Genomic DNA, 55,785 nt, shown 5'->3' with positions numbered 1-55,785 from the left:
AAGCCCCCGCACGCCACCTCGGCGGCGGGGGCTTCGCGTGTCGCCAAAAGATCTGGCGGAGGTGTAAGAGTCCCCTCAATAGGGTTTGCGGAGCCAACGGCACCACTACGCTGACCTGCGATGAGACGATACTCTGCAATCCTCGTAAGATTGCTGATGGCAGTCGCGCTAACCACTTTGCTGGTATCGCCTGCGGCAAGGAGTCAGCCTCCCGACACCGGTGGTGTGTCCGCCGCGCCGACCCTTCCGCTGGCGCAGCTCGGGGCGGCGGCCGATCTGGCGTTTTACGGTATCCAGGGCACCGAGATCCTGAACGTCCCGGTACCGCCGGGACTGGAACCTGTCGCGCTGAACGCAATCACGCAACTGCCTGTCAATGTGCGGAGCGCGACTATCACCGTCATGCAGGGCGAGCGCACGATCGCCCGGGTCGACGCCCCGCCAGGGGATCGTGCCCCCGTCGTCATCCCACTCGCGGGTGCGGCGATAGTGGACAACGCGGTGAGCCTGACCTTGCGGACCTACATCCTTCCGGTCGACGGGTACTGCCTGGATCCGACCAACCCGCTGCGATTGTCCGACGGCAGCGTGACGTTCGCCGGCGTGGAACAGGTCCCGGTCACGGTGGCCGACTTCCTGCCCCCGGTGTTGCGTCAGCTCACCGTCTTCGTCGATGCGCAACCGTCCCAGGCGGAGTCGGATGCGGCGGTCCGGTTGGTGACGGCAGTCGCCGCACACTACGGCACCCAGTACCCCGACATCGCGGTCGCTCCGCTGGCCGAGGGGCAGGCCGCTCCTGCCGAACCGTCGGCGCCGCTGCAACGGCACATCGTCATCAGGGAGGCCGCCGACGTCGGCGTCTCGCTGCTGGGCTCCGGCGGGGTGCCCGCGCTGCTCGTCGCCGGTCCGGCCGAGCAGCTGGGCAACCAGAGCCGGTTGCTCACCAGCGATCTCGATCGCCTCGCGATCGCCTCCAAGGCCGTTGCCGGACCGTTGGCTTCGACGCCGCAGCTGCCGGGTGACCAGACGACGCTGCGCAGGCTGGGGCAGCCGGGGGTCAATGCCACCGCGCTGTCGCCGCAGGTCGGGATCGGCCTCGACCAGACCCGCCTGGGCCGCTCGGCGCACGGTGTCCGGGTCCATCTGCGCGGGTCCTACACCCCACTGCCCGAATCCATCGGCGGACAGTTGGTGGCCTCGATCGCCGGGGACACCGTCGACCGCTGGCCTGCTGACCCGTCGGGCACGATCGATCGCTGGGTCGACGTCCCCGATGATCTCCTGCAGCGGTACACCACCCTCGCGCTGAGACTCGACATCAGCGGAAACACCGGCCGTTGCGGCGAGTTCCAGCCGTTGACGCTGACCATCGACGGTGACAGCCCGGTGCTGACCAGCCCCGCGCAGCCGCCCGTTCCGGGAGGCTTCCAGTCGCTGCCACAGGCGCTGATGCCGCGCACCGTGGTGGGCATCGACGGTGGACTGGACGACACCAGAAGGGCCGCCGCGATCATGGTCGGGTTGCAGCGACTCAGCGCACTGCCGATCGACACCACGGTGATGCCGTTGCAGGATGCGATCGCCGGCGGCGGGCCCGCGGTCCTGATCAGTCCCGGCGGGTGGACCGAGGACGGGATCGACCTCCCGGTCGCGGCCGACGCCGACGGTGAGCTCACCGTCGAGCGGGCCGACGCGCCGGGGGAGACGACCACCCTGCGCCTCGACCCGGTGCTGGGTTTCGGCTCGCTGCAGGTGGTCCACGACGGTCGGCGCAGCATGCTGATCGCCACGTCGACCGGGGCGTCCGAGCAGCTGGACGCGCTGCTGGTCTGGCTCGGCCAGAACCCCCAGCGCTGGTCCAATGTCGACGGCACGGCGCTCATCGGCGCGCCGGGCAGGCAACCGGTCGTCGTCGACACCACCGCCGACGTCGAAACCGGAGCGCAGGCCGAGACGTCGACTGGACGGCCGTGGTGGGTCTGGGCGGCAGTGGCCGTTGCCGCGTCGCTGGTCGTATTGGCCATCGGGTTTGTTGTGTTGCGCGCCAGGCGAACCCGAGATCGGCAATGACAGCCACCGCCGTAGCCGCTGCACCGGAGGGTCGACGAAGTGCCCTCCAGCGGTATTACGGTCTGCCTCCCGCCTATCGGCTGACCGTCCGCTGGACCTTCATCGCGGTGCTCACCGGCGTCGCGTTCCACCGCAGCATCCTGAGTCTGGTCGAGGTCGCCCGCAACGGCAGCATCGGGAGTTTCGTGTGGACGGTGCCCGCCGCGGCGATCCTCGTGGCGGTGGCGATCGCGCGGCGCAAGCGTACCGAGTTGCCGATCCACGATCGCCAGACCGACGTCATCGTCGGGATCATGGGGCTCGGCCTGGCGTTGATGGTCCAGGGCGTCCTGTTGCCGCGGTATGCGCTCTACTTCCATCTGCTGCGGCTCGACCTGTTCGCGATGTGGCTGTTCGTGTCCTGTTCGGCCGTGTTGCTGTTCGGCCTGCGTCCCGTCATCCGCTTCGCGTGGGTGTGGGTGATGGTGCTCCTGATGATCCTCACCCTGCCGTACTACCTCGTCGTGATCACGCTCGGCGGGGGCAAGGTGGCGGCGGGCACCGCGGCGCTGCTCATCGCGGGCCTCGGAGCAGGCATCGCCGGCGGACCTTCCTACCGGCGAGGCGCTCTCGCCTCGCTGGCAGCCTGGGTCGTCGGCTTCGTCGTGCTGGCGGTGATCGCGGTCTTCTTCACCGACGCCCCGGTGCTCGTGTACCAGGAAGTGCCGGCCCTCACGGCGCTCTGTGTCGTCGGCCTGGCGATGTTCTTCATCTCCCGGCGGGGGCAACCCAAGCGCGTCCTCGACCGCAAGGTCGAACCCCTTGCCGCCAAGCAGGTGTGGAGCGCCGTGCCACTGGTGACCACCGCGGCGGTGGCGCTGTCGTTGTTCCCACTGCCCATCTCTCCTATCTCGGGGATCTTCAGCCGACCGAGCCAATACCCGCTGGCCAACGGGATGCCACTCGTCGCGCCACCAGGCTGGTCGACCTCCGGAGCGATCACCCGAATCCCCGTCAACCGGCTCTACGGAGCCGACGCCGTGCTGGTCCGCCAGCGAATGACCGCCGATGTCGGCAGCCCGCGATGGGACAAGTACGGCAGGCCGAGGACCGTCGTCGTCGACAGCACGGTGAGCGACGAGTCGTTCGCACTGGTGATGTATCCGGCGCGGGTGCTCTACGGCCTGACGTCGGCCCGGATCAGCGAGGTGCGCGACGTGGACCTCGGCAACGGTGTGATCGGCAACCTCATCTCGGTGGTCGACGACCAGCTGCTGGTGACGTGGAATGCGATGCAGTTCGCTTGGGAGGACGGCGATCTCGCCCAGCGCGTGACGATGTTCGCCGTCGACAACCACGAGCCGGAGGCCCCCTTTCCCGAGCCCACCCAGAATCTCCTTCCTACGGTGCGGACGTTGATCACCTTGCTGTTTCGGGGCAATGACGTACTCAGGCAGAGCACGCCGACGTTCAAGGACGCCGAGCTGCTGTCCCAGTTCGGTCGGGCGCTGGTCGCGGCTCAGCTCGGACCCGCGCCGTGAGAGCCACCGGGCAACGACCGGTGCTCGATCCGACGGTGCCGTCGGACCGGGAGTACGCGCTGCGGCGTGCGATCGACGGGCTGCGCGACGACGACCCGATGCGGTCCGCGTCGATCCCGGTGACCGGTTGGCAACGCGTGGTGCTGTGGTCGTCGCTGGTGATCATCATCGGCTGCGCCGGGTGGCAGCCGATGGCCACCGCGGTGGTCCTCATCGGGCTGTGCACGGCGGCCTATCTGCTGACGATGACCGACCGAGTGCTCATCTTCCGGCAGGGTCTGGCCTCCCGGGCAATCGTCATCTCCGACGAAAGGGCCCGCGGGATACCGGACGACGAACTGCCGCCCTACACGGTGCTGGTGCCCGCCTACAACGAGCCGGAGGTGGTCGGCGACCTCATCGGTGCGATGGCCGCGATCGAATACCCGCGCGACAAGCTGCAGGTGCTGCTGCTGCTCGAAGCCGACGACGATGTCACGATCGCGGCGGCGCAGGAATGCGCCGAATCGGATGCCATCACGATCCTGCTTGTGCCGCCCGCAGATCCCCGCACCAAACCGAAGGCGTGCAACTACGGTCTGCACTTCGCGACCGGTGAGATCGTGACGATCTTCGACGCCGAGGACCTTCCCGAACCCCTGCAGTTACGCCGCGTGGTCGCCGCGTTCCACGACCTGCCCGACGACGTCGCGTGCATCCAGGCGAAACTGGTGTATCACAACGGCCACCAGAACATCCTGACCGGATGGTTCACCGCCGAGTACGGCTTGTGGTTCGGCTATCTGCTGCCCGGGATGATGGGATCGACATCCCCGATTCCGTTGGGCGGCACGTCGAACCACCTTCGTCGCAAGGTCCTCGATGAGATCGGTGCGTGGGATCCGTTCAACGTCACCGAGGATGCCGACCTCGGCCTGCGCATCGCCGCGTGTGGCTACCGCACCGCAGTGATCGACTCGAACACCCTCGAGGAGGCCAACAGCGACCCGATCAACTGGGTGCGTCAGCGGTCGCGCTGGTACAAGGGTTATCTGCAGACATGGCTGGTTCACATCCGTCGGCCGGTGGGGTTGTACCGCACGCTGGGTCTGCGCAGCTTCGTGCGGTTCAACCTGGTGCTGGGCGGAACCCCGGTGGTCGCCGTCCTGAACCTGGTGTTCTGGCTCATCACGCTGGTGTGGTTCCTCGGCCAGCCCCCTGTGGTCGAAGAGGTGTTCCCTCCCTACATCTACTTTCCGGCGCTCATCGCCCTCGTGCTGGGTAACGGGGCGACGATGTACATGAACCTCATCGCGTTGCGCGAGGACGACCGGTCCGATCTGCTCCTCGCCGGTCTGACGGTGCCGGTGTTCTGGGTGATGATGAGCGTCGCCGCGGCCAAGGGCTGCTACCAGATGATCCGCAGCCCGTCATACTGGGAGAAGACCTTTCACGGCCTCGCCGTGAAACCCGCCGGGGCGGAGAGCGGTCCTTGACCCGCGGGCCGTCCCGGCGGCAGATGATGGTCGCGGTCTACACCGTGACGTGCGCGATCTACGTCGGGGTCGGCTTCTGGCTGCAGGTGCAGCACGGGTTCATCCTGGGTGACGCGCTGTCGCGGGTGACGGCCGCGCAGTCCGTCCTGTTCAGCCGCGATCCGCACCTTGCGGCCATCGGCTTCATCTTCACCCCGCTGACCGCGATGCTCCAGCTGCCCGCGCTGCTGCTCACCCCGGTCTGGCCGGAGATCACCGAACGCGCGTTCGCGGCGACCCTCGTCTCGGCCGTCTTCATGGCCGGCGCCGTCGTCCAGATCCTCGGCATGGGTCTGGACCGGGGGCTGCCGCGCGTCTACGCGCTGGCGATCACGGCGATCTTCGCGCTGAACCCGATGATCGTGTTCTACGGCGCGAACGGGATGAGCGAGGCGCCCTTCATCTTCTTCATGTCCTGGGCCGTCCGCAGATTGATGCTGTGGATGGTCGACGATGACGTGCACCACCTGATCACCGCGGGCGGAATCGCCATGGGGCTGGCGTATCTCACCCGCTACGACGCGGTGGCGTGCATCGCGGCCGCGGGCGTGCTGGTCGGCGTGACCACCTACCGTCGCGCCCGGTCGGCGCCCCGCATCCGGCGGGCACTGCTGGACACGATCCTGGTCAGCGGACCCGGCGTCGGAGCATTCGTCGGCTGGGCGGCGGTCAGCTGGCTGATCACGGGCGAGGCGTTCGCGCAGTTCACGTCGCAGTACGGCAACACCGCGATCCTGGAGCAGTCGGGAACGGTCGCCACGACCTTCGGCGGCGGCCTGGCGTTCGCCGCCGTCTGCATCATGCTGCTGGCTCCCACCCTGATACCCATCGCGCTGTGGGCCGCCGCGCGGCGCCGGGGCACACCCGGCTGGCCGGTGCTGCTCGTGCCGCTGTCGATCTACGGTGCGGCACTGGCCTTTCAGGCATACAGCTACGCCTCGGGTTCGACGTTCCCGTTCCTGCGGTTCTACATCATCGCCGTGCCGTTGACGGCGTGCCTTGCCGTGCTGGCGGTACCCGAGGGAATCGGCCTGGCCTCCAAGCGACGGGGCCGGTACGCGCCGCCGGCGGCCGCGGTCAATCATCGGCGCCGGTCGCGGGCGCCGTACGCAGCGGTGGCGCTGCTGTTCGCGGTCAGCCTTCCGGTCACCGCCTGGGGGATGAGCCTGCCGAAGTACGCGCCGCAGGAGTACGCGCTGGGCGCGGTGTTGGCGCCCGACCCCGACAACGTCACCGAACGCAAGGCGCTCGAGCACCGGATCGCCGCGAGCTTCTCGACCGAACGCAAGATCGCCGACTATCTTGACGGCCTGCACCTCCCGGAGAGCTCGGTCATCACCGACACCGTGTACGGGTTCGCGATACTGGCCGCCTCAGACAAGCCCAGGACGTTCGTCATCCCGTCGGACCCCGACTTCACCGAGCTGCTCAACGAGCCGTCGCTGGGCGGCATTCGGTACCTGCTGGCGGTGCCGCCGACGGGGCGCGGCGTCTCCGACGCGTTGAACCTTCGTTACCCCACGTTGTACGAGACCGGCGCGGACATCGCCACTCTCGAGCTCGAGATCCCCAACGACGGTGACAGCCAACCTGATTGGCGCCTGTACCGGGTGAACGAGCCGCCGCCGGGCAGGCAGTGACACCGCGAGAGGGTCAATACACGCGCCCGGCACGTGCGTCGCGGTAATCTGTCGACGATCGCGAACACCTCGCGAGGATGGAGACGGGCCGGTTATGACGACGGAGTTCAACGGCAAGATCGAGGTCGACATCCGGGATTCCGAGCCGGACTGGGGACCCTACGCGGCTCCGAAGGCGCAACCGGATGCGCCCAACGTCCTCTACCTCGTGTGGGACGACGTCGGCATCGCCACCTGGGACTGCTTCGGGGGACTGGTCGAGATGCCCACGATGAGCCGCATCGCCGAACGCGGAGTGCGCCTTTCACAGTTCCACACCACCGCGCTGTGCTCGCCGACCCGGGCGTCGCTGCTGACCGGTCGCAACGCGACCACGGTGGGCATGGCGATGGTGGAGGAGTTCACCGAGGGCTTCCCCGGCATCAACGGGCGAATCCCCGAGGAGACCGCGCTGATCTCGGAGGTGCTCGCCGAGAACGGCTACAACACCTACTGCGTGGGTAAGTGGCACCTGACGCCGATCGAGGAGTCCAACCTCGCCGCCACCAGGCGGCACTGGCCGCTGTCGCGCGGTTTCGAGCGGTTCTACGGTTTCATGGGCGGTGAGACCGACCAGTGGTATCCCGAGCTGATCTACGACGGCCACCCCGTGGAAGCACCGGCGACCCCCGAGGAGGGCTACCACCTCTCCAAGGACATCGCCGACAAGACAATCGAATTCATCCGGGATTCGACGATGATCGCCCCCGACAAGCCATGGTTCTCGTATGTGTGTCCCGGGGCGGGGCACGCGCCGCATCACGTGCCCAAGGAATGGGCCGACCGCTACGCCGGCAAGTTCGACATGGGATACGAGCGCTACCGCGAGATCGCGCTGGAGAACCAGAAGAGGCTCGGCATCGTGCCTCCGGACACCGAACTGTCGGCGGTCAACCCGTACTCGGATGTCACCGGACCCAACGGCGAACCGTGGCCCGCGCAGGACACCGTGCGACCCTGGGAATCGCTCGGCGAGCAGGAGAAACGGCTGTTCGCCCGCATGGCCGAGGTGTTCGCCGGGTTCCTGTCCTACACCGACGCCCAAATCGGCCGCATCCTCGACTATCTGGAGGAGTCCGGACAACTGGACAACACCATCATCGTCGTCATCTCCGACAACGGGGCCAGCGGGGAGGGTGGGCCCGATGGCTCGGTCAACGAAGCCAAGTTCTTCAACGGCTACCTCGACTCCGTCGAGGACAGCATGCGGTTCATCGACGAGTTGGGTTCTCCGACCACGTTCGGCCACTATCCGATCGGCTGGGCGATGGCCTTCAACACGCCCTACAAGCTCTACAAGCGTTACGCCTCCCACGGGGGCGGCATCGCCGATGCCGCAATCATCTCCTGGCCCAACGGGATCGCCGCGCACGGTGAGGTGCGCGACAACTTCGTCAACGTCTGTGACATCACCCCGACGGTGTACGACCTGCTGCAGATCACCCCGCCCGCCACCGTCAGGAGGGTTCCGCAGAAGTCGCTCGACGGTGTCAGTTTCAAGGTGGCCCTTGATGATCCAGCCGCGCCCACCGGTAAGGAGACCCAGTTCTACACCATGCTCGGCACCCGGGGCATCTGGCACAGAGGCTGGTTCGCCAACGCGGTCCATCCCGCCGCTCCGTCGGGGTGGTCACATTTCGACAAGGACCGCTGGGAGCTCTACCACATCGACTCGGACCGCAGCCAGTGCCACGATCTGGCCGCCGAGAATCCCGACAAGCTCGCCGAACTGCAGGCGCTGTGGTTCTCCGAGGCCGCCAAGTACAACGGGCTTCCGCTGTCAGACCTCGGCGTGTTCGAGATGATCGGGCGGTGGCGGCCGTCGCTGGCCGGTGATCGTTCGAGCTATCTGTATTACCCGCACACCGCGCCGGTTGCGGTGGGGGCGTGTGTGGAGATCCAGGGCCGTTCCTTCTCGGTGCTGGCCGAGGTGTCCGTGGACAGCGACGAGGTGCAGGGCGTGCTGTTCAAGCAGGGCGCCGGCCATGGCGGCTACGTGCTGTTCATCGCCGACGGTCGACTGCAGTTCGTCTACAACTTCTTCGGGGAACAGGAGCAGTGGGTCGCTTCTCCCGAGCCGGTGCCACTGGGCAACCGCACCCTCGGTGTCGGCTACGCCCGAACGGGAACGCTCGACGGCAGTCACACGCCGGTCGGCGAGGCGACCCTGTACATCGACGGCGCCGCAGTCGCCACCCTGCAGGACGTGAAAGCCCACCCCTTCACGTTCGGGCTCGCCGGCGGCGGGGTCAGCGTGGGACGCAATCTCGGACAAGAGGTTTCGCAGGCCTACCGGGCGCCGTTCGCGTTCAGCGGTGGCACCATCACGCAGGTCACCGTCGATGTCTCCGGCGCTCCGTACTCCGATCTGGAGCGCGACGTCGCACGAGCATTCGCCAAGGACTGACGGTGCCCACCCGCGCGGGCCCGGCGGCGCTGCCGGTGTGGGTGGCCATCATCTTGTCGTCGGCGTGCGTCGTGCCGGCGTGCACGCGGTCCAGCGACGGTGTGCCCACGGCGGCCGAACGCGAGGTGACGACGACCGAGACCTCCGAGGCTGCCCCGCCGAGCCCCGGCCAGTGGGACGATTCGGAACCCGGCGTCGTCCCCACGACGCAGCCACCGGCACCGGCAGGCACAGTCTCTGTGCCGCCCGTCCTTCCCCCGGTCAGGACCGTCGCCCAGGTATCCGACCCCGGCGCTCCCACGGCCACCGTGGGCGTGCCGGACGGCTGGTCGATGTCGTCGGGCAACGGCGATCCCGAGGGTGCCCGGCTCGAGGGGCCCGAAGGGATGGAGGCCGTCGTCACGATCACCCCGACGCCGCTCGATCCCGCGTTCCGCGAGTACGTCGACGCCCTCACCGAGGATGCGACCGTCAGCACGGTCAGCACGCTGCCCGGCGAGCTGTGCGGCTACAGCGGTCAGAAGCTGATGGGCATGTTGTCCGACAACGCGCAATCGGTGGAATACGAGGACCGAATCGTGCACGTGGACACCGCGGCGCAGGACTACTTGATCGTCGTTCACGTCGAGGCGCCCTCCGGTACGCCCGGATTCGACGATGCGGCGTCGGTGCTGACCGGGGATTTCGAGATCGGCCTACGCTGAGCGGCATGCTCACCGAGCTCGTCGAGTTGGACGGCGGGTCGTTCCGCATGGGGTCCACGAAGTTCTACCCAGAAGAGGCGCCCGCGCACACGGTCACCGTCGCGGCCTTCGCGGTGGAACGGCATCCGGTCACCAACGCCCAGTTCGGCGCGTTCGTCGCCGACACCGGCTACCGCACCGTCGCCGAGGTGCCCCCGGACCCGGCACTGTTCCCCGGTGCCGACCCGCAGGACCTGGTGCCCGGCGCGCTGGTGTTCAGGCCGACGGACGGCCCTGTCGATCTCCGTGACTGGCGGCAGTGGTGGGCCTGGACACCTGGGGCGAACTGGCGGCATCCGTTCGGTCCGGACAGTTCGGTCGAGGGCATGTCCGAGCATCCGGTGGTGCAGGTGTGTTACACCGACGCCGCCGCCTACGCCCGGTGGGCGGGCCGGCGGCTGCCCAGCGAAGCGGAATGGGAGTTCGCCGCCCGAGGCGGGTCGACGACCACGTACCCGTGGGGCGAGGAGGCCACGCCCGGCGGGCAGTTGATGGCCAACACATGGCAGGGCAGGTTCCCGTACCGCAACGACGGCGCGCTGGGCTGGAGGGGCACCTCGCCCGTCGGCTCGTTCCCGCCGAACTCCTACGGGCTGGTCGACATGATCGGCAACGTGTGGGAGTGGACGACCACCCGCTTCACCGGCCACCACGCGATCGGGCGTCCGGTGGAGGCGTGCTGCGGTCCGGCGGTCCCCGATCCACAGTTGAGCCAGGCGCTGAAGGGCGGTTCACACCTGTGCGCCCCGGAGTACTGCCACCGCTACCGGCCGGCCGCCCGTTCGCCGCAGTCGCAGGACAGCGCGACGACCCATATCGGCTTCCGCTGCGTGGTGTCGCCCTGAACCGACCGCCGCGGGTGGGCGATTTGGAGCATTCCCTCAGCTCACCTAGTATATGGGGGTTGCCTTGGGCAGACCTCGGACTTCTTTCACAGAAGACCCTGCGTGCCCTTGGGTGACAAAGACCGCGTACGTCAGGGTCGGTAATCCTGCGTGCATACAGAAACCAGGTCAGGAGATCGAGTGATTCAGCAGGAATCGCGTCTCAAGGTCGCCGACAACACGGGCGCCAAGGAGATCTTGTGCATCCGCGTGCTCGGCGGCTCGGGACGACGCTACGCCGGCATCGGTGATGTCATCGTGGCGACCGTCAAGGACGCCATCCCGGGCGGCAACGTCAAGCGCGGCGACGTCGTCAAGGCCGTCATCGTGCGCACCGTCAAGGAGCGCCGGCGCGCCGACGGCAGCTACATCAAGTTCGATGAGAACGCCGCCGTCATCATCAAGCCCGACAACGACCCGCGCGGCACCCGCATCTTCGGGCCGGTCGGTCGCGAACTGCGCGAGAAGCGCTTCATGAAGATCGTCTCGCTCGCCCCGGAGGTGTTGTAGATGAAGGTCCGCAAGGGCGACACGGTGCTCGTGATCTCGGGCAAGGACAAGGGCGCCAAGGGCAAGGTCCTGGTGGCCTACCCGGAGCGCAACAAGGTGCTCGTCGAGGGCGTCAACCGGATCAAGAAGCACACCCCCGAATCACGCACGGAGCGCGGCGCGTCCTCCGGCGGCATCGTCACCCAGGAGGCGCCGATCTCCGTCAGCAACGTGATGGTGATCGATGCCGACGGCAAGCCCACCCGTGTCGGCTACCGCAAGGACGACGAGTCCGGCAAGAGCGTGCGGGTGGCCAAGAGCAATGGCAAGGACCTGTGAAATGACCACCACTGAACAGAAGACCCTGCCGCGCCTCAAGCAGCGCTACCGCGAGGAGATCCGCGACTCGCTGCAGAAGGAGTTCGGCTACGCCAACGTCATGCAGATCCCCGGCGTGATGAAGGTCGTGGTGAACATGGGTGTCGGTGACGCCGCCCGCGACGCCAAGCTGATCAACGGTGCGGTCAACGACCTGGCCCTGATCACCGGCCAGAAGCCCGAGATCCGCAAGGCCCGCAAGTCCATCGCGCAGTTCAAGCTCCGCGAGGGCATGCCGATCGGGGCGCGGGTCACGCTGCGCGGCGATCGGATGTGGGAGTTCCTCGACCGGTTGACGTCGATCGCGCTGCCGCGTATCCGCGACTTCCGTGGCCTGAACCCCAAGCAGTTCGACGGCACCGGCAACTACACGTTCGGCCTCAACGAGCAGTCGATGTTCCACGAGATCAACATCGACGACATCGACCGGCCCCGCGGCATGGACATCACCGTCGTCACCTCGGCGACGACCGACGACGAAGGACGAGCGCTGCTGCGGGCGCTGGGCTTTCCGTTCAAGGAGAACTGAGCAGATGGCAAAGAAGGCTCTGGTCAACAAGGCCAACAAGAAGCCCAAGTTCAAGGTGCGGGGTTACACGCGCTGCAACAGGTGCGGTCGCCCGCACGCCGTGTTCCGCAAGTTCGGCCTGTGCCGAATCTGCCTGCGGGAGATGGCACACGCCGGCGAACTGCCCGGTGTGCAGAAGTCCAGCTGGTAACAACCAGATTCGTACTCAACTAACAGGTTGCGGTAGGCCTCCGAAAACTCCTCACGGAGGAACCGCCGCGAGAAAGGTGAACCGGCTGTCATGACCATGACGGATCCGATCGCAGACTTCCTCACGCGTCTGCGCAACGCCAATTCGGCGTACCACGACGAAGTGACCCTGCCGCACAGCAAGATCAAGGCCAACATCGCCGAGATCCTCAAGTCGGAGGGCTACATCACCGACTTCCGCACCGAGGATGCCCGCGTGGGCAAATCGCTGGTGGTGCAACTGAAGTACGGACCGAGCCGGGAGCGCAGCATCGCCGGCCTGCGCCGGGTGTCCAAGCCCGGTCTGCGCGTGTACGCGAAGTCCACCAATCTGCCGCGGGTGCTGGGTGGCCTCGGCGTGGCGATCATCTCCACGTCGTCGGGCCTGCTCACCGACCGCCAGGCAGCACGACAAGGCGTGGGCGGCGAAGTCCTCGCGTTCGTCTGGTAGCGGGAGGAGAACCACAATGTCGCGTATTGGAAAGCAGCCGGTTGCGATTCCCGCGGGAGTCGACGTGACCATCGACGGTCAGAACGTGTCCGTCAAGGGCCCCAAGGGAACCCTCGAACTGTCAGTCGCCGAGCCGATCACGGTGTCGCGCGATGACGACGGCGCCGTCGTGGTGGCCCGTCCCGACGACGAGCGGCGAAACCGCTCGCTGCACGGGCTGTCCCGGACGTTGGTGGCCAACCTGGTCACCGGTGTGACCGAGGGCTACACCACCAAGATGGAGATCTTCGGCGTCGGCTACCGCGTGGTGGCCAAGGGCAACACCCTGGAGTTCGCGCTGGGATACAGCCACCCGGTGATCATCGAGGCGCCGGAGGGCATCACCTTCGCGGTGGAGACGCCCACCAAGTTCTCGATCTCGGGGATCGACAAGCAAAAGGTCGGACAGATCTCGGCGAACATCCGCCGCCTGCGCCGCCCGGACCCGTACAAGGGCAAGGGCGTTCGCTACGAGGGTGAGCAGATCCGTCGCAAGGTCGGAAAGACGGGTAAGTAACTCATGGCTACCAACACCAAGGACACCGTGCGCAAGCCGGTGGGACAGAACATCAGCGAGGCGCGGCGTACGTCGCGGCTGCGCAGGCACGCACGGTTGCGCAAGAAGGTCTCCGGCACCGCGCAGCGGCCCCGCCTGGTGGTCAACCGTTCGGCGCGGCACATCCACGTGCAGTTGGTCGACGACCTGGACGGCGTGACGCTGGCCGCGGCGTCGTCGATCGAGGCCGACGTGCGTGCCCTCGACGGGGACAAGAAGGCCCACAGCACCCGGGTCGGGCAGCTCATCGCCGAGCGTGCGAAGGCCGCGGGCATCGACGAGGTCGTGTTCGACCGCGGCGGATACACCTACGGTGGACGGATCGCCGCGCTGGCCGACGCCGCGCGCGAAGGCGGGCTGAAGTTCTAGTGAAGACCGTTCCAGTGAAGACCGAGAGGATTGCATGATGGCCGAGCAGGCTGTTGGAGCCGGCGGGCCGTCGAGCTCCGATAACAGGGGCGGACGCTCCGATGACCGTGGCGGCCGTGGCCGCCGTGACGACCGCGGTGGTCGTGGCGGCCGCGACGGCGGTGACAAGAGCAACTACATCGAGCGCGTCGTGGCGATCAACCGCGTGTCCAAGGTGGTCAAGGGCGGTCGCCGGTTCAGCTTCACCGCGCTGGTGATCGTCGGCGACGGCGCGGGCATGGTCGGTGTCGGATACGGCAAGGCCAAGGAAGTCCCCGCCGCGATCGCCAAGGGTGTCGAAGAGGCACGCAAGGGCTTCTTCCGCGTCCCGCTCATCGGCGGCACCATCGTGCACCCGGTGCAAGGTGAGGCCGCGGCCGGTGTCGTGATGCTGCGTCCGGCCAGCCCCGGTACCGGTGTGATCGCCGGCGGTGCGGCACGTGCGGTACTGGAATGCGCCGGCGTGCACGACATCCTGGCCAAGTCGCTGGGCAGCGACAACGCGATCAACGTCGTGCACGCGACCGTTGCCGCGCTGAAGATGCTGCAGCGTCCCGAAGAGGTCGCGGCCCGCCGCGGCCTGCCGATCGAAGACGTAGCGCCCGCGGGGATGCTCAGGGCCCGCCGTGAGGCGGAGGCACTGGCCGCCAGCGCAGCGCGTGAGGGAACGGCTTAACCACCATGGCAGAACTCAAGATCACCCAGGTGCGCAGCACCATCGGTGCGCGCTGGAAGCAGCGTGAGTCCCTGAGGACTCTCGGTCTGCGCAAGATCCGCCAGTCCGTGGTTCGGGAGGACAGCCCCCAGACCCGCGGACTGATCAAAGCCGTCCACCACCTCGTGACGGTTGAGGAGGTCTGAACACGTGACAATCAAGCTGCACGACCTGCGCCCGGCACCGGGTTCGAAGACTGCGAAGACCCGCGTGGGCCGCGGCGAGGGCTCCAAGGGCAAGACCGCGGGCCGCGGTACGAAGGGCACCAAGGCACGCAAGAACGTCCCCGCGACGTTCGAGGGTGGCCAGATGCCGATCCACATGCGGCTGCCGAAGCTCAAGGGCTTCAAGAACCGCTTCCGCACCGAGTACGACGTCGTCAATGTCGGTGACCTCAACAAGGCGTTCCCCGATGGCGGCACCGTCGGCGTCGACGAGTTGGTGGCCAAGGGCCTGGTCCGCAAGAACGCGTTGGTCAAGGTGCTCGGCGACGGCAAGCTGACCGCCAAGGTCGACGTGACGGCGAACAAGTTCAGCGGCAGCGCCCGCGAGGCGATCACATCCGCGGGCGGATCATGTACCGAAGCCGCAGGCGGCACCGCCACCGAGCTGTAATCCGGTCGTAGCCAAGGAGCCCCCGTCCGACGCGTGTCGGGCTCGGGGGCTTCTTGCATGCGGTCGCCGTAACGACAGGTGCCGCCACCGCGATTAGACTTTGCGTGCCGACACCGAGGAGTAGTTCATGATCCGTCACCGTCGAGCCATCGCCGCAGCGATGGCCGCCGCCGGTTTCTCGATGGTCGCCGCCGTCCCGTCGGCTCACGCCGAGACGGCCGACGAGCGGTTCACCCAGGTTGTCGGTTCGCTCGGCATTCGGACGGCACCCGACACCGATCTGCCCGCGGTGGGGCAGCAGGTCTGCGACATGCTCACCACCGGAGTGACGGGCAACGTCAACCCGGTGCCCGCGGTGCGTGGCGTGGTCACGACCTTGGCGAGCAACGGCATGAGCCGCGAACAGGCCGTCGGCCTGATGAAGGCCTCGGTGGCCATCTACTGCCCGCAGCACGCCCGGTTCGTGGGTCGCTAGGTTCACGCCGGAAGCCGCACCCCGCGGCGTCGGTAGGCTGAATCGCATGTTCTCCTTCCTCCCCGGCGTCCCCGGCACCGACGACATCCGGGCGCTCGCCCGCAGGGTCGACACCGCCCGCCACCACGGCGTTCCGAACGGCTGCATCCTCGAACTGGATCTGCAGTCGGTGCCCCAGGAGACCAGTGGCTTCGACCCGCTGGTGCTGATAAACGGGGCGGGTAAGCCGCTGCTGCTGCGGGAGGCCGTCGAGGCCGTTCACCGTGCCGCCGAGGATCCGCGGGTCGCCGGTCTGATCGCCCGAATCCAGATCCCGGCCGCCTCGCCCGGCCCGGTCCAGGAACTGCGTGAGGCGATCGTGGCGTTCTCTGCCGCCAAGCCGTCCGTCGCCTGGGCCGAGACCTATCCGGGCACGCTGTCGTACTACCTGGCCTCGGGTTTCGGCGAGGTGTGGATGCAGCCGTCGGGCACCGTCGGGTTGGTCGGGTTCGCCACCAGCGCGCTGTTCCTGCGCGACGCGCTCGCCAAGGCGGGAGTCGAGGCGCAGTTCATCGCGCGCGGTGAATACAAGTCGGCGGCAAACGTTTTCACCCAGGACAGCTACACCGATTCCCATCGCGAGGCCGACAGCCGGCTGCTCGAGAGCCTGCATGCCCAGGTGTGGGAGGCGGTGGCGGCCTCGCGCAACATCGACGCGACCGCGTTGGACGCGCTGGCCGACAAGGCGCCGCTGCTGCGCGACGACGCGGTGACCGCGGGGCTGGTCGACCGCATCGGGTTCCGCGACGAGGCCTACGCGCGGATCGCGCAGCTCAGCGACTCGGACCTGGGCTCCGACGCGGATCCCGACGGCGACGACGCGCCGCCGAGGTTGTTTCTCGCGCGCTACGCCAGGGCCAAAGGGCCGTCGGTGTCGGTGCCCGGGCTCAAGGGCAGGAAGACGATCGCGGTCGTCACCCTCGCCGGACCGATCGTCAGCGGACGTGGCCGTCAGATGTCGCCGCTGGGCTCCCCGAGCGCCGGGGGCGACACCATCGCCGCGGCGCTGCGCGAGGCGGTCGCCGACGAGGACGTCGCCGCGATCGTGCTGCGGGTCGACAGTCCCGGTGGGTCGGTGACGGGGTCGGAGACCGTCTGGCGGGAAGTCGTCCGCGCCCGCGAGGCCGGCAAGCCGGTGGTCGCGTCGATGGGCGCGGTCGCGGCGTCGGGCGGTTACTACGTCTCGATGGCCGCCGACGAGATCGTCGCCAACCCCGGCACCATCACCGGATCGATCGGCGTGGTCACGGGCAAGCTGGTGGCGCGTGAACTGAAGGGGCGCTTGGGCGTCGGCTCCGACAGCGTGCGCACCAACACCAACGCCGACGCGTGGTCGGTCAACGCTCCGTTCACCGATGAGCAGCATGCCCAGGTGGTGGCCGAGGCGGACCTGTTCTACACCGACTTCGTCCAGCGGGTCGCCGACGGTCGCGACATGACCGTCGAGGAGGTCGAGGGGGTGGCCCGCGGCCGGGTGTGGACGGGGGCCGACGCCGCCGAGCGCGGCCTGGTCGACGAACTCGGCGGGCTGCGCACCGCGGTCCGGCGGGCGAAGGTGCTCGCCGGGATCGATCCCGACGACAAGGTCACGGTGAGGAACCTGCCCGGCTCCTCGCTGCGGGACATGTTGCGGCCCAGACCTTCTTCGCAGCCTGCCGCCGCGTCCCTGCCCGACGCGGTGGGCGCGGTGCTGGTGGCCGCGGTCACCGGAGCGGTCGACGGCACGCAGCGGTCGCTGAGCGGGACCAACGCCCTGTGGCTCGGCGGCTGGCGGTTCTAGCCCGCCAGCCTCGCGCTGACGTACACGATCTCGCCCAGCACGTCGTCGTCCTCCGCCGCCGGCACGGGCAGCCCGAACTGCCCGAACAACTCGTCGCGGGGAACACCGTCTACCTGCCAACGACTTTCGCGCAGGTAGTCCATCACGTGGCTGCGCTGACCCGCGTACACCAGCGAGCCCATGTCGATGTCAAGGCCTTGTTCGGTCAGCGGTGCCGTCATCTCGCGAGCCTTCTCGGCGTCGAAGTCGATGATGCCGGGCGCATACTCGGTGCCCACCGTGCTGCCGGGGGCGGAGTGGCGGGTGATCAGGTCGAACAGGTGATCCTGGGCCTCGGGTGGCAGGTAGATGAGCAGCCCTTCGACGAGCCAGGCGGTCGGTCGGGAGGCGTCGAATCCTGCCTCCTGCAACGCCGCCGGCCAGTCCTCGCGCAGATCGATCGCCACCGTCCGCCGGGTGGCGGTCGGTGCGGCGCCGAGGTCGGCCAGCGTCTGCGACTTGAACGCGATCACGTCGGGCTGGTCGATCTCGTAGACGACGGTGCCGTCGGGCCACGGCAACCGGTAGGCCCGGGCGTCGAGTCCGGAGGCCAGGATGACCACCTGCCGCACGCCGATGGCGGTCGCGGCCGTCAGGTGGTCGTCGAAGAATTTGGTGCGCACCGCCATCGCGTCGATCATCGACTGCACGCGCTCGGGTGCGCCCCCGGGTATCCGGGACAGGTCCATGTCGCCGTCGAGCATGGCGGTGAAGAAGTCCAGCCCGACCGCGCGCACCAGCGGTGCGGCGAACGGATCGTCGATCAGCCCCCGCGGGTCGGCGGACGCGATCGCGCGGCCCGCGGCGACCATCGTCGCCGTCGCACCCACGCTGGACGCGAGGTCCCACGAATCATCACCGGTGCGGGTCATCAGGACACCCCCCCAGCTCCGCCGACAGGTAACCGGAAACACCGATCATCGCCCGCAGATGGTCGGCCGGCGGCGCGAAACCGTTGGCGGCGTAGGCATCCGCGTTCGGCAGCACCGACACCTGCCATCCGAGCTCGCGCAGTTGGTCGGCGGCGGAGTTGCGCGGACCGCTGTAGAACAGCTCGGTCAGGTCGATGTCGCTGCCGTGCCTGCGTGCGCGCTCGGTCATCGCCTTGGCCCAATCCCCGGTCAGCGCTTGGGCATCCATGTGTTCGGTGGCCAGCCGGCTGCCAGGTGCGCTGAGCGCGGTGATGTCGGCCAGCAGCCGGTCCTGGGCCTCGGGGGGCAGATAGATCAAGAGTCCCTCGGCGATCCACGCCGTCGGGGCGGCCGTGTCGAAACCGCACTCCCGCAGGACTGTCGGCCAGTTCTCCCGCAGATCGATGCCGACGGTGCGGCGGTCGGCGGCAGGCGTCGCGCCGGCTTGGGCAAGGACCCGGGTCTTGAACTCGATGACGCTGGGTTGGTCGATCTCGAACACCACAGTGCCGTCGGGCCAGGGCAGCCGGTAGGCCCTGGTGTCCAGACCGGAGGCCAGGATCACCGCCTGCCGGATGCCCGCATCTACCGCGGCGGCGAAGAAGCCGTCGAAGTACCGGGTGCGCACCGCGATGTGCTCGCGCATCTGCTCGGCGCCGAAGAGCGGGTCGTCACCGAAGTCGATCTCACCGCGGGCGACCGCGACGAAGTGGGGCAGGCCGACGGCCTCCACCAGGGTGGCGGCATACGGATCGCTGATCAACGGGTCGGGCTCACGGCTGGCGAAGGCACGAGACGCCGCCACCGACGTGGCGGTGGCGCCGACGCTGGAGGCGAGGTCCCAGCGGTCGCGCTCGGAACGTGCCATCATCGCCGTCTCTTACTTGGTGGCGGTGACGTAGACGACGTCGGCGAACCCTTCGCCCTCGTCGAGAGGCACCAGCCCGTACCGCGTCAGCAGATCGTTGGTCGGTGCGGCCGCCACCGCCCAACCCTGCCGCTGGACGTATTCGGTGACCTCGGCGCGCTCACCCAGGAAGATCAGCTCGGAGAAGTCCAGGTCGAAACCGTGGCTGCGCCACTGGCTGGACGATTCCCTCATCCGCTCGCGGAGCTCCTCCTGGTCGACGTCCCCGTGCGAGGGCACCCCCTCGGCCGCCAGGCGGCTGCCCGGGGCGCTGAGTTCGGTGATCTGGTCGAGCAGCCGGTCCTGCGCTTCGGGGGGCAGGTAACCGAACAGGCCCTCGGCGATCCAGGCCGTCGGCCGTGCCGCGTCGAAGCCCGCGTCGGCGAGCGCGGCGGGCCAATCCTGTCGCAGGTCGACGGCGACGGTCCGCAGCTCGGTGGTGGGGTGCGCGCCGAGCCCGGCCAACGTCGTCGCCTTGAACGTGATCACCTCGGGCTGGTCGATCTCGAACAGCACCATGTCCTGCGGCCACGTCAGGCGGTACGCCCTGGCGTCCAGCCCGGACGCCAGGATCACGGCCTGCCGGATGCCCGCGGCGGTGGCGGCGGCGAAGAAGTCGTCGAAGAACCGGGTGCGCGCGGCCATCCCGTCGGCGAAGCGGCCCATCCCGACCGGGGACTGGCCGTCGTGGCCGCCGTCGAGGTCTGCTGCGGTGAACTCGCCGCCGGCCAGCCGGGTGAAGAAGTCGATGCCGACGGCGCGCACCAGCGGTTCGGCGAACGGATCGTCGATCACGGGGTCCTCGGCTCTGGACGCCACCGCCCGGGCTGCGGCGACCATCGTCGCGGTCGCGCCCACGCTGGAGGCGAGGTCCCATGTGTCGTTCTCGGTGCGTGCCACTGCGGTCCCCTGTGCAGAAATCGGTGTTACTTAGGTGTGTTAACGAGCTGATTCCGACTGTACGCCCCGAAACTCCGGCCGCCCTGTCGGCGAGATTCGGATTCGGGCGCGGCAAGATGCAACTGTTAGTCTCGTAGACTGTCTGAACGCGCGACTGTGCAGGCCGTTTACCTGCTCGTGCCGTCGCGCGCACGACTTGACCCATACCTGACTAACACCGCTGGTCACACCAGCCAATGAGCACGCCGCGATCGTAGCCCGGCCGTGCAGGAGGAAAGAGTGCTCTCGGCTTTCATCTCTTCGCTCAGAACACCAGACCTGAGACGGAAGATCCTGTTCACGTTGGGCATCGTGATCCTGTACCGCGTCGGTGCGTCGATCCCGTCTCCCGGTGTCAACTACCCCAACGTCCAGCAGTGCATCGCCCAGGTCAGCGGGGGTGAGTCCGGGCAGATCTACTCGCTGATCAACCTGTTCTCCGGTGGCGCCCTGCTGCAGCTGTCCGTGTTCGCGGTGGGCATCATGCCCTACATCACCGCGAGCATCATCGTGCAGCTGCTGACGGTCGTCATCCCGCGCTTCGAACAGTTGCGCAAGGAGGGGCAGGCCGGCCAGACCAAGATGACGCAGTACACCAGGTACCTGGCGATCGCGCTGGCGATCCTGCAGGCCACCAGCATCGTGGCGCTGGCCGCCAACGGTGGCCTGCTGCAGGGCTGCACCCTCGACATCATCCAGGGCCAGGGTGAGGGCCTGAACATCACGACGTTGGCCGTGATGGTCATCGTGATGACCGCGGGCGCGGCGCTGGTGATGTGGATGGGCGAGCTCGCCACGGAGCGCGGCGTCGGCAACGGCATGTCACTGTTGATCTTCGCCAGCATCGCCTCCGCCATCCCCGGCGAGGGCAAGAACATCCTCGACAGCCGTGGCGGCATGGTCTTCACGTTCGTCTGCATCGCGGCGCTGATCATCGTCATCGGCGTGGTCTTCGTCGAGCAGGGGCAGCGCCGCATCCCGGTGCAGTACGCCAAGCGCATGGTGGGCCGCAAGATGTACGGCGGCACCTCGACGTACCTGCCGCTCAAGGTCAACCAGGCGGGCGTCATCCCGGTCATCTTCGCGTCATCGCTGATCTACATCCCGCACCTGATCACGCAGCTGATCAGCAGCGGCAGCGCCACCCCGAACACCGGGTGGTGGCAGACGTTCGTCGCCGAGTACCTGACCGACCCGAGCAGCCCGGTGTACATCGCGATCTACTTCGGTCTGATCATCTTCTTCACGTACTTCTACGTGTCGATCACGTTCAACCCCGACGACCGCGCGGACGAGATGAAGAAGTACGGCGGCTTCATCCCGGGCATCCGGCCGGGCAAGCCGACCGCGGACTACCTGCGGTTCGTGTTGTCCAGGATCACCCTGCCGGGCTCGATCTACCTGGGTGTCATCGCGGTCCTGCCGAACATGTTCCTGCAGATCGGCAACACCGGTGCCGTGCAGAACCTGCCCTTCGGCGGCACCGCGGTCCTCATTGCGGTCGGCGTCGGCCTGGACACCGTCAAGCAAATCGAAAGCCAGCTGATGCAGCGCAATTACGAAGGTTTCTTGAAGTGAGAGGGTTCCTAAGTTGAGAATCGTGTTGTTGGGGCCCCCCGGCGCGGGCAAGGGCACGCAGGCGCAGAAGCTGGCCGAGAAGCTCGGGGTCCCGCAGATCTCGACCGGCGACCTGTTCCGGTACAACATCACCAACGGCACCGAGCTCGGGCTGGAAGCCAAGAAGTACCTCGACGCCGGCGACCTCGTTCCGGCCACGCTGACCAACGCTCTGGTCGACGACCGCCTCAACGACGAGGACGCCGTCAACGGGTTCATCCTGGACGGCTTCCCGCGGTCGGTCGAGCAGGCCAAGGCGCTCGACGAGATGCTCGCCAAGCGCGACCTGTCGCTGGACGCGGTGCTGGAGTTCCGGGTGCCCGAAGAGGAGCTCGTCTCCCGGCTCAAGGGCCGGGGCCGCGCCGACGACACCGAGGACGTCATCCGCAACCGGTTCAAGGTGTACCGCGACGAGACCGCGCCGCTGCTGGACTACTACAGCGAGACCCTGGCCACCGTCGACGCCGTCGGCGAGCTCGACGAAGTGTTCTCCCGGGCGCTGAAGGCGCTCGGCCGCTAGCACCGGTGATGGTTTCCCTGCCCGGCCTGCGAGGCCGCAAGGTGGTCCCGCAACGCAGCGCCGGCGAACTCGACGCGATGGCCGCCGCGGGCGCCCTGGTCGCCGCGGCCCTCGCGGCGGTGCAGCGCGCCGCCGCCCCCGGCGTGTCCACCCTCGAGCTCGACGCGGTTGCCGAAGCGGTGATCCGCGACGGCGGCGGTATTCCGTCGTTCCTCGGCTACCACGGTTTCCCCGCCTCCATCTGTTCCTCGGTCAACGACCGCGTGGTGCACGGCATCCCGTCGGCCGCCGAGAAGCTCAGCGCCGGGGACCTGGTGTCGATCGACTGCGGCGCCATCCTCGACGGCTGGCACGGCGACTCGGCGTTCACCTTCGGCGTCGGTGCGGTCATCCCCGTCGACGAGGCACTGTCTGCCGCGACTCGCGAATCCATGGAGGCCGGCATCGCGGCGATGGTGCCCGGCAACCGCCTCACCGACGTCTCCCACGCCATCGAGCGCGGAACCCGGGCCGCCGAGAAACGCTTCGACCGCAAGTTCGGCATCGTCGCCGGATACGGCGGTCACGGCATCGGGCGGGAGATGCACATGGACCCGTTCCTGCCCAACGAGGGTTCCCCCGGGCGCGGGCCCTACCTGGCGCCGGGTTCGGTGCTGGCGATCGAACCGATGCTGACCCTCGGGACCACGAAGACCATCGTGCTCTCCGACGAATGGACCGTGGTGACCGCCGACGGGTCGCGTGCCGCACACTGGGAGCACACCGTCGCCGTCACCGACGACGGACCCCGGATCCTGACCGCCGGGTGATCTGCGCGGCTCAGCCGCGGCGCTTGAACTGATCTGCCGCCGGCGTCGTGTTCATGGCGGAGGCCGGCATCAGTGAACGAGGGGCGACATTGAACCGCGGCGACGATCCCGAGGCAGCCATGATGCGGGTGCTCTACAACGAGCACGCCACCGCGTTGTGGCGGTACGCGCTGCGGCTCACCGGCGACCGGGTGCGCGCCGAGGACGTGGTCCAGGAGACGCTGCTGCGGGCCTGGCGCCATCCTGACGTCACCGCCGACGAGGAGCGATCCGCCCGCGCCTGGTTGTTCACGGTGGCCCGCAACATGATCATCGACGAACGTCGAAGCGCCAGGTTCCGGCATGAAACCGGCATTCCGGATCCCGAACAGGTGGCCGAGGGTGCCTCCCCCGACGAGGTCGACACCGCACTGGACCGGATCCTGCTGAGCACGGTGCTCGGGCAGTTGTCGGACGAACACCGTGCGGTGGTGCGCAGGGCCTACTACCAGGGACTGACCACCCGGCAGATCGCGGCCGACCTCCAGATCCCGGAGGGCACCGTGAAATCCCGGTTGCACTACGCGGTTCGCGCGTTACGACTCGGACTACAGGAGATGGGGGTGACTCGATGACGATGGTCGACAACGACCCCTACCTGACATGGGATGCCGCCTACGTCCTTGGAGCCTTGCCCGGCGACGAACGCCGCGAGTACGAAGAACACCTGTCGGGCTGCCCCCGGTGCCGCTCGGCGGTCGCCGAACTCGGCGGCATCCCGGGACTGCTGGCGATGCTCGACCTCGACGAGGTGAGTGCGCTCGACGAGCTCGACCGGGACGAGCCCGACCCGCCGCTGCGTCCGGAGGTGTTGCAGGCCGTGCTCGCCAAGGTCAGTGGGCGCAGGCGCCGCGCCCGGTGGATGACGTCGGCGGCCGTCGGGTTGGCCGCCGCGCTGCTGGCCGTCGGGCTGGTCATCGTGATCCGTCCGGAGACGATCGGCCTGCAGACCGGGACCAGCGAGCAGGCCGGCGCGCAGATGCTCGAGATGACCAAGGTGTCGGACACCCCGATCAACGCCAGCATCGCGGTGACCGGCTACGGCTGGGGCACCCGCATCGACATGGCCTGCAGCTACGGCGACTGGGGCCGCCGTGACGCACCGCCGCAGAACCTCGGCATGGTGGTGGTCGGCCACGACGGCAGCCGGTCGGAGATCGCGACCTGGCTCGGCCTGTCGGGTGCGACCGCGTTGCCCAGCGGCACCACCCCCATGCCTGTGGAGGAAATCGCTGCCGTGCAGATGGTTTCGTCCCCCGACGGCAAGGTGCTGCTCGAAAAGCAGTTGTGAACCGGGATCCCGGTGAACCAAACCACGACGGGGGTCGTGTCACTGGGAAGAACCGGAAGGCAGGTGAGGCAGTGCAGGACAGCGCCGCCAACGGGCACCGCGTGGTCGATCACATCGTCGGCCACCTCGCCGCCGTCGGGGTCGGGCACATCTTCGGCGTGGACGGCGCCAACATCGAAGACCTCTACGACGCAGCTTTTCTCCGCGACGACATCACCGCGGTGCTGGCCAAACACGAATTCTCGGCCGCGGCCATGGCCGACGGCTACAGCCGCAGCGGCGCCGGCCTCGGCGTGCTCGCCGCGACGTCGGGCGGCGGCTGTCTGAACACGGTGCCCGGCCTGGGAGAGTCCCTCGCCAGCCGGGTACCGGTACTGGCGCTCATCGGGCAGGCGCCGACGACCCTGGACGGGCGCGGCGCGTTCCAGGACACCAGCGGTGTCAACGGCGCCCTCGACGCGGAGGCGCTGTTCTCCGCGGTGTCGGTGTACTGCCGCCGGGTGCTGACCGCCGCCGACATCCTCACCGCGCTTCCGGAGGCCATCGCCGCGGCCGCCGGAGGTGGACCGGCGGTGCTGCTGCTGCCCAAGGACGTCCAGCAGGCCGACCTCGCCCACCCGGGCCGGTCACCTTTTCGCGTAATGCGATCGCCGACAACGGGTTCCGGCCTGTCACCGCTGATCGGGGCACTGCGCAACGCGGCGGGTCCGGTTCTTCTCATCGCAGGGGAGCAGGTAGCCAGGGACGACGCCCGCGCGGAGCTGGAACGGCTGCGCAGCACCCTGAAGGCGCGGGTGGCCACCGTGCCGGATGCCGTCGACGTCTCGGCGAGCGCGCTCGGCGTCTGCGGTGTGATGGGACATCCGAGCGTCACCGCGGCCGCCGCGCAGAGCGCGATCTGCCTGGTGGTCGGCACCAGGATGACGGTGACGGCCCGCGCCGGCCTCGACGACGTGTTGTCCACGGTGCCGACATACTCGATCGGATCAGCGCCGCCCCACCTCCCGTGCACCCACGTCCACTCCGATGATCTCCGCGGAGCACTGTCATCGCTGGCCGCGGCGATGTCCGACGACGGCGCGAAGGTGCCGGACCCTGTGCCCCGCACCGAGTTGCAGCCGCCACCGCATCACGGCGCGGGCGTGCGGTACCGCGACGCCATGGGTGTGCTCGACACCGCACTGCCCGACGGCACCGACATCGTCGTCGACGCGGGCAACATCGGGGCCGCGGCCATCCACTACCTGCCGGCCCGCCGGCACGGCCGGTACCTGGTCGCCCTCGGTATGGGCGGCATGGGCCACAGCTTCGGCGCCGGGATCGGAATGACATTCCACCGGGGCCATCGCACCGTCGTCATCGCCGGGGACGGATCATTCCTCATGCACGGCATGGAGATTCACACCGCGGTGCAGTACCGGCTGCCGATCACCTTCCTGCTGTTCGACAACCATGCCCACGCCATGTGCGTGACCCGCGAGCAGCTGTTCTACGCACATCGGGCCAGCGACCGGTACAGCTACAACAGGTTCGGGCACAGCCGGTTCGGCGCCGGCCTGGCCGCCATGTTCCCCGGGCTGGCGGCGCTCGACGTGACCGACATCGCCCAGTTGCCCGCCGCGCTGCGCCTCGCGCTGGACTGTGACGGGCCGTCGGTGGTGGCCATCGACTGCTCGCCCGACGAAATCCCGCCGTTTGCCGCATTTCTCACCACGAAGGAGGAGCCTCGTGTCACTGCCCGCGCTCACTGACATCACCGCCCACCGGGGCAGTGCCGAACCCCTCGACGGGCTCATCCGGATCGAGACATCACCCAGGGAGCGAGCCACACCGATCATCATGGAGATGATGCGGTCGGTGTACCCGCACGACGAGGTGTTCGGCCAGTACTGCACCGTCAACGACTACATCGACTGTCCGCCGGGCGAACTGTTCGACTACCTCTCGGACACACGCTGCCTCGAGGAGTGGACCTACAGCCTGCGCGGCTTCACCCCCACCGAGCAGCCAGGGCTGTGGCTGGCGCACGACCGGTTGGGTGCGGGACCGACCGGGCCCGGCAGCGAGATCTACACCCGCACCGTCGCGAACCGGGACGCGATGACCGTCGACTATCACTGCGCGTGGGACCAGGGCAGGCACCTGTGGATGATCTACCTGATGCGGATCGTCGACGCCCAGGTCGTCTTCGACAAACCGGGATCGGTTGTGCTGTGGACGAACTGCCACCACCCGTTCTACGACCGCAACCCCTATCCGGAGACCGCGCCGCCGGGGCGGCCGGTGTGGGTGGGTGACTTCTGGGACATGTTCGGTCCGGGCCACCAGTTGGAGCTGCAGAACCTCAAGGCGATCGCCGAGTACCGGCACCGCAACGGACTGCCGGTCACCCCGGTCTGGATGAGATGAGAATGCCGTGACCGCCCAGACGTTCCCGAACCCGGTGAGCCTGATCGACGTGTCCACCTACCTGCCGGGTGAGCCGATCAGTGCCGAGTACTACGCGCAGTTCGCCGACTCCGACGAACTGCGGGACAACTTGATGTTCCGCGCCCCGCGCTTCCGCCATCACGTCTCGCCCGACGAGACCGCCGTGGACATGGTCGAACGGGCCGCTGCCGGCTTGGTCGAACGCCACGGCCAGGACGTCGTCAGCGGGGCCGATGTGCTGATCACCCACACCCAGTTGCCCGACATGCCGTTCTACGGCAGCGGCGGCGCCATCGCGCATCGCCTCGGGATGAAACCGAACTGGGTGATCGACCTGCACAACGGCGGCTGCGCGGCGTTCGTGCTGGGGCTTGCGCTGGCCCGCACGCTGCTCGCCTCGGGGGCGGGTCGCACCGCGCTGATCGCGGTGGCGCAGAACGCGGCAGGACAGATCTTCGACCAACCGACGATCAGGCCGAGGGCGCAGGCCGCGGTGCCCGGCGACGGCGCCGCCGTCGGGCTGGCGGAGCTGTCGGACTCCTCACCGATCCTCGACGTCGAATGCCGCACCTACGGCGAGTTCGCCGGCGACATGACGATCGCCGTCGATCCGCCGCGCAAATGGTGGCAGGCCGGCCAGGGGGAGGGCTGCATCGGGTTCACCGAAAGCAAGATCACCAAGGTCCTCGCTCGTGGCAATCGTCAGGTCCCGGAGGTGTGCTACGCGGTGTGCGACCGAATCGGCATGCGGCCCAGGGATATCGATCTGCTCGTCAGCAATCAGCCCAACCGGGTCTTCCTGCGCAACTGGCGCGACGCGCTCGAGCTGCCGCCCGAGCGGCATGTCGATACTTTTGACGAGTGCGGAAACCTGTTCGCCGCGGGCATCCCGATCAATCTGGACCGCGCCATCACCGACGGTCGGGTGAACGTCGGTGACACCGTGCTGATGGGGGCCTTCGCGCACGCCGGTGACTTCGCCGGAGCGGCCGCGGTGCGATGGGGCGGGCGGAGCCGATGACCGCCTTTTCCGACACCCTGACCGCGACGGTCGCCGCGCTGCCGCAGGCCGTTGATCCGTTGGCGTTGTCGCTCAACGAGTGCCCGTTCCCGCCGCTGCCCGCGGTGCATGCGGCGTTGAGTGCGTCGCTGGATTCGCTGAACCGCTACCCGGAGTTCCTGCCGCACCGGCTGAGATCGGTCCTCGCCGATCACCTGGGCGTCGATCCCGAACAGGTGGTGATCGGGGAGGGGGCGACCGGCGTGATCATGCAGGTGCTGCGGGCGGTGACCACGCCGGGGGACGCGATCGTGATGTCCTCGCCCACCTTCGACGGCTACCCGATCGTCGCGCAGATGGCACGCCTGCGGCAGGTGACGGTCCCGCTCGACGCGCACGGCCGCCACGACCTGGACGCGATGGCCGATGCCGCGACCGATGCGCGGGTGGTCGTGGTGTGCCGGCCGCACAACCCGACCGGCACCATCAACGGCATCGCCGACATCGAGCGGTTCCTGACGCGCATCCCCGGCGACACCGTGGTGGTGCTGGACGAGGCCTACGTCGAGTTCCTGGCTCCCCGGCAGCGGATCGACGCGACGGATCTGGTGGACCGCTTCGGCAACGTCGTCGTGGTGCGCACGTTCTCGAAGGCCTACGGGCTGGCCGGACTTCGGGTCGGTTACGGCTTCTGCGCCGCCGAACTGGGACGCACGCTGTGGACCATGCAGCTGCCGTTCGGGGTCCCGCAGGCCGCGCTGGTCGCCGTTGCCGCGTCATACGCCGCGGAAGACCAATTGCGGCAACGAATCCGGATCATCTCGGCGGAACGTGCAGCGCTGCAGACGCGGTTGCGGGCGATGGGCCTCACCACCACCGACACGCACGCCAACTTCGTCTACCTGCCCGGCGCAGAGATGCCATGGCCCGAGGTGTTCGGCGGCGCCGGCCTGCTGGTTCGACACTACGGCGACGGGGGTGTCCGGATCACCGTCGGTTCGCGGGCGTCCACTTGGGCGGTGGTGCGCACAGTCGGCGCGGCGATGCGGTATGAAGAGGCGTGCCATCCGAACAGGACCGGCGCGACCCGATCGCCGTCGCGCGCGCCAACTGGGAGCGTTCTGGCTGGGGCGACGTAGCCGACGGGATGGTCGCGGTGACCTCGGTGATGCGCGCACACCAGATTCTGCTGGCCCGGGTCGAAACCGCGCTTCGGCCCTATGATCTGAGCTTCTCACGCTTCGAACTGCTACGGCTGCTGGCGTTCAGCCGCACCGGGGCGCTGCCGATCACGAAGGCGTCCGACCGCCTGCAGGTGCACGTCACCAGCGTCACGCACGCGATCCGCAGGCTGGAATCCGACGGTCTGGTCGAACGCCTGCCTCACCCGACCGACGGCCGCACCACGCTGGTGCGGATCACCGACCTGGGTCGCTCCACGGTCGAGGACGCGACCGTCACGCTGAACAACGACGTGTTCGCCGACATCGGCATGTCCGGGGGCGAGTCACAGCGACTGGCGGCGGCGATCCAGACGCTGCGCCACAGTGCCGGTGACTTCTGACACCGCCTACCGCAGGCGGGAATCCTCATCTGCAGCGTCCGCGTTCCGCGAGTGCTTCCACAGTCGGTTGACGCCGGCAAGCGCCACCAGCACCCCGACGCCGCCGACGACGATGCCGATGAACAACGACAGGAACATCGGGTCCACGGAGTCGGTCGTCTCGCCGACTCCGAAGACGCTGCCGACCAGGAAGCCGAGCAGCGGCGCGAGCACGGCGAGCGCCCCGCCGAGCAGTGCGAGCCACAGCCCCGGCGGGGTGGATTCGAGCACTACCCGGCGGCCGGGCTCCGGAACGTCGATCTCGTTACTGGTCATCGGATCTCACCCTCCTGATGTGCGGGACGGCATCGGCGGGACCGTCGGGTTCGTCGGCGCGCCGCCGTAGCCCGCCCTCGAGGAAGGGGCGGACCAGGTCCACCGGGATCGGGAAGACGACCGTGGAGTTCTGGTCGGCGCCGAGCTCGAGCAGCGTCTGCAGATAGCGCAGTTGCAGGGACGCCGGGCTCTCGCTGAGCGTGATCGCCGCGTCCCGCAGTTCCGCAGACGCCTGCAGTTCGCCGCGCGCGCTGATCACCTTCGCCCGCCGCTCCCGCTCCGCCTCGGCCTCGCGGGCCATCGCGCGCTGCATCATCTCGGGAATCTCGACGTCCTTGATCTCGACGACCTCGACCTCCACACCCCAGGGCTGCGTCTGGTTCGCGATCGAGGCGGCCAGGTCCTCGTTGAGATCGGCGCGGTGCGCCAGCAGGGTGTCGAGGTCCGCGCGCCCCACCACCGAACGCAGGGTGGTCTGGGCGATCTGGGAGGTGGCGACGGCGTAGTTCTCCACGGTCATCACCGACTTGACGGGATCGACCACCCGGAACAGCACGACGGCATTGACGCGGGCCGTCACGTTGTCGCGGGTGATGACCTCCTGCGGGGGAATGGTCAACGTCACCGTGCGCAGTTGAACACGGACGAGCCTGTCGACGCCGGGCAGGACGAGGACGACCCCGGGGCCGAGGGGTCCGCGCAACCGGCCGAGACGGAACGCCACGCCCCGCTCGTACTCCCGGACGACGCGCAGCGACCCGATCGCCAGCGCCAGCAGCACGACGGCGGCAACCAGCACCCAGACACCCGTCACAGCGTTTTGCCCTTCCGGTCCGCGGTCTCGGGTCGACGGTCGGAGGCGTAGGAGCTGCGACGCCGAATCTGAGCCTCGGCCAGTCGCTTTCGCTCTTCGAGGTTCTGGTCGAGCGAGTGGAACACCACACCGACGGGCACCGCGGGGGTGCGGCGCAGATGAGACCACAGCGGCAACGACACCAGGCCGACCGCCAACGCGCACCCCACCAACAGCAGTGCCTCCGGTACGGCTTCGGCGCCGAGTGCCATGGCCAGCGGCCACAGCACCGCGATGACGGTGACCGCGCACGCGATCCCGCGGTGGAAGCGCGCCGCCTCCGACGCCGGCCAACTGTCGATCGACTTGCTGACCTCACGGCCGTCGTGCGACGTGGTGCAGGTGTGCTTCACCGGGCAGGCATTGCAGACCGCGGGGCTGCCGCGGTAGCGCATCACCCGGTTGTCGGGATCGAACGACGTCGGCCACAACCACTGATCCTGCGGGCATTGCCACGCGTCGTGGTCCTCGTGGTAGACGAACGGACCCGACCGGTGTTGCTCCACCTTCGCCGCCGAGCGCCGGGCGAACGTGTCGATGCCGTAGGCGATGAGTACCAGAAGTGCGGCATACCCGATCGCCAGCCACGAGCCGATGGCCACCCCGGAGATCATGAACTGTCCCCCGGCGCAGCATCATTCGGCATCGGGCGGCGATCGGAGGCGTAGCGCGACGGCGTGCCGCTGTCGGACGCGGCCAACCCCGTGCGGTCTTCCTCCGCTTCCGCGTGCTCCTCGACGAAGAGGGTCTCGGCGGGCAGCGTGTGCGTGGTCGCCTTGATCGCGTAGCGCACCCCCAGCCACGCGATCCACACGAACGGCAGGACGCCGCCGATGATGAACACGAAATCGCCTGGCATCCGCAACCATTCGAGCACCACATTGCCCGGTTGGGCGATGTAGCCCAGCGTCCGCGCCTCGTAGTACCCGTCGTTGACCGAGTGCCACAGCTGCAGAACGCCGAGCGGCAACAGGGTGGCGAAGACCATCCAGGCCAGACCGATGTTGAGCGACCAGAAGGACAGCTTCGCCAACTTCTCCGGCCAGCGCTGCGGCGGAATGAGGTAGCGAAGCGCGAAGAGCGCCAGCCCGACAGCGAGCATCCCGTACACGCCCATCATCGCACCGTGCGCGTGGTTGGCGGTCAGCGCCGTGCCGATCTGGTAGTAGGACACGATCGGCAGGTTGATCAAGAAGCCGAAGATCCCCGCCCCGACGAAGTTCCAGAAGCCCACGGCGACCAGGAACATGACCGCCCACCGGTGCGGGAACGGTGCGCTGCTGCGCGACTGTTGCCTGGAGCCGAGTTGCAGGAAGGTCCATGCCTCCACGGTGAGGAAGGTCAGCGGGATCACTTCCAGCGCGGAGAAGAACGCACCGAGAGCCATGTGCTCCACCGGCGTACCGGAGAAGTACAGGTGGTGCATCGTGCCGAGCACGCCACCGACCGAGTAGAGGATGACGTCCAGGAAGATGAGCTGGATGGCGATCTTGCGGCGCACCACGCCCAGCATCACGAAGATGTAGGCGACCATGACCGTGGTGAACAGTTCGAGGAAGTCCTCGACCCACAGATGCACCACCCAGAACCGCCAGAACTCGGCGACGGTCAGATGTGTCTCGGTGCCCGCGAGCATGCCGACCGCGTAGAACGCGGGGATGGCCAGGCCGGCGTAGAAGAACAGCCAGGGCATGTTGAGCTTGCTCTCGGTCTTCAGGCGCGACCTGATCGAGCGGTAGATGATCGCCATCCAGAGGAACAGTCCGACGACGAGCAGGATCTGCCAGAACCTCGGCAGGTCGAGGTACTCCCACTGCTGGTCGAAGAAGATCGACCCCTCGGCCCACTCCACGCCGAAGGTGCTCAGCGCCGTTCCGACCAGCGTGCCGACGACGACCACGGCCAGCGCACCGAGCAGGCCGAACGTCAGCCACGACTGCCGCCTGGGTTCGCGGCCGGAGATGATCGGGGCGAGGAAGATGCCCGCGGCGAGAAACGATGCCGCAGTCCACAACAGCGACAACTGCACATGCCAGGTGCGGGCCAGGTTGAACGGCAGGATCTGCGCCAGATCGAATCCGAAGAAATTGCTCAGCTCGGCGCGGTAGTGCTCGATGGCGCCGCCCAACACCGCCTGGCCGAGGAAGAGCACGGCGACGACGAGGAAGAACCAGCCGGTGGCCCGCTGCGACGGCGTGATCGCGACCTCGCCCGGTTGCCGGAAAGCCAGCGTTGGAGTCTCGGCGGCGTGCCAGCCGATCTTGCGGCTCCACCGGCCATAGAGAGCGAACAGCGCCCCGAGCCCGGCGAGCAGGGCGATGAGCGACATCGCCGACCAGACGAGGATGTCGGCCGTGGGCCCGTTGGCCACGCGCTGCTCAGGCGGCCAGTTGTTGGTGTACGAGTACTCACGACCCTCGCGCTCCGCGGCGCTGGCCCACGCGGTCCAGCTGAAGAAGGCCGTGAGGTCGTGGATGTCCTGCGGGTCGGTGATGAGCTCGGGCAGGAGCCCGTACTCCGTCGTCTTGGTGCCGAAGAAGTCGGCGTAGTAGGCGCGGATGTCTTCGAAGGCGCTCACCTGCTCGGCGGTGAACTGCAGTGTGCCGCTTCCCTCGTCGTAGCGGTTGGTCCGCATCATCGCCACGACGGCTGCGGTCGGATCCATCGCGCCCGAACTGCGCAACTCCTCGCCGACGTGGTCGGCGGACAGCCGCAGATACTCCGCCGTGTAATCCGGCCCCAGATAGCCGCCGTGACCCATCACCGAGCCGTATTGCTGCAGCCCTCGACGCAGGAAGATCTGCTGGCCCGACGTGACCTGCTGCTCGGTGTAGAGGGCCTGGCCGTCGGGGCCGACCACCTGCTGCGGCAGCGGCATCGAGTCGGAATACGTGCGATAGGCGAGAATCCCCATGATCGTGAAGCCGAAGACCATGACCAGGGCCACACCCTGGACCCAGCCCTTGGAGATCGCGAGTTCGGCCTTGCTGGTGTTCGGGATGAAAGACTGCTCGGTCATGCCACGCCCCCCGGTGACTGGAATTCACAACTGCAGCGTTCGCCTGTCAACGTATCGAAACTCGGGCCTGCGGGTGCGCATTGTCGCCGTTTCGAGTCGCAGGAGTGGCGGCGCCGGGATCAGCGGGTGGCCGACGGCACCGGGATGGTCGCGGTCACCGCGGTGCCGGTGCCCGGTCGCGACCGGATGTTGAGCCTGCCGCCGACGATCTCGGCGCGCTCGGCCATCGACAACAGGCCGTAGCCGCCCATCTCGTCGCTGCCCAGTGGATGCTCCAACGTATCGAAACCGATTCCGTCGTCGACGATCTCGAGCCTGGCGACCTCGCCGTGGTCACCCCGTTCCATCGCGAACGTCAGCTTCGCGCGCGTCGCCTTGGCATGTTTGACGACGTTCTGCAGGCACTCCTGCGCGATGCGGTACAACGCGAGCTCGATGTGGTCGGGCAGCCGCGTGTCGGCCAGGTCGGTGTCGATTTTCAAATCGATGTGGACCTGGGGGATCGACCGCGCCAGGCTCGCGAGACCGCCGGACAACCCGAGATCGTCGAGCACGGGTGGCCGCAGACCACTGATGGCGGCACGGGCCTCCTGCAACGTCAGCTGGGCCAGCTCCCGCGCACGGTCGAGTTGCTCGGTCAGCGCGACCCGGTCGTCGACGGCCTGCGCGGCCGCGTCGAGGCGGTAGGACAGCGTGACCAGCCGCTGCGAGATGCCGTCGTGGATGTCTCCGGCCAGCCGCCTGCGCTCCAGTTCCTGGGCCTCGATGACCTGCTCGACGAAGTTCTCGTGTGCGCGTTCGCGGGCCACCAGCTGGCGGTGCAGGCGCGCCTGGTGCATGGCGCCCGCGATCAGCCTGCCGATGACCAGCAGCAGCTCGACGTCTTGGTCGCCGAAGTCACGCCGGGCGACGGTGTGCACGTTGAGCACCCCGACAAGGCCGCCGGGGTCCGTCTCCATCGGCACCGACACCATCGACGTGAAGTCCCGCCCGCGCAGCGACTGGAACGGCAGGTACCGGGGGTCGGACTCCTTGTCGTGGCTGATCACCACCGGTTCCCGGTTGCTCGCCACCCAGCCCGAGATTCCCTGCCCCAGCGGCAGCCTGATCTTGCCGACCTCGGCGTCGAACGGTGGTGTCGCGCCGGCAAGCGTCAGCGACCGTTCGGTGTCGTCGAGCACGTGGACGAAGCACACGTCGCTGTCGGTGGCGGCGGTGATCATCCGCGCGGCCGCCGCGGCCAGGGGTTCGACGCCGGGGCCGCTGGACGCCGCCTGGATCAGCTCCCGCAGCAGTGCGAGCTCACGGTCGGCGGCCAGCAACGGCCGCGACGAGGGGCTCATTTGTAGATGCCTTCGCGTAACGCCATCGCGACCGCGCCGGTGCGGTCGCTGACCCCGAGCTTGCGGTATATCGAGCTCAGGTGCGTCTTGACGGTCTCGTCGCCGATCACCAGCTTGGTCGCGATCGCGCGGTTGGACAGGCCGTTGACGACGAACGACAGGATCTCGCTCTCCCGCTGCGTGAGGCCCTGGCGGGCGCCGGGCCAGAACTCGTCGCGCTGCAGGCGCGCCGCCGTGTCCACCGCCCGGGCCGCCATGCCGGGATCGATCGCGGTCTCGCCGCGGCGCACGAGTTCGAGTTGACGCACCAACTCCTCGCTGCTGATGCTCTTGAGCAGATAGCCGGCGGCCCCGACCCGGAACGCCTGGAAGAGGTACTGCTCGTCGTCGTAGACCGACAGCATCACGACCTTGCGGTCGGGGTCGCGCGCCCGCAGCTGCTGGCACACGTCCAGGCCGCTGGAACCCTGCATCCGGACATCGCACAGCACGATGTCCGGGTCGAGATCGCCGACGACGCCGAGGACATGATCGGCGCCGACGGCCTGGCCGACCACGGTGACCCGGTTGGCGAATGCGGCCAGCATCGCCTTGAGTCCCTCGATGACCATCTCGTGGTCGTCGACCAGGACGATTCGCACCGGCCCCGCTGCGTCGCCGGTCTGGATCCCCGGGTCGCTCCGCTGCCCGCCGACCATTTCCCCACCTTAGGGCCGGTAGTCGCCCCGCCCGCGCAAGATGGCGCGATGAATCCCCCTAATGGGGGAGGTGCGGCCGGTGTGACCTGCGCCACCATTCATCTGTGCAGCCGACACAGCAGAGAACATGGCGAGCCGGTCGATTCTGGTGGGACTGGCCTGCGTCCAGCGACGTGGAAGCGCAGCCCTTGAAGGCACTGGGCGCGGTGGTCTTCGACCTCGACGCCCTCGCGGACATCGAGTCGGCGGGCCACCGTCCCGCCTTCAACGCGGCCTTCAAGCAACTCGGATTGGACATCGAGTGGACGGCCGCGCGTTACCGGCAATTGCAGGCGCTGTGTGACGAACGCCGGCGCGTCGCCGCAGAGCTGCGGAAGCGTGGCGTGAGCTCGGAATGCGACGTGCTCGCCGAATTGCTGGTCGACGAGGTCTGTGCGGCCAAGGAGATGATCATCGACGAGACGATCCTCGACGCCGACATCGCACCGCGGACGGGCCTGGTCGACCTCATCACCGAGGCTTTCGGCGCAGGGATCGCGATCGGGGTGGTGAGCAGCGGCAGGCACTCCTGGGTCGAACCGCTGGTGCGCCAGTTGGTCGGTGAGGGAATCGTGAGCACGATCGTCACTGCCGACGATGCGCCCGGGGCGAACCTCTACCGGGCCGCCCTGGCCGATCTCGGGGCTCCGGCCCAGGATTCACTCGCGTTCGTGGGGTCGCAGGCGAATCAACGCAAGGCTGCCGCCGCCGGTCTGGCGACGGTGCTGATCGACGGCGACGACACCGTCGATACGCCCCTTCGGGTGGCGGACTGCCAGCGCGTGCACGACAAGTGGCTGGTGACCAGCAGGCCGTCCGCTGCGTAGTACGCCGGAACCGGCACCGCCTATTCTCACCGGATGAGTTCGGGCCGTGCGCGCAACGCACCGCAGACGCGCGCCGACATCCTCGTGGCGGCTCGGCGGCGTTTCGGATCCGACGGTTATCAACGCACCACGCTGCGCGCCGTGGCCGCCGACGTCGGCGTGGATCCGGCACTGATCATCCGGTACTTCGGAAGCAAGCAGGACCTGTTCGCCGAGGCCGCAGAGTTCACGATCGATTTCCCCGACCTGAGCGCGGTCGCCGCCGACGACGTCGCCGATGTCTTGCTGTCCCGCTTCTTCGCCGTGTGGGAACACGACACCACGTTCCTCGCCCTGCTGCGGGCCGCGATGACCAGCGAGTCGGCCGCGAAGACGATGCGGCAGGTGTTCGCCACCCAGGTGGCGCCGGTTCTTGCCACCGTCACGCGCGACCATCCGGCGCAGCGCGCCGGCTTGATGGGTGCGTTCGTGATCGGTTTGGCCACGACGCGCTACGTGCTCGCCATTCCCGCGGTCGCGAACCTCGGCCATGACGAATTGATCCGTTTCGCCCGGCCCGTGATCCGCCAACTGCTGCTCGGGCCGATCTCCGAGGGAATTTCCGGCGACGACCCCGAGTGACAGGAGTCAGTCGCGCAGCATCTCGATGACCGCGCTGAAGTCCTTGCCGGCGTTGTCGACGTTGAACTCGGCGTAGATCTCGGCGGCGTGGGTGCCCAGAGGTGCCGAGGATCCCGTCGAGGTCACCGCGGCCATCGCCAGGCCGAGGTCCTTGTTCATCAACGCCGTCGCGAAGCCGGGCTTGAAATCGTTGTTGGCCGGAGATGTCGGGACGGGCCCCGGCACCGGGCAATTGGTGTGCACCGCCCAGCAGTTGCCGGTGGCGCCGGTGATCACGTCGAAGAGTGACTGGGCGGGCAGACCGAGCTTTTCGGCGAGCACGAACGCCTCGCCGATCGCGATCTGCTGCACCGCCAGCACCATGTTGTTGCACAGCTTGGCGGCCTGCCCTGCGCCCGTTGCTCCGCAGTGAATGATCTTGCCCGCCATCGGTTCCAGTGCGGGCCTGGCCCGCTCGACATCGGCGTCCTCGCCGCCGACCATGAAGGCCAGCGTGCCCGCGGTCGCCCCCTTGATGCCGCCCGAGACCGGCGCGTCGATCTGGGCCAGCCCGGCCGTGACCGCCTGCTGGTGGATCTCACGGGCGTCGTCGACGGAGATCGTCGACGTGTCGATCAGCAGGGCGCCCTTCTTGGCGGCGGGCAGGACCTCGGCGTAGCAGGCCTTGACCACCGCGCCGTTGGGCAGCGAGGTGATCACCACGTCGGCACCGGCGACGGCTTCCGCGCCGCTGCTGTACACCGCCGCACCCTTCTCCGCGGCAGCGTCCCGCAGCGTGGTCACTGGGTCGAAGCCCCGCACGGTGTGGCCGGCGGCAACGAGGTTGGCGGCCATCGGGCCGCCCATGTTGCCCAGTCCCAAGAACGCGACAGTCGTCATTGAATTCTCCCGTCAGGACGCGCGTGCTCGGCCCGCGATCGCGCGGCCGATCACCACGCGCATGATTTCGTTGGTGCCCTCCAGGATTCGGTGCACCCGCAGATCCCGGACGATCTTCTCCAGCCCGTACTCGTTGAGGTAGCCGTAGCCGCCGTGCAACTGAAGGGCCTGGTCGGCGACGTCGAAGCAGGTGTCGGTGACGTAGCGCTTCGCCATCGCGCACAGTTTGACCTTGTCGGGGTCGTCGGCATCGAGCGCGGATGCGGCCCGCCACAACAGGACTCGCGACGTCTCCAAAGTGGTGGCCATGTCGGCGAGGGTGAACCGGACGGTGGGCTCGTCGAGGAGAGAGCCACCGAATGCCTCCCGGTCACGGACGTACGCCGCGGCCTTCTCGTAGGCGGTCCGCGCGCCGCCCAGCGAGCACGCGGCGATGTTGATGCGGCCGCCATTGAGTCCGTTCATCGCGATGCCGAACCCGGTGCCCTCGCCCTCGGGGCCGCCGAGCATCGCATCGGCGGGCACCCGCACCTTGTCGAAGATCACCTGGGCGGTGGGCTGCGCGTTCCAGCCCATCTTGGCCTCGTTGGCACCGAAACTCAGTCCGGGCGTTCCCTTTTCGACCACGAACGCGGAGATGCCCCGGGGACCCTCGCCGCCGGTGCGCGCCATCACCACGTAGACGTCGGACACCCCCGCGCCGGAGATGAACTGCTTGACGCCGTCGAGCACGAAATCCGATCCGTCCCGGACCGCGCGGGTCCGCAGCGCGGACGCGTCCGACCCTGCCCCCGGCTCGGTCAGGCAGTAGCTGGCGATCGCGTCCATCGTTGCCAGTCGCGGCACCCACGTCTTGCGTTGTTCCGGCGTGCCGTAGCTGTCGATCATCCAGGCGCACATGTTGTGAATCGAGATGAACGACGCGATCGTCGGGTCGGCCGCCGACAGCTCCTCGAAGATCCGCACCGCGTCGAGGCGGCGCAGCCCACTGCCGCCGACCTCCTCCGAGCAGTAGATCGCCGCGATGCCCAGTTCGGCGGACGCACGAAGCGCGTCGACGGGGAAGTGCTTGGCGGCGTCCCAGTCAAGGGCTTGCGGTGCAAGGCGTTTCGCAGCGAACGCCGCCGCCGTCTCGACGATGACTCGCTCGTCGTCGTCCATCTCGAACAGGGTCATCGGAGGACTTCAGCTCACTTCATGGTGGGGATGACGAACTCGGCGCCATCCTTGATTCCCGACGGCCAGCGCTCGGTGACGGTCTTGACCTTGGTGTAGAACTGGATCGACGCGGGCCCGTGCTGGTTGAGGTCACCGAAGCCGGACCGCTTCCAGCCGCCGAAGGTGTGGTAGGCCACGGGTACCGGGATCGGGACGTTGACGCCCACCATGCCGACCTGAACCCGCGACACGAAATCCCGTGCGGCGTCGCCGTCTCGGGTGAAGATGGACACGCCGTTGCCGTACTCGTGCTCGTTGGGCAGGCGCAGCGCCTCCTCGTAGTCCTTGACCCGCACGATGCACACCACCGGCCCGAAGATCTCGTCGGTGTAGATCGACATGTCGGTGGTGACGTGGTCGAACAGCGAGGGGCCGATGAAGAAGCCCTTCTCCAGGCTGGTGTCGTCGAAGGTGAGTTCGTCGCTGCCCTTGTCCCGGCCGTCGACCACGAGTTCGGCCCCGGCCGCCACGCCGGCGTCGATGTAGCCGCGCACCCGGTCGAGAGCGGCCTCGGTGACCAGCGGCCCGTAGTCGGCCTTGGGGTCCAGGCTGTGCCCGACCCGAAGGTGCTCGACCCGCTCGGCGAGTCGGGCGCGCAACCGGTTCGCGGTCTCCTCACCGACCGCAACCGCCACCGAAATCGCCATGCAGCGCTCGCCGGCGCTCCCGTAGCCCGCGCCGACCAGGGCATCGATGGCCTGGTCGAGGTCGGAGTCGGGCATCACGATCATGTGGTTCTTGGCGCCGCCGAAGCACTGCGCGCGCTTGCCGTTGGCCGCGGCACGGGCGTAGATGTACTGCGCGATATCGGAACTGCCGACGAAGCCGTAGGCCTGGATGTCCGGATGGTCCAGCAGCGCGTCGACGGCCTCCTTGTCGCCCTGGACGACCTGGAAGACCCCGGCGGGCAGACCGGCCTGCAGGAACAGTTCGGCCAGGCGCACCGGCACCGACGGGTCGCGCTCAGAAGGCTTGAGAATGAAGGCGTTGCCGCACGCCAGCGCCGGGCCGGCCTTCCACAGCGGGATCATCGCCGGGAAGTTGAACGGTGTGATGCCGGCGACCACGCCGAGCGGTTGCCGGATCGAGTACACGTCGATGCCGCCGCCCGCGCCCTCGGTGAACTCACCCTTGAGCAGGTGCGGAATCCCGATGGCGAACTCGATGACCTCGATGCCACGCTGGATGTCGCCCTTGGAGTCGGGCACGGTCTTGCCGTGCTCCAGGCTGAGCAGCTCGGCGAGCTCGTCGATGTTCTGGTTGACCAGGTCGATGAACTTCATCATCACCCGGGCACGGCGCTGCGGATTCCAGGCGGCCCACTCCTTCTGCGCCAGCACGGCCTTGGCGACCGCGGTGTCGACGTCGGCCGCGCTGGCCAGCACGACCTCCGCCTGGACCTCGCCGGTGCTGGGGTTGAGCACATCGGCCGTGCGGCTGGATTCCAGCTCGGTGCGCTTGCCGTCGATGAAGTGGGGAATCCGGGTGTTACCCGTCGTTGAAGTCATTTGAGCCAGTCCTCTCGCCGCATAGATACTTGCATATCCTAGTAATGCCAAAGGCGTCTTGGCAAGGGCCGTCAGGCGGGCCTAAATGTCGGTGGTTCGAACTAGTGTTCGATGTATGGGTGAGGTGTCCAGCGCGATCGAGGCGATCAAGTCGCAGCTCGCCGTGCTGGGCGAGATGTGTGACGAGCTGAGCCATCGCGAGCTGGTCTATCTGCTCTCGGAGTTGACCGCGGCGGTGTGGTCGGTGCCGGCGCTCGAGCATCGGATTCTGAATCGGCTGACGGCCGAGACCGAACCCAGCGCGCTGGGTGAGTCGTCGTGGAAGAAGGTGCTCGCCACGGCGTTGCGGATCTCGACGAAAGACGCCGGCGCTCGTCTGGAGCGGGCCGCAAATCTGGGGCCGCGCCGCGCGATGACCGGGCAGGTGTTGGCGCCGTTGTGGGAAGCCACCGCCGCTGCTCAGGCCGCCGGATTGATCGGGGGCGAGCATGTCGAGATCATCGCCAAGTTCCACAAGGACCTGCCGTCGTGGGTGGATGTCGGGACCCGTGAGGTCGCCGACACCCAACTGGCGCAGTTGGCCGCCGGAGTAGGGCCTGCGGAGTTGGACGCAGCCGCGGGGCAGTTGTTGATGATGATCGACCAGGACGGCCCCGAACCGTCGGACAAGGAGCAGGCGCGTAGACGGGGCTTGACGTTGGGTCCGCAGCGACGCGACGGGACCTGCGGGGTCAGGGGAACCCTGACCGCCGAAGCGCGGGCGGTGGTCGAGGCGGTGCTGGCGAAGTTGGCCGCACCGGGCATGAGCCTGCCCGAAGCCGAGACCGCAGGCCCGGATCTGCGCACCCAGGCTCAGCGCAACCACGACGCGCTGGTCGCGATGGGACAGATGGCGTTGATGTCTGGAGATCTGGGCAAACACAACGGGCTACCTGTCACGGTGATCGTGTCGACCACCCTGCAGGACCTGGAGAAGGGTGCCGGGCTGGCGGTCACCGGCGGCGGCACCCGGTTGCCGATCCCGACGCTGATCCGGATGGCCGCCCGTGCGCATCACTACCTGTACATCTACGACAAGCACACCAGCGAGTCGCTGTATTTGGGCCGCACGAAGCGGCTGGCGTCTGCGGCGCAGCGAATCGTGTTGCATGCCCGCGACCGGGGCTGCACGCGACCGGGCTGCACTGTCTGTGGCTACAACGCCCAGGTCCATCACGCGGTCACCGATTGGAAGAACGACGGCCACACCAACATCGACGACCTCACCTTCGCCTGCGGACCCGACAACCGGCTCATCGAGAAAACCGGCTGGACCACCCGCAAGAACGCCAAGGGTGACACCGAATGGCTCCCCCCACCAGCACTCGACACCGGCCAGCGACGGGTCAACAACTACCACCACCCGGAACGCTACCTACTCCCCGAAGACGACCAAGGGCCGTAGTGCGTAAGGGTCAGCGGGGTGCTGCGGCGCGGAGTGACGCCACGAACGCCCGGGCAGCCTCCCAGGTGGGCAGCAGCCCGTCGTCGCGTGCCTGCTCGAGAGTCGGTGCCGCACGGTCACGTTCGGACATGACCAGTTCGGCCGCCGGCAGCGGCCAGGCGATGCCCAGCGCCGGGTCGAGCGCGGTGACGGTGTGTTCGCGCGCCGGGTCGTAGCCCGCCGAGCACAGGTACGTCACCGTCGAATCGTCTTCCAGTGCCAGGAACGCATGGCCCAGCCCCTCGGCCAGGTACACCGACCTGCGCGACGTCTCGTCGAGCGTCACCGCGTCCCACCGGCCGAACGTCGGCGAACCGACCCTGATGTCGACCACGACGTCGAACACCGCGCCCCGCACGCACGTCACGTACTTGGCCTGCCCGGGGGGCACCCGGGCGAAGTGCACACCGCGGAGCACGCCGGCCCGCGACACCGAGCAGTTGGCCTGCCGCAGGTCGAACCGGTGACCGGCGAACGCGGTGAACCCCGGGTCGGTGAACCACTCGAAGAAGGCGCCCCTGGAATCGGTGTGCACGATGGGAGTGATCTCCCACGCGCCGGGGACCGTCAACTCGCGCACATTCACCGTTCCCGCTCCCGGTACTTCGTCTCCACCGCGTCTTTGACGGGGCCCCACCAGCTTTCGTTGTCGCGGTACCAGTCGATGGTGTCGCGAAGGCCGGCCTCGAAGTCGGTGCGCTCGGGCGTCCAGCCGAGTTCGTCGCGCAGCGGCGACGGATCGATGGCATACCGCAGGTCGTGCCCCGCCCGGTCGGTGACGTGGTCGAAATCGTCACTGTCGCGGCCCATCAGCCGCAGGATGGTGCGCAGCACCGACAGATTGTCGCGCTCACCGTCGGCGCCGATCAGGTAGGTGCGGCCGACGGCGCCGTCGGCGAGGATGCGCCACACCGCGCGGTTGTGGTCCTCGACGTGGATCCAGTCGCGCACGTTGGCGCCGCTGCCGTAGAGCTTGGGCCGCCGCCCGGTCAGCACGTTGGTGATCTGGCGCGGGATGAACTTCTCCACGTGCTGATAGGGCCCGTAGTTGTTGGAGCAGTTCGAGATGGTCGCCGGCACGCGATAGGACCGCACCCACGCACGGACCAGCATGTCGGCGGCCGCCTTCGTCGACGAATACGGGCTCGACGGGTTGTACGGGCTCGCTTCGGTGAACCGCTGGGGGTCGTCGAGGGCGAGATCGCCGTACACCTCGTCGGTGGACACATGGTGCAGCCGAACGGCAGCCTGAGAACTTCTGTGCCGCACCGCTTCGAGCACGGTGAACGTGCCGAGGACGTTGGAACGCACGAACGGTTCGGGGTCGGCGAGTGCGTTGTCGACGTGGGTCTCGGCGGCGAAGTGGACGACGGCATCGGACTCGGCGACGAGCTTGCCCACCAGGTCCGTGTCGGTGACGTCCCCCTGCACCAGCCGGATCTGCGCGTCGACCGGGGCCAGGGACTCCCGGCTGCCCGCGTAGGTCATCGCGTCGAGGACGGTCACCGCGACATCGGGGCGGTCGCGGAGCGTGGCGTGCACGAAGTTCGCGCCGATGAACCCGGCGCCGCCGGTCACCAGCAGCCGCATGGGTCAGACCTTAGTCCGGCAATCCCAGCGGTCCCGCCAGCTCCTCGAGGGTGGACAGCAACTCGTCGGGGCCACCCAGCACCTGGATGGCGACGTGGTCGGCGCCCGCGGCGAGGTGTTCGGTCAACCGCTCGGCGATCTGGTCGGGGGTGCCGTAGGCCACGACGGCGTCGATGAACCGGTCGCTGCCGGGGCTGACCAGGTCCTCGTCGGTGAAGCCGAGCCTCTTCCAGTTGTTCACGTAGTTCGACAGCCCGAGGTAGAAGTCGACGGTCTCGCGGCCGATCTCGCGGGCGCGCTCGGCGTCATCGGTCAGCACGACCTTGTGTTCGGGCGCCAGAAACACTGTCGGACCGAGCAATTCGCGTGCCTGGCCGGTGTGCACCGGCGTGGTCAGGTACGGGTGCGCACCCGCGCTGCGTTGCGCCGCGAGTTGCAGCACCTTCGGTCCGAGCGCGGCGATGACCATCCGGCTGGTGGGCACCTTCGCGGCGTCCAGCGCGTCGAGGTACTCCACCAGCGCCTGGTAGGGCTTGCGGTATTCCTGGGTGTGTTCGGGATGCCCGACGCCGACGCCCAGCAGGAACCTGCCGGGAAACGCCTTCTCGATCCGGTGGTAGGACTTCGCCACCTCGCCGGCATCAGCGGTCCAGATGTTCACGATGCCGGTAGCCACCTGCAGTGTGTCGGTCTTCTCCAGGATCGGCTCGACGAACTCCAGGTCGGCCGCGGGGGATGCACCCACCCACACCGTGCCGTAGTCGAGTCTCTCGATCTCGACGGCCTGATCAGGGGTGACGGGCGTGCCGGTCCACACCCCGAAGCGTCCCTGCGCGGGTTTCAGCGATGGGCCATCGGACTCGGTCATGGTGCCCCCTTCGATACGTTCAGCTCAGTCCCAGCGGCCCGGCCAGCTCAGCGAGCGCCGGTACCAGCTTGTCAGGTGACGTGAGCATCTGGACGGGCACGTGGTCGGCGCCCGCGTCGATGTGTTCGTTCAGACGTGCGGCGATCTGCTCGGCGGTGCCGTGGGCGACGACCGCGTCGACGAACCGATCGCTACCGGGTTTAGCCAATTCGTCGTCGCTGAAACCCAGCCGCTTCCAGTTGTTCAGGTAGTTGGTCAGGTTCAGGTAGATGGCCAGTGCCTTGCGGCCGGTGGCGCGGGCCTGTTCCGCGTCGGTGACATGCTCTTCGCGGAAGCGCTCATCGGTAGTGGGCACCACCTTGTGCTCAGGTGCCAGGAATGCGTCCGGTCCGATCAGCTCGCGTGCCTGCGCGGTGTGCTCGGGCGTCGTCAGGTAGGGATGCGCACCCGCGCTGCGCCGCGCGGACAGTTTCAGGACCTGCGGGCCGAGTGCGGCCACCACGCGGCGGTGCTTCGGCACGCCGTACTCGTCGAGCTTGTCGAGATACTCGGCCAGCGCGTCGTAGGGCTTGCGGTACTCGTGGCCGGCTTCCGGGTGCCCGACGCCGATGCCGAGCAGGAACCGGCCCGGATGGGCGGCCTCGATGCGGTGGAACGACTCGGCGATCGGGCCCGCGGCGGCGGTCCAGATATTGACGATGCCGGTGGCCACCTGCAGCGTGTCCGTCGCCTCGAGCAGCGTGTCCACCCAGGGCAGGTCGGCCGCGGGCGAACCGCCCGCCCAGATCGCGCCGTAGCCCAGGCTTTCGATTTCTCTGAGCTGTGCCGGCGTCAGTTGCTGCCACTGGGAGTAGTGGCCGAACACGCCGAACCTGCCGAGATCGGGTTTCGTCATCTCCCCGGGATCTCCGGGGCCGGCGCCTGCAGCGGCAGGCAGACGATGAACTTGGTATCCCCTGGCTGTGATTGCACCGACATGTTGCCGTGGTGCTTCTCGACCACGATCCGCCACGCCAGATCCAGGCCGAGCCCGGTGCCCTCGCCGAACGGCTTCGTCGTGAAGAACGGCGTGAAGATCCGATCGACGATGTCCTCCGGGATGCCGGGACCGTCGTCGCCGATCTCCACGCGGATCATGCCCTCGTTCTCGCGCATGGTGCGGATCGTCAACGTTCCCTGCCCGTTCATCGCCTGGATCGCGTTGTCGATGATGTTGGTCCACACCTGGTTGAGGTCACCGGGGTAGCACCCCAGTTCGGGGAGGGTCTTGTCGTATTCCTTGACCAGCTTGACGGGGGTGTCCTTGCCGATCTTGCCGCCGAACATCATCAGCGTGCTGTGCAGCAGCTCGTGGATGTCCGCGGTCTGATAGGGCGCGCGGTCCATCTGCGAGTACTGCTTGGCGCCGGCGAGCAGCGCGGAGATCCGCTTGCTCGCCTCGGCGATCTGGTTCATCAGCAACTCGTTGTCGATGGTGTACTTCAGCCACCCGATCGCGCCCGGCAGCGTCGCCGAGCAGTCGACGTCGTCGATCGACGCCTCGACGCGTTCCAGCCAGTCGACGTCGAGGCCCGCCTCCACGAAGGTCGGCGCGTAGTCCCAGGCGGCGGCGATCCCGTGCTCTTCGAGCCAGTCCCCGATCTGGTCCTCCCGATCGGAGGTCTCCAGCGCCGTGAGCTCCTGCGACTTCGACTTGGCCACCTGTTCGGCGACTTCGTCCTGGATGCTGACGAGCACCTTCAGCGCGGCCGGCGTGAACTTACCGTCGGCGAGCATCGCCAGCTTGTGGCGCATCTTGCCGACCCCCTCGCGCAGGTCTGCCACCGCGCGGGCGGTGGCACCGGCGGGGTTGTTGAGCTGATGAGTCAGCCCCGCCGACAGCTGCCCCAGGGCCAGCAGCTTCTCCCGCTGCCCCAGGATCTGCCGCTGCCGCAGCCCGCCGACCATGTGTCCCTCCAGCAGGTGCACCGCCATCGGGAACTCTTTCTGCATGAACTCGGCGAACGCGTGCGCGTCCAACACGAAGAACCGCGACGGGCGGGTCACCCGCACCGTCGCCTGGTAGACGTGCTCCTCGCCGGGGATGTAGGCCGACCAGGCGCCGCAGTACACGCCGCGCTGCGAGGTCCTGTTGGTCTCGATGTCGACCCCGCCGGAGCGTTTCGACATCACCAGTTCGCCGTCGATCAGGACGTAGAAGCACGTCGCCGGGTCACCCTCGGTGTGGATCGGACCGGGTTCGTAGGTCGCGATGTGGCCGTTGTCGCACAGCGTCTGCAACTGTTCGTCGGTCAGCGACTCGAACAAGAAGAGGGTGCGCAGCTCATCGGGCAGGCACTTCTCGCCCATACGTGGTCCTTCCTATGACCTTGCGGGGCTCGACCGTAAGGGGCAGTGAGGTAATGAAACGCGAATCGCCGGGTATTGATTCCGCCCACAGGCTGCCGCGGTGCCGATCGGTGATCCGGGCCGCGATGTCGAGCCCGAGTCCCGTGCCGTCCCCGAACGGTTTGGTGGTGAAGAACGGGTCGAACACCATGACCAGCTGATCGGCGGGTATTCCGCGTCCGGTGTCGCACACCTCGACGCGAATTCTGTCCTGCTCGTGGCGGGTGCGGAACAGGCCGCGCAACTCCGCGATGTCGCAGGCGCTCATGTCTCGGCCAGATACCGGTGCACGAGCATCACCGCCATCGACCCTTCGCCGACGGCGGCGGCCACCCGCTTGGCGGACTCCGCCCGCACGTCGCCGGCGACGAAGACTCCGGGCACGCTGGACTCGAGATGGTGCGGCGGCCGATCCAGCGTCCAACCGCTGACGTCACGCAGATCCGGCCCCGACAGGATGAAGCCGTGGTCGTCGCGCACCACGACGCCGTCGAGCCACTCGGTGCGGGGTTCGGCGCCGATGAAGATGAACATCCGCCCGCAGCTGAACTCCTCGCGGGCACCGGTCGTGGTGTTCTCCAGGCAGATGCCCTCCAGGTGACCGTCGCCCTTGACCGCGTGCACGACGGTGTTCGGCAGCTCCTTGATGTTGTCCTGCGCCCTGATCTGCTGGATCAGATAGTGCGACATCGAGTCCTCGAGCGTGCGCCTGCTGACGATCGTCACCGACTTCGCGGTGCGGGACAGGTACATCGCCGCCTGCCCGGCCGAGTTGGCGCCGCCGATGACGTAGACCTCGTCGTCGTCGCAGTCGGAGGCCACCGACGTGGTCGCGCCGTAGTAGACACCTGCGCCCGTCAGCCCCTCGCAACCCTCCGCGGGCAACTGCCGGTACTCCACGCCCATCGCCAGGATCACCGCGCGGGTGCCGATCGACCGGCCGTCGGACAGGTGCACCGTGCGGGCGACGCCGTCGATCTCCAGTGCGGTGACCTCTGCGGCGGTGATCAGCTCGGCCTCGAACTTCTCGGCCTGCCTGCGGGCACGTTCGGCGAGCTGCGATCCGGACAGGCCGTCGGGGAAGCCGAGGTAGTTCTCGATGCGGGAACTCTGGCCGGCCTGACCGCCGGTGGCGGTGCGTTCGATGAGCACGGTCTTGAGGCCCTCGGAGGCGCCGTAGACCGCCGCGGCGAGCCCGGCGGGCCCGCCGCCGATCACGACGAGGTCGTAGAAATCGCCCGCCGGGGTGGTCGTCAGACCCAGGGTCGCCGCCAGCTCCGCGTCGGTGGGGTCGACGAGCGTCTCACCCTGCTCGGTGATCACGACCGGCAGCGTCAGCCCGTCCTCGCCCGCCGCTTCCAGAAGCTGAGCGCCTTTCGGCTCGTCGGAGCGAAACCATGTGTAGTACAACCGGTTTCGGGCCAGGAACTCGCGGACATCGGAGGATCGCGCATTCCACGGATGGCCGACGATCTTGGTGTGGGGGATCGCGCGGTCGCCGGTGGCCCGCCACGCCTCGATCAGCGCGTCGATCACCGGGTAGAGCTTCTCCTCCGGCGGATCCCACGGCTTGAGCAGGTAGTGGTCGAGGTCGACGACGTTGATCGCGTCGATCGCGGCGTGGGTGTCGGCGTACGCGGTGAGCAGCACCCGCCTGGCCATCGGGAAGATGTCCATCGCGGCCTCGAGGAACTCGATACCGCTCATCTGCGGCATCCGGTAGTCGGCGACGAACACCGCGACCGTCTCACCGCGCAGCTTCAGTTCGTTGAGCGTCTCCAGGGCGTCGGGACCGGACTCCGCGCGCACGATGCGGTACCTCTCGCCGTAATGCCTGCGCAGGTCGCGGGCGACGGCGCGCGACACCGCAGGGTCGTCGTCGACGGTCAAGATCACGGGTTTGCGGGGGGCAGTGGCAAGGCCTGTCATCGACAACAAGTATGCGCCCACCGTCCAGCAGATATAGGACGACCGACAGGAGTGCGGCCGCAGGTCGCGAACCGGGGCCCAAAGACCCTATGCGGGCACCGCTGGTGCGCCTAGGTTCGGCATGACGGGATTGATGGTTGCGCACCGAGGTGACGGGGGGAGCGCAGCGGGCGCGGCCATCATTTCCCGTCTTTGTGCGTCTGCTGTGGCCGCCTGCCTACTCACCGGATGGATTGGCCACGTCGAACCTGACGAAGTGGTCGATGCCGAAGCGCCGGTAGACGCGTCGCCGGCGTGGCGAGAGTTGCGCCGCAGCGCCCGTCGCCCCGAGGATCTGCGGATTCACCACCTCAAAAGTCTGCCCACCGACGGTGAGCGTGGCGCTGCTGGAGGCGAGGCTGTTGCGGAGCCAGTCGACACCGGTGCCATAGGGCAACGGAATGACGAAGCCGCCCGCCACCCGGTCGGCCACCACCGGGGTGGCGTGAGTCTTGCCGGAGCGACGTCCGGTATGCCGGATCACTGACGCGTACCAGTGCCTGCGACCGGCCAACAGCATCATCGCGGGGTTGAGCACGTGCTTGTTGAACGTCCGCACGGCGTCTTTGACGTGTCTGATCGCGTTGGTGGGCATTCCTCGATGCTGGTCGACCCGCCGGCCGACGGGCAGGGACCTTCGGACAACCGAGTGGTGACCTAGGGCACCTGTTCGACCCCGTAGTGACTTTCGTCTCTATCGCCGGCCCCTGGGCTTGGAAACGATGGGCTGGATCGCCCCGCCCAGAGGAGTCACCATGGCAACGACCGAACGCACCGACGGAGCCGCAGTTCAGCTCGACGAGGTGGCGTGGCAGTTCCTCCGGTCGGAGTTCGCCGGTGCGATCTACGTGGATTGGCCCATCGACCGACGCCTGGATGCCTTCCTCCGCCGCCACAGCGGTCGGGCCGGCTACCGGGCGCTGCATGACGACGGGACGGCCTACAACGCGTTACTCGACCGGGTCATGGCCAACATCGCCCCCGCGCTGCGTGAAGGCATCCTGCCATCGGCGAGCCCGCAGGGAAAGCCATGACCGTCATCCACAAGACCGCCGAGGACTGGCGTGTCGTCCCGAACTTCACCGACTATGACAAGACCCGTACAGCGTTCGACTGGGCCAACGCGCCGGACGTCTGCGCCGGCATGGGTGACGGCGGCTGCAACATCGCCTACGCGGCGGTCGACCGGCACGCCGACGGTCCGACGGCCTCCCGGACCGCGTTGCGTTTCGTGTCCGCCGCCGAGGACGGCACGCTGACCACCCGGGACCTCAGCTACGCCGAACTCGCAAGCCTTGCCAAGAGGTTTACCAACGTGTTGCGGGCGGTCGGCATCACCAAGGGCGACCGGGTCTTCACCCTGATGGGTCGCTGCCCCGAGCTGTACATCACGATCCTCGGCGCCCTGCGCAACGGGAGCGTCGTCTCGCCCCTGTTCTCCGCCTTCGGTCCGGAACCGATAGCGACCCGGCTCGACATCGGCGAAGCCGACGTGCTGGTCACCACGAAAGCGCTCTACGACAGGAAGATCGCGAAGATACGGGACCGGTTGACCTCGCTGCGGCACGTGTTCATCGTCGACAGCCACGCCGGCGACGACGAGCCGGGGACCTTGGGGTTCTGGCGCCGGATGGACGCCGCCACCGACGACGCCCCGATCGAACACACCACCGCCGACGACCCGTCGTTGCTTCACTTCACCAGCGGCACCACCGGCACCCCCAAGGGTGCGTTGCATGTGCATGGCGCGGTGACGATGCACTACGTCACCGGGCAGTACGCCCTCGACCTGCACGACGACGACATCTACTGGTGCACAGCCGATCCCGGCTGGGTCACCGGTATGTCCTACGGCGTGATCTCACCTCTTCTGCACGGCGTCACCTCGATCGTCGACGAAGCGGAGTTCGATGCCGAACGCTGGTACCGCATCCTGGAAACCGAGCGCGTCACGGTGTGGTACACAGCGCCGACGGCCATCCGGATGCTCATCAAGGCCGGGCCGGAACTCGCGGCGAGGTTCCGGTTCCCGAGTCTGCGATTCATCGCCAGCGTGGGGGAGCCGCTGAACGCCGAGGCGGTGTGGTGGGGAAAACGGGTGCTGGGCCTGCCGATTCACGACAACTGGTGGCAGACGGAGACCGGCGGCATCATGGTCGCCAACACCCCCGCGTTCGACATCAAGCCCGGATCGATGGGACGGCCGCTGCCAGGCGTCGAGGCTTCGGTCGTCCGCCGTCTCGACGACGGCACGGTGTCGGTCGTCGAGGAACCCGATGTGGAAGGTGAGCTGGCGCTCAAACCCGGTTGGCCCTCGATGTTCCGGGAGTATCTGCATCAGCAGGAGCGATATGACAAGAGCTTCGCGAACGGCTTCTACCTCTCGGGCGATCTGGTCAAACGTGATGCCGACGGCTACTTCTGGTTCGTCGGGCGGGCCGACGACGTCATCAAGTCCGCCGGCCACCTGATCGGGCCGTTCGAGGTCGAGAACGCCCTGACCGACCACCCCGCGGTCGCCGAGGCAGCGGTGATCGGCATGCCCGATCCCACCGTCGGCGAAGTCGTGAAGGCCTTCGTGACGCTCAAGGACGGTTTCACCGCCGACGAGGAGCTCCGGCTGGCGCTCCTCGGCCACGCCCGAAAACGGTTGGGCGCGGCCGTGGCTCCCAAGGAAATCGAGTTCGCCGACGCACTGCCGCACACCCGCAGCGGGAAGATCATGCGAAGGCTGTTGAAGGCCCGCGAACTCGGCCTGCCCGAGGGCGATATATCAACGATCGAGACCAAGGACAGCTCCGATACCGAGGCGGTGCCATCGTGATCGACCACGACGTGGCGACAGCGCTGTTGTCGGACATGGTGCGGGTGCGGCTGATGGAAGAGAAGTGCGCCGAGTTGTACGGCGAGGCCAAGATCCGCGGATTCCTGCATCTGTATGTCGGCGAGGAGGCGGTGGCCGCCGGGTCGCTGAGAGTGCTGGAAGCCGAGGATGCGGTGGTGGCCACCTACCGCGATCACGCGCATGCCCTGCTGCGCGGAATCCCGATGACCAAGATCATGGCCGAGATGTTCGGCAAGCAGGAGGGCTGCTCACGCGGGCGGGGCGGCTCGATGCATCTGTTCGACGCGCGTACCCGCTTCTACGGCGGCAACGCGATCGTCGCCGGTGGTCTGCCGCTGGCGGTCGGTCTGGCACTGGCCGATGCGCAGCTGGGCAACCCACGCGTCACCGCCTGCTATTTCGGCGAGGGCGCGGTGGCCGAGGGCGCCTTCCACGAGTCGCTGAACCTCGCCGAGCTCTGGAAACTGCCGGTGCTGTTCTGTTGCGAGAACAACCTCTATGCGATGGGAACCGCCATCGCGGTCGAGCAGTCGCAGACCGACATGACCGCGAAGGCGGCGTCGTACCGGATACCGGCGCTGGCGGTCGACGGCATGGATGTGCTCGCCTGCCAAGCCGCCGCAGAGCAGGCGGCCTACCACGTCCGCAACGGCGGCGGCCCGTTCTTCCTCGAGTTCCGAACGTATCGGTTCCGCCCGCATTCGATGTTCGATCCCGAGTTGTACCGCGGGAAGGCGGAGGTCGAGCACTGGCGTGAACGTGATCCGATCGCCACGTTCACCGAGCGATGCCTGACCGCGGGCGCGCTCACCGACGACGACGTCGCCGCGATCCGCCGCGCCGCCGAGGAGGAGCTGGCCGACGCCGTCGCCTACGCCGAGGCCGGCACTTGGGAACCCGTCGAGGACCTCACCCGTGACGTGATGACACCTGCGGTGGCGGAGACGGTGCGATGAACAAGACGGCATACCGCACCGCGGTGCACGATTCGATTCGTGACGCCATGCTCGCCGACCCGCGCGTCGTGCTCATGGGTGAGGACGTCGGCGCCTACGGCGGAACGTATGCCGCGTCCAAGGGTCTGCTGGCGGAGTTCGGACCCGACCGCATCCGCGACACCCCGCTGTCGGAGCTGGGTTTCGTCGGTATCGGCATCGGTGCCGCGCTCGGCGGGCTGCGCCCGATCGTCGAGGTCATGACGGTGAACTTCAGCCTGCTCGCGCTGGACCAGATCGTGAACACCGCTGCGGCGCTGCGGCACATGTCGGGCGGCCAGTTCTCGGTCCCGCTGGTGGTGCGGATGGCGACGGGGGCGGGCCGTCAGCTGGCCGCCCAGCACTCGCACAGCCTGGAGGGCTGGTTCGCCCACATCCCGGGCATCAAGGTGGTGGCCCCGGCCACGGTGGAGGATGCCTACGGGATGCTGCCCACCGCGCTGGCCGACCCGGATCCGGTGGTCATCTTCGAGCACGTGCAGTTGTACAACACCACGATGGATGTGGAATCCCTGACACCCCAGGACATCTCGCGAGCAGCGATCCGCCGCAGCGGATCCGACGTCACCGTGATCACCTACGGTGGATCCCTTCCCAAGGTCATCGACGCGGCCGACGAGCTCTCGCTGGCCGGCATCGACTGTGAGGTGGTGGACCTGCGGTCGTTGCGGCCCCTGGACACCGGCACGTTCATCGACTCGGTGCGCAAGACCCACCGCGCGGTCGTGGTCGACGAAGCGTGGCGCACAGGCAGTCTGGCGGGCGAGATCAGCGCCCAGATCGTCGAGAACGCGTTCTTCGACCTCGACGGCCCCGTCGTCAGGGTGTGCAGTGCCGAGGTGCCCATCCCCTATGCCAAACACCTTGAACAGGCGGCGTTGCCGCAGAAGGAGAGCATCGTCGCGGCGGTCAGGTCCTTGTTCGGTGACCAGTCATGATCGAGTTCAAGATGCCCGCACTCGGCGCCGACATGGACGAGGGGACGCTGAACGAGTGGCTGGTCAAGCCCGGTGACACCGTCACCCGCGGTCAGGTCGTCGCGGTGGTCGAGACCACGAAAGCCGCTGTCGAAGTGGAGTGTTGGCACGACGGTACCGTCGGTGATCTGCTCGTGCCGGTCGGCCAGACCGTCCAGGTGGGCACGCCGCTGGCTACGCTGCTGGAAGCCGGCGAGTCGGCCGACACAGCGCAGGCACCGCCGGTGATCACCCGCCCCACCTCAATCGAACCGCCCGCGGTCGTCGAGCCGGCACCAGGGGAGGCCAAGTCGGCTCCGACCGCGGGTCCCAAACCCGGGGGCGCCCACCGTCGGTGGATCTCGCCGGCCGCGCGCCGCCTCGCGGCGTCCCTCGGCGTCGACGTCGACGCCGTCACCGGCACCGGCCCGCAGGGCGCCGTCGTCATCAGCGACGTGGAGCACGCCGCGGCCCACATCGAGACGGCTGCCGAGGCGCCGCCACCTCAGCCGACGTCGCTGCCGAAAGCCGATGCGACACCGGCCACGTCACTGTCACCCAGGGAACTCGCCGCCAGACGCGGCGCCGCGATGCGCAGCTCGATCGCGGCCGCGATGAGCCGGTCGAAGCGGGAGATCCCGCACTACTACCTGGCCGACGAGGTCCTGATGGACCCGGCGCTCGACTGGCTCGCCGGCCGCAATGCCGAACGGACCATCACCGAGCGGGTATTGCCGGCCGTCCTGCAGATCAAGGCGGTCGCCGTCGCGGCCCAGCGTTTCGGCGAGTTCAACGGCTTCTGGCGAGATGACGGGTTCGAACCGGTTGGGAAGGCGCATGTCGGCGTCGCCATCTCGCTGAGGGGAGGTGGCCTCGTGGCGCCGGCCATCCACGACGCCGCCGACAAGAACCTCGACGAGTTGATGAGTGGTCTCACCGACCTCGTGGCTCGCGCCAGGGCCGGGTCGCTGCGCAGTTCGGAGATGTCGGACCCCACCATCACGATCACCAACCTCGGAGACCAGGGCGTGGACACGGTGTTCGGAGTGATCTATCCACCGCAGGTCGCGCTCGTGGGATTCGGCAAGCCGGCACCGCGGGTGCGGGCGGTCGACGGCGGTATCCGCATCGCCACCACCGTGCAGGCCACGCTGGCGGCCGACCACCGAGCCAGTGACGGGCATCGCGGCGCCTTGTTCCTGGCCGCGGTCAACGAACTGCTTCAACAGCCCGAACTCCTGGAGAAGTGACAACGCATGAACGACGAACACGGCATCCGTGAAGACATCCTGTCGGAACTGACGACGATCGCCCCCGAGGTCGAGCCGGACGACATCCGCGACGACGCGCTGCTGCGGGATCAAGTGGATCTCGACTCGATGGACTGGCTGAACTTCCTCGTCCGGATCCACAAGCGATTACATGTCGACATCCCCGAGGCCGACTACAAGCTGCTGCGCACGCTGGGCGATATCGTCGATTACGTCGAGAAACACGGCAAGCCCTAGCGGCGATCGGGCACCCGTTCCGCGCAGATTTTGGGCCCGGCCAGTCTGCGAGTAACATGGATCAACGGTGCGGCTTCCGCGCCGACTTCTTGCGTGCCTGTCAGGACTCCCGTCCAAGATATACGGGAATTGCCCGGATCCGGCTCACGTTCTCGAGTCGGACGAAGGCTGTGTCGAATGGCCCACAAGCCGATACGAAACGAAAGCAAGGATCGCTACACAGTATGGCCAAGAAAGACGGTGCCATCGAGGTCGAGGGCCGCGTGGTCGAGCCTCTGC

The 55,785-nt window shown here is 67.9% G+C and carries 59 protein-coding genes (1 of these 59 only partly in view); 39 read left to right on the top strand and 20 right to left on the bottom strand.

The window, feature by feature from the left end:
• Positions 1–225 precede the first annotated feature (225 nt).
• From H7I57_RS04245 to sppA, 19 genes are all read left to right on the top strand, one after another.
• Entirely contained in the window at positions 226–2,070 is a 1,845-nt protein-coding gene (locus H7I57_RS04245; protein ID WP_264022054.1) for a cellulose biosynthesis cyclic di-GMP-binding regulatory protein BcsB, read from the top strand.
• On the top strand, positions 2,067–3,590 hold the full coding sequence (locus tag H7I57_RS04240; RefSeq protein ID WP_264022052.1) for a hypothetical protein: 1,524 nt from the start codon (positions 2,067–2,069) through the stop codon (positions 3,588–3,590). Before H7I57_RS04245 ends, H7I57_RS04240 begins: the two co-directional genes overlap by 4 nt.
• The gene (locus H7I57_RS04235) at positions 3,587–5,065 is read left to right on the top strand and encodes a glycosyltransferase (RefSeq protein ID WP_264022051.1); all 1,479 of its coding nucleotides are present in this window, start codon (positions 3,587–3,589) and stop codon (positions 5,063–5,065) included. The genes H7I57_RS04240 and H7I57_RS04235 overlap by 4 nt, the downstream gene beginning before the upstream one ends.
• Before the next feature lie 23 nt (positions 5,066–5,088).
• Positions 5,089–6,744, top strand: a complete 1,656-nt coding sequence (locus tag H7I57_RS04230; RefSeq protein WP_372510119.1) for an ArnT family glycosyltransferase — start codon at positions 5,089–5,091, stop codon at positions 6,742–6,744.
• Between the two features lie 94 nt (positions 6,745–6,838).
• On the top strand, positions 6,839–9,190 hold the full coding sequence (locus tag H7I57_RS04225) for an arylsulfatase (protein WP_264022048.1): 2,352 nt from the start codon (positions 6,839–6,841) through the stop codon (positions 9,188–9,190).
• Positions 9,191–9,192: 2 nt separating this feature from the next.
• Positions 9,193–9,894, top strand: coding sequence for a hypothetical protein (locus H7I57_RS04220; RefSeq protein WP_264022047.1), 702 nt, complete (start codon positions 9,193–9,195; stop codon positions 9,892–9,894).
• Positions 9,895–9,899: 5 nt separating this feature from the next.
• A complete protein-coding gene (locus H7I57_RS04215) occupies positions 9,900–10,778 on the top strand; it encodes a formylglycine-generating enzyme family protein (RefSeq protein WP_264022046.1) in 879 nt (292 codons plus the stop codon).
• Between the two features lie 180 nt (positions 10,779–10,958).
• Positions 10,959–11,327: a 50S ribosomal protein L14 gene (gene rplN, locus H7I57_RS04210; protein ID WP_137148880.1), complete on the top strand. Its 369-nt coding sequence runs from the start codon at positions 10,959–10,961 to the stop codon at positions 11,325–11,327.
• Complete coding sequence (gene rplX / locus H7I57_RS04205) at positions 11,328–11,645, top strand: 50S ribosomal protein L24 (protein ID WP_264022045.1); 318 nt, start codon at positions 11,328–11,330, stop codon at positions 11,643–11,645.
• 1 nt (position 11,646) lies between these two features.
• The gene (gene rplE / locus H7I57_RS04200; protein WP_264022043.1) at positions 11,647–12,213 is read left to right on the top strand and encodes a 50S ribosomal protein L5; all 567 of its coding nucleotides are present in this window, start codon (positions 11,647–11,649) and stop codon (positions 12,211–12,213) included.
• Positions 12,214–12,217: 4 nt separating this feature from the next.
• Entirely contained in the window at positions 12,218–12,403 is a 186-nt protein-coding gene (locus tag H7I57_RS04195; RefSeq protein WP_011778599.1) for a type Z 30S ribosomal protein S14, read from the top strand.
• A gap of 90 nt (positions 12,404–12,493) precedes the next feature.
• Positions 12,494–12,892 carry a 30S ribosomal protein S8 gene (gene rpsH / locus H7I57_RS04190; RefSeq protein ID WP_264022042.1) on the top strand — a complete coding sequence of 133 codons (399 nt, stop codon included), beginning with the start codon at positions 12,494–12,496 and terminating at the stop codon, positions 12,890–12,892.
• Positions 12,893–12,908: 16 nt separating this feature from the next.
• The gene (gene rplF, locus H7I57_RS04185) at positions 12,909–13,448 is read left to right on the top strand and encodes a 50S ribosomal protein L6 (RefSeq protein ID WP_264022041.1); all 540 of its coding nucleotides are present in this window, start codon (positions 12,909–12,911) and stop codon (positions 13,446–13,448) included.
• A gap of 3 nt (positions 13,449–13,451) precedes the next feature.
• Positions 13,452–13,856: a 50S ribosomal protein L18 gene (gene rplR, locus H7I57_RS04180; RefSeq protein ID WP_275080855.1), complete on the top strand. Its 405-nt coding sequence runs from the start codon at positions 13,452–13,454 to the stop codon at positions 13,854–13,856.
• A 37-nt stretch (positions 13,857–13,893) separates the two neighbouring features.
• On the top strand, positions 13,894–14,571 hold the full coding sequence (gene rpsE / locus H7I57_RS04175; RefSeq protein WP_264022040.1) for a 30S ribosomal protein S5: 678 nt from the start codon (positions 13,894–13,896) through the stop codon (positions 14,569–14,571).
• A 5-nt stretch (positions 14,572–14,576) separates the two neighbouring features.
• Positions 14,577–14,756 carry a 50S ribosomal protein L30 gene (gene rpmD, locus H7I57_RS04170; protein WP_264022039.1) on the top strand — a complete coding sequence of 60 codons (180 nt, stop codon included), beginning with the start codon at positions 14,577–14,579 and terminating at the stop codon, positions 14,754–14,756.
• A gap of 4 nt (positions 14,757–14,760) precedes the next feature.
• Positions 14,761–15,225: a 50S ribosomal protein L15 gene (rplO, locus tag H7I57_RS04165; protein WP_264022038.1), complete on the top strand. Its 465-nt coding sequence runs from the start codon at positions 14,761–14,763 to the stop codon at positions 15,223–15,225.
• A gap of 127 nt (positions 15,226–15,352) precedes the next feature.
• Positions 15,353–15,700 carry a DUF732 domain-containing protein gene (locus H7I57_RS04160; RefSeq protein ID WP_264022037.1) on the top strand — a complete coding sequence of 116 codons (348 nt, stop codon included), beginning with the start codon at positions 15,353–15,355 and terminating at the stop codon, positions 15,698–15,700.
• A gap of 46 nt (positions 15,701–15,746) precedes the next feature.
• The gene (gene sppA / locus H7I57_RS04155) at positions 15,747–17,519 is read left to right on the top strand and encodes a signal peptide peptidase SppA (RefSeq protein WP_264022036.1); all 1,773 of its coding nucleotides are present in this window, start codon (positions 15,747–15,749) and stop codon (positions 17,517–17,519) included.
• Here the strand turns inward: sppA and H7I57_RS04150 are convergent.
• Genes H7I57_RS04150 through H7I57_RS04140 form a run of 3 tightly spaced genes read right to left on the bottom strand, consistent with a single transcriptional unit; the run spans position 17,516 to position 20,276 of the window.
• Positions 17,516–18,430: a class I SAM-dependent methyltransferase gene (locus H7I57_RS04150; RefSeq protein ID WP_264022035.1), complete on the bottom strand. Its 915-nt coding sequence runs from the start codon at positions 18,428–18,430 to the stop codon at positions 17,516–17,518. The two genes, sppA and H7I57_RS04150, sit on opposite strands and share 4 nt — an antisense overlap.
• The gene (locus tag H7I57_RS04145; RefSeq protein ID WP_264022114.1) at positions 18,414–19,337 is read right to left on the bottom strand and encodes a class I SAM-dependent methyltransferase; all 924 of its coding nucleotides are present in this window, start codon (positions 19,335–19,337) and stop codon (positions 18,414–18,416) included. Before H7I57_RS04145 ends, H7I57_RS04150 begins: the two co-directional genes overlap by 17 nt.
• A 12-nt stretch (positions 19,338–19,349) precedes the next feature.
• A complete protein-coding gene (locus H7I57_RS04140) occupies positions 19,350–20,276 on the bottom strand; it encodes an SAM-dependent methyltransferase (protein WP_264022034.1) in 927 nt (308 codons plus the stop codon).
• Positions 20,277–20,555: 279 nt separating this feature from the next.
• Here H7I57_RS04140 and secY point away from each other — a divergent pair, with 279 nt between their 5' ends.
• The 10 genes from secY (at position 20,556) to H7I57_RS04090 (ending at position 29,585) form a co-directional block, all read left to right on the top strand.
• On the top strand, positions 20,556–21,893 hold the full coding sequence (gene secY / locus H7I57_RS04135; RefSeq protein WP_264022033.1) for a preprotein translocase subunit SecY: 1,338 nt from the start codon (positions 20,556–20,558) through the stop codon (positions 21,891–21,893).
• 13 nt (positions 21,894–21,906) lie between these two features.
• The gene (locus H7I57_RS04130; protein ID WP_264022031.1) at positions 21,907–22,452 is read left to right on the top strand and encodes an adenylate kinase; all 546 of its coding nucleotides are present in this window, start codon (positions 21,907–21,909) and stop codon (positions 22,450–22,452) included.
• 8 nt (positions 22,453–22,460) lie between these two features.
• Positions 22,461–23,261: a type I methionyl aminopeptidase gene (gene map / locus H7I57_RS04125; protein ID WP_264022030.1), complete on the top strand. Its 801-nt coding sequence runs from the start codon at positions 22,461–22,463 to the stop codon at positions 23,259–23,261.
• Between the two features lie 53 nt (positions 23,262–23,314).
• Positions 23,315–23,875, top strand: coding sequence for a sigma-70 family RNA polymerase sigma factor (locus tag H7I57_RS04120; protein WP_264022029.1), 561 nt, complete (start codon positions 23,315–23,317; stop codon positions 23,873–23,875).
• Positions 23,876–23,877: 2 nt separating this feature from the next.
• A complete protein-coding gene (locus H7I57_RS04115) occupies positions 23,878–24,591 on the top strand; it encodes an anti-sigma factor family protein (RefSeq protein WP_264022113.1) in 714 nt (237 codons plus the stop codon).
• A 101-nt stretch (positions 24,592–24,692) separates the two neighbouring features.
• A complete protein-coding gene (locus H7I57_RS04110; RefSeq protein ID WP_372510118.1) occupies positions 24,693–26,342 on the top strand; it encodes a thiamine pyrophosphate-binding protein in 1,650 nt (549 codons plus the stop codon).
• Positions 26,320–27,000, top strand: coding sequence for an SRPBCC family protein (locus H7I57_RS04105; protein WP_264022026.1), 681 nt, complete (start codon positions 26,320–26,322; stop codon positions 26,998–27,000). Before H7I57_RS04110 ends, H7I57_RS04105 begins: the two co-directional genes overlap by 23 nt.
• Before the next feature lie 7 nt (positions 27,001–27,007).
• Positions 27,008–28,042, top strand: a complete 1,035-nt coding sequence (locus H7I57_RS04100; RefSeq protein ID WP_264022025.1) for a 3-oxoacyl-ACP synthase III family protein — start codon at positions 27,008–27,010, stop codon at positions 28,040–28,042.
• Positions 28,039–29,160 carry a pyridoxal phosphate-dependent aminotransferase gene (locus tag H7I57_RS04095; protein WP_264022024.1) on the top strand — a complete coding sequence of 374 codons (1,122 nt, stop codon included), beginning with the start codon at positions 28,039–28,041 and terminating at the stop codon, positions 29,158–29,160. Before H7I57_RS04100 ends, H7I57_RS04095 begins: the two co-directional genes overlap by 4 nt.
• Positions 29,082–29,585, top strand: a complete 504-nt coding sequence (locus tag H7I57_RS04090; RefSeq protein WP_264022023.1) for a MarR family transcriptional regulator — start codon at positions 29,082–29,084, stop codon at positions 29,583–29,585. Before H7I57_RS04095 ends, H7I57_RS04090 begins: the two co-directional genes overlap by 79 nt.
• 6 nt (positions 29,586–29,591) lie before the next feature.
• Here H7I57_RS04090 and H7I57_RS04085 read toward each other — a convergent pair whose 3' ends face one another.
• The 6 genes from H7I57_RS04085 to H7I57_RS04060 all read right to left on the bottom strand — a co-directional run bounded on the left by H7I57_RS04085 (position 29,592) and on the right by H7I57_RS04060 (position 35,813).
• Positions 29,592–29,900 (bottom strand): hypothetical protein, encoded by a 309-nt coding sequence (locus H7I57_RS04085; protein WP_264022022.1) that lies wholly within the window; start codon positions 29,898–29,900, stop codon positions 29,592–29,594.
• Complete coding sequence (locus H7I57_RS04080; protein WP_264022021.1) at positions 29,890–30,714, bottom strand: SPFH domain-containing protein; 825 nt, start codon at positions 30,712–30,714, stop codon at positions 29,890–29,892. The genes H7I57_RS04085 and H7I57_RS04080 overlap by 11 nt, the downstream gene beginning before the upstream one ends.
• The gene (locus H7I57_RS04075; protein ID WP_264022020.1) at positions 30,711–31,367 is read right to left on the bottom strand and encodes a hypothetical protein; all 657 of its coding nucleotides are present in this window, start codon (positions 31,365–31,367) and stop codon (positions 30,711–30,713) included. Before H7I57_RS04075 ends, H7I57_RS04080 begins: the two co-directional genes overlap by 4 nt.
• On the bottom strand, positions 31,364–33,772 hold the full coding sequence (locus H7I57_RS04070) for a nitric-oxide reductase large subunit (RefSeq protein ID WP_264022019.1): 2,409 nt from the start codon (positions 33,770–33,772) through the stop codon (positions 31,364–31,366). Before H7I57_RS04070 ends, H7I57_RS04075 begins: the two co-directional genes overlap by 4 nt.
• A 119-nt stretch (positions 33,773–33,891) precedes the next feature.
• Entirely contained in the window at positions 33,892–35,115 is a 1,224-nt protein-coding gene (locus H7I57_RS04065) for a GAF domain-containing sensor histidine kinase (protein ID WP_264022018.1), read from the bottom strand.
• Positions 35,112–35,813 (bottom strand): response regulator, encoded by a 702-nt coding sequence (locus H7I57_RS04060; protein WP_264022017.1) that lies wholly within the window; start codon positions 35,811–35,813, stop codon positions 35,112–35,114. Before H7I57_RS04060 ends, H7I57_RS04065 begins: the two co-directional genes overlap by 4 nt.
• A gap of 104 nt (positions 35,814–35,917) precedes the next feature.
• Here H7I57_RS04060 and H7I57_RS04055 point away from each other — a divergent pair, with 104 nt between their 5' ends.
• Both H7I57_RS04055 and H7I57_RS04050 read left to right on the top strand, forming a co-directional pair.
• Positions 35,918–36,679, top strand: a complete 762-nt coding sequence (locus tag H7I57_RS04055; protein ID WP_264022016.1) for an HAD family hydrolase — start codon at positions 35,918–35,920, stop codon at positions 36,677–36,679.
• Between the two features lie 33 nt (positions 36,680–36,712).
• A complete protein-coding gene (locus tag H7I57_RS04050) occupies positions 36,713–37,300 on the top strand; it encodes a TetR/AcrR family transcriptional regulator (protein ID WP_264022015.1) in 588 nt (195 codons plus the stop codon).
• Positions 37,301–37,306: 6 nt separating this feature from the next.
• Here H7I57_RS04050 and mmsB read toward each other — a convergent pair whose 3' ends face one another.
• From mmsB to H7I57_RS04035, 3 genes are read right to left on the bottom strand one after another with little or no spacing between them, the layout of a single operon-like run.
• Complete coding sequence (gene mmsB, locus H7I57_RS04045) at positions 37,307–38,179, bottom strand: 3-hydroxyisobutyrate dehydrogenase (RefSeq protein WP_264022014.1); 873 nt, start codon at positions 38,177–38,179, stop codon at positions 37,307–37,309.
• Positions 38,180–38,191: 12 nt separating this feature from the next.
• Positions 38,192–39,349, bottom strand: a complete 1,158-nt coding sequence (locus H7I57_RS04040) for an acyl-CoA dehydrogenase family protein (protein ID WP_264022112.1) — start codon at positions 39,347–39,349, stop codon at positions 38,192–38,194.
• Between the two features lie 20 nt (positions 39,350–39,369).
• Entirely contained in the window at positions 39,370–40,905 is a 1,536-nt protein-coding gene (locus H7I57_RS04035) for a CoA-acylating methylmalonate-semialdehyde dehydrogenase (RefSeq protein WP_264022013.1), read from the bottom strand.
• A gap of 115 nt (positions 40,906–41,020) precedes the next feature.
• Between H7I57_RS04035 and H7I57_RS04030 the strand changes: the two genes are divergently transcribed.
• Positions 41,021–42,349 carry an HNH endonuclease signature motif containing protein gene (locus tag H7I57_RS04030; protein ID WP_264022012.1) on the top strand — a complete coding sequence of 443 codons (1,329 nt, stop codon included), beginning with the start codon at positions 41,021–41,023 and terminating at the stop codon, positions 42,347–42,349.
• 10 nt (positions 42,350–42,359) lie between these two features.
• Here H7I57_RS04030 and H7I57_RS04025 read toward each other — a convergent pair whose 3' ends face one another.
• The 8 genes from H7I57_RS04025 to H7I57_RS03990 form a co-directional block, all read right to left on the bottom strand.
• Positions 42,360–42,974, bottom strand: a complete 615-nt coding sequence (locus H7I57_RS04025) for a dTDP-4-dehydrorhamnose 3,5-epimerase family protein (protein WP_264022011.1) — start codon at positions 42,972–42,974, stop codon at positions 42,360–42,362.
• Positions 42,971–43,978, bottom strand: coding sequence for a dTDP-glucose 4,6-dehydratase (gene rfbB, locus H7I57_RS04020; protein ID WP_264022010.1), 1,008 nt, complete (start codon positions 43,976–43,978; stop codon positions 42,971–42,973). Before rfbB ends, H7I57_RS04025 begins: the two co-directional genes overlap by 4 nt.
• A gap of 10 nt (positions 43,979–43,988) precedes the next feature.
• Positions 43,989–44,846 carry an LLM class F420-dependent oxidoreductase gene (locus H7I57_RS04015; protein ID WP_264022009.1) on the bottom strand — a complete coding sequence of 286 codons (858 nt, stop codon included), beginning with the start codon at positions 44,844–44,846 and terminating at the stop codon, positions 43,989–43,991.
• A gap of 19 nt (positions 44,847–44,865) precedes the next feature.
• Complete coding sequence (locus H7I57_RS04010; protein WP_264022007.1) at positions 44,866–45,741, bottom strand: LLM class F420-dependent oxidoreductase; 876 nt, start codon at positions 45,739–45,741, stop codon at positions 44,866–44,868.
• Positions 45,738–47,195, bottom strand: a complete 1,458-nt coding sequence (locus H7I57_RS04005) for an ATP-binding protein (protein ID WP_264022006.1) — start codon at positions 47,193–47,195, stop codon at positions 45,738–45,740. The genes H7I57_RS04010 and H7I57_RS04005 overlap by 4 nt, the downstream gene beginning before the upstream one ends.
• Positions 47,170–47,502 (bottom strand): ATP-binding protein, encoded by a 333-nt coding sequence (locus tag H7I57_RS04000; protein ID WP_372510117.1) that lies wholly within the window; start codon positions 47,500–47,502, stop codon positions 47,170–47,172. Before H7I57_RS04000 ends, H7I57_RS04005 begins: the two co-directional genes overlap by 26 nt.
• Positions 47,499–49,163, bottom strand: coding sequence for an NAD(P)/FAD-dependent oxidoreductase (locus H7I57_RS03995; RefSeq protein WP_264022005.1), 1,665 nt, complete (start codon positions 49,161–49,163; stop codon positions 47,499–47,501). Before H7I57_RS03995 ends, H7I57_RS04000 begins: the two co-directional genes overlap by 4 nt.
• 217 nt (positions 49,164–49,380) lie before the next feature.
• A complete protein-coding gene (locus H7I57_RS03990; RefSeq protein WP_264022003.1) occupies positions 49,381–49,797 on the bottom strand; it encodes a PNPOx family protein in 417 nt (138 codons plus the stop codon).
• Positions 49,798–49,957: 160 nt separating this feature from the next.
• Between H7I57_RS03990 and H7I57_RS03985 the strand changes: the two genes are divergently transcribed.
• The 7 genes from H7I57_RS03985 to infA form a co-directional block, all read left to right on the top strand.
• Entirely contained in the window at positions 49,958–50,236 is a 279-nt protein-coding gene (locus H7I57_RS03985; RefSeq protein ID WP_264022002.1) for a hypothetical protein, read from the top strand.
• Positions 50,233–52,026, top strand: a complete 1,794-nt coding sequence (acsA, locus tag H7I57_RS03980) for an acetate--CoA ligase (RefSeq protein WP_264022001.1) — start codon at positions 50,233–50,235, stop codon at positions 52,024–52,026. The genes H7I57_RS03985 and acsA overlap by 4 nt, the downstream gene beginning before the upstream one ends.
• On the top strand, positions 52,023–53,003 hold the full coding sequence (pdhA, locus tag H7I57_RS03975; protein ID WP_264022000.1) for a pyruvate dehydrogenase (acetyl-transferring) E1 component subunit alpha: 981 nt from the start codon (positions 52,023–52,025) through the stop codon (positions 53,001–53,003). The genes acsA and pdhA overlap by 4 nt, the downstream gene beginning before the upstream one ends.
• Entirely contained in the window at positions 53,000–53,980 is a 981-nt protein-coding gene (locus tag H7I57_RS03970; protein ID WP_264021999.1) for an alpha-ketoacid dehydrogenase subunit beta, read from the top strand. The genes pdhA and H7I57_RS03970 overlap by 4 nt, the downstream gene beginning before the upstream one ends.
• Positions 53,977–55,248 carry a dihydrolipoamide acetyltransferase family protein gene (locus H7I57_RS03965; protein WP_264021998.1) on the top strand — a complete coding sequence of 424 codons (1,272 nt, stop codon included), beginning with the start codon at positions 53,977–53,979 and terminating at the stop codon, positions 55,246–55,248. The genes H7I57_RS03970 and H7I57_RS03965 overlap by 4 nt, the downstream gene beginning before the upstream one ends.
• A gap of 6 nt (positions 55,249–55,254) precedes the next feature.
• Entirely contained in the window at positions 55,255–55,506 is a 252-nt protein-coding gene (locus tag H7I57_RS03960; RefSeq protein WP_264021997.1) for an acyl carrier protein, read from the top strand.
• 224 nt (positions 55,507–55,730) lie between these two features.
• Positions 55,731–55,785, top strand: the beginning of a protein-coding gene (infA, locus tag H7I57_RS03955; RefSeq protein WP_003418601.1) for a translation initiation factor IF-1. 167 nt of this gene lie beyond the right edge of the window; only the first 55 of its 222 coding nucleotides appear in the window; it begins with the start codon at positions 55,731–55,733; the stop codon falls past the right edge of the window.

It is taken from the genome of Mycolicibacterium pyrenivorans, assembly GCF_025821625.1.
Classification (GTDB): domain Bacteria; phylum Actinomycetota; class Actinomycetes; order Mycobacteriales; family Mycobacteriaceae; genus Mycobacterium; species Mycobacterium pyrenivorans.
Note: the sequence above shows the minus strand (reverse complement) of the source record. Positions and strands in the feature narration are given on the sequence as shown.

What these genes read in the sequence shown, in the direction of transcription:
- H7I57_RS04000 (WP_372510117.1), bottom strand. Translation starts at nt 47,502, where the DNA reads ATGAGCGCCTGCGACATCGCGGAGTTGCGCGGCCTGTTCCGCACCCGC.
- rpmD (WP_264022039.1), top strand. Translation starts at nt 14,577, where the DNA reads ATGGCAGAACTCAAGATCACCCAGGTGCGCAGCACCATCGGTGCGCGC.
- H7I57_RS04065 (WP_264022018.1), bottom strand. Translation starts at nt 35,115, where the DNA reads ATGAGCCCCTCGTCGCGGCCGTTGCTGGCCGCCGACCGTGAGCTCGCA.
- rplR (WP_275080855.1), top strand. Translation starts at nt 13,452, where the DNA reads ATGGCTACCAACACCAAGGACACCGTGCGCAAGCCGGTGGGACAGAAC.
- sppA (WP_264022036.1), top strand. Translation starts at nt 15,747, where the DNA reads ATGTTCTCCTTCCTCCCCGGCGTCCCCGGCACCGACGACATCCGGGCG.
- acsA (WP_264022001.1), top strand. Translation starts at nt 50,233, where the DNA reads ATGACCGTCATCCACAAGACCGCCGAGGACTGGCGTGTCGTCCCGAAC.
- rfbB (WP_264022010.1), bottom strand. Translation starts at nt 43,978, where the DNA reads ATGCGGCTGCTGGTGACCGGCGGCGCCGGGTTCATCGGCGCGAACTTC.
- H7I57_RS03965 (WP_264021998.1), top strand. Translation starts at nt 53,977, where the DNA reads ATGATCGAGTTCAAGATGCCCGCACTCGGCGCCGACATGGACGAGGGG.
- H7I57_RS04230 (WP_372510119.1), top strand. Translation starts at nt 5,089, where the DNA reads ATGATGGTCGCGGTCTACACCGTGACGTGCGCGATCTACGTCGGGGTC.
- H7I57_RS04120 (WP_264022029.1), top strand. Translation starts at nt 23,315, where the DNA reads ATGGCGGAGGCCGGCATCAGTGAACGAGGGGCGACATTGAACCGCGGC.
- H7I57_RS04005 (WP_264022006.1), bottom strand. Translation starts at nt 47,195, where the DNA reads ATGGGCGAGAAGTGCCTGCCCGATGAGCTGCGCACCCTCTTCTTGTTC.
- H7I57_RS04010 (WP_264022007.1), bottom strand. Translation starts at nt 45,741, where the DNA reads ATGACGAAACCCGATCTCGGCAGGTTCGGCGTGTTCGGCCACTACTCC.
- H7I57_RS04145 (WP_264022114.1), bottom strand. Translation starts at nt 19,337, where the DNA reads ATGGCACGTTCCGAGCGCGACCGCTGGGACCTCGCCTCCAGCGTCGGC.
- H7I57_RS04150 (WP_264022035.1), bottom strand. Translation starts at nt 18,430, where the DNA reads ATGACCCGCACCGGTGATGATTCGTGGGACCTCGCGTCCAGCGTGGGT.
- H7I57_RS03995 (WP_264022005.1), bottom strand. Translation starts at nt 49,163, where the DNA reads ATGACAGGCCTTGCCACTGCCCCCCGCAAACCCGTGATCTTGACCGTC.
- H7I57_RS04015 (WP_264022009.1), bottom strand. Translation starts at nt 44,846, where the DNA reads ATGACCGAGTCCGATGGCCCATCGCTGAAACCCGCGCAGGGACGCTTC.
- H7I57_RS04115 (WP_264022113.1), top strand. Translation starts at nt 23,878, where the DNA reads ATGGTCGACAACGACCCCTACCTGACATGGGATGCCGCCTACGTCCTT.
- rpsE (WP_264022040.1), top strand. Translation starts at nt 13,894, where the DNA reads ATGGCCGAGCAGGCTGTTGGAGCCGGCGGGCCGTCGAGCTCCGATAAC.
- H7I57_RS04070 (WP_264022019.1), bottom strand. Translation starts at nt 33,772, where the DNA reads ATGACCGAGCAGTCTTTCATCCCGAACACCAGCAAGGCCGAACTCGCG.
- map (WP_264022030.1), top strand. Translation starts at nt 22,461, where the DNA reads ATGGTTTCCCTGCCCGGCCTGCGAGGCCGCAAGGTGGTCCCGCAACGC.
- rplF (WP_264022041.1), top strand. Translation starts at nt 12,909, where the DNA reads ATGTCGCGTATTGGAAAGCAGCCGGTTGCGATTCCCGCGGGAGTCGAC.
- mmsB (WP_264022014.1), bottom strand. Translation starts at nt 38,179, where the DNA reads ATGACGACTGTCGCGTTCTTGGGACTGGGCAACATGGGCGGCCCGATG.
- H7I57_RS04075 (WP_264022020.1), bottom strand. Translation starts at nt 31,367, where the DNA reads ATGATCTCCGGGGTGGCCATCGGCTCGTGGCTGGCGATCGGGTATGCC.
- H7I57_RS04215 (WP_264022046.1), top strand. Translation starts at nt 9,900, where the DNA reads ATGCTCACCGAGCTCGTCGAGTTGGACGGCGGGTCGTTCCGCATGGGG.
- H7I57_RS04195 (WP_011778599.1), top strand. Translation starts at nt 12,218, where the DNA reads ATGGCAAAGAAGGCTCTGGTCAACAAGGCCAACAAGAAGCCCAAGTTC.
- H7I57_RS04060 (WP_264022017.1), bottom strand. Translation starts at nt 35,813, where the DNA reads ATGGTCGGCGGGCAGCGGAGCGACCCGGGGATCCAGACCGGCGACGCA.
- H7I57_RS04035 (WP_264022013.1), bottom strand. Translation starts at nt 40,905, where the DNA reads ATGACTTCAACGACGGGTAACACCCGGATTCCCCACTTCATCGACGGC.
- rplE (WP_264022043.1), top strand. Translation starts at nt 11,647, where the DNA reads ATGACCACCACTGAACAGAAGACCCTGCCGCGCCTCAAGCAGCGCTAC.
- H7I57_RS04030 (WP_264022012.1), top strand. Translation starts at nt 41,021, where the DNA reads ATGGGTGAGGTGTCCAGCGCGATCGAGGCGATCAAGTCGCAGCTCGCC.
- H7I57_RS03985 (WP_264022002.1), top strand. Translation starts at nt 49,958, where the DNA reads ATGGCAACGACCGAACGCACCGACGGAGCCGCAGTTCAGCTCGACGAG.
- H7I57_RS04085 (WP_264022022.1), bottom strand. Translation starts at nt 29,900, where the DNA reads ATGACCAGTAACGAGATCGACGTTCCGGAGCCCGGCCGCCGGGTAGTG.
- H7I57_RS03970 (WP_264021999.1), top strand. Translation starts at nt 53,000, where the DNA reads ATGAACAAGACGGCATACCGCACCGCGGTGCACGATTCGATTCGTGAC.
- H7I57_RS04050 (WP_264022015.1), top strand. Translation starts at nt 36,713, where the DNA reads ATGAGTTCGGGCCGTGCGCGCAACGCACCGCAGACGCGCGCCGACATC.
- H7I57_RS04160 (WP_264022037.1), top strand. Translation starts at nt 15,353, where the DNA reads ATGATCCGTCACCGTCGAGCCATCGCCGCAGCGATGGCCGCCGCCGGT.
- H7I57_RS03960 (WP_264021997.1), top strand. Translation starts at nt 55,255, where the DNA reads ATGAACGACGAACACGGCATCCGTGAAGACATCCTGTCGGAACTGACG.
- H7I57_RS03990 (WP_264022003.1), bottom strand. Translation starts at nt 49,797, where the DNA reads ATGCCCACCAACGCGATCAGACACGTCAAAGACGCCGTGCGGACGTTC.
- H7I57_RS04225 (WP_264022048.1), top strand. Translation starts at nt 6,839, where the DNA reads ATGACGACGGAGTTCAACGGCAAGATCGAGGTCGACATCCGGGATTCC.
- rpsH (WP_264022042.1), top strand. Translation starts at nt 12,494, where the DNA reads ATGACCATGACGGATCCGATCGCAGACTTCCTCACGCGTCTGCGCAAC.
- H7I57_RS04095 (WP_264022024.1), top strand. Translation starts at nt 28,039, where the DNA reads ATGACCGCCTTTTCCGACACCCTGACCGCGACGGTCGCCGCGCTGCCG.
- rplX (WP_264022045.1), top strand. Translation starts at nt 11,328, where the DNA reads ATGAAGGTCCGCAAGGGCGACACGGTGCTCGTGATCTCGGGCAAGGAC.
- H7I57_RS04240 (WP_264022052.1), top strand. Translation starts at nt 2,067, where the DNA reads ATGACAGCCACCGCCGTAGCCGCTGCACCGGAGGGTCGACGAAGTGCC.